Genomic DNA, 57,671 nt, shown 5'->3' with positions numbered 1-57,671 from the left:
ACTTCGGTCCCCTTGTACTCGAACCAATAGCGCACCTCGCTCGTGAAGCTGAAGTTGTGGCCCGACCGCAAGGGTTCCTTGCCAAGAGCCACCCAGCCCGCCTTGTCGAGCGGGAAGAAGGCCCTGTTCTCGAACACGTAGGAAGTGCCGCTTTGCGCCAGGATGATCTTATCGACCACCGGCACGTTCACGTTCTGCACGTCGCGGTACCACTGATCGAACGCCGCCTTGCCGTGGGTCGTGGTGGAGGAGCCGCTCGCCTTCGCGTACTGAGGCTTGCCGTCGCTTCCCAGCGTGCTCATCACGATGCCCTGCTCTTCGCCATTGGCGTTTTCGAAATCGACGTGGCCCTTCGGCAGGTCGCCACTGGCCGGCAGGTCATTGCCACGGAAGTCGCGGTAGACGATGGGCAGCTCCAACTGCTTGGGCGGAGCGGTCTCGATGAACTGGCAGACGAAACCCTGCTCGGTCTTGCAGTCCGGCGAGCAGCCGTCGTTGGCGCGCCTGTTGCCGTCGTCGCACTCCTCCGTGGAGACGCCAGCAGGGAGCATCAGGCCATCGCCGCACACTTCCTCGCAGGTGCCATTCGCGCACTTGGGCTCGCGCTTGCACAGGGGGGTGCACCCATCCCCCATGTTGTTGTTGCCGTCGTCACACTCCTCCGTGCCTTCGACGATCTTGTCGCCGCATTTGGTCCGCGTGCACTTCTGGCCGATGGTGGGGCACTTGTAGCCCTCCTCCAGGCGGCAGGCCGTGCTGCAGCCGTCGTTCGCCGTGGCGTTGCCGTCCTCGCACTCCTCGTCACCCGCGATGATCAGATCCCCGCACTTCGCGGCCACGCACCGCCCACCCGACGACGGGCAGTTCCATCCCGCCTCCGTCTGAGCACAGTTGGCAGCGCAGCCATCGTTGCCCTCCGTGTTGGCGTCGTCGCAGATCTCGATGCCCTCAACCTGGCCATTGCCGCACGTGCCCGTGAAGACGCAGGGGACGCCCGGGGCCTCGCACGTATAGCCCGCCTCACGCTCCGCGCACGTGGCCGAGCAGCCATCGTTGGCCGTCGCGTTGCCATCGTCACAGGCCTCACCGACCTGCAGGATGCCATCACCACAGCGGCCTCCGGTGGGCAGTCCACCGTCGGTGCCGGCGTCGGTGGACGCATCGGGCGTACCCGGATCCGGGTCAGGCTCCGAGCCGCCACAAGCCATGAGGGAGAAGACGAGGGAGGCCAGCGCAAGACTCGCGAGCCGAGATCGGATTGAGGAATGCTTCATGAAGAGACCGAACCTGAAGGGGGGTTGAAAACAGAACCATTGTAGCGCTCCTTGCTCCCTCAGGATCTTCCAAACACAATCTCGTCCCCGGATGTAAATCATTTCCACATCCTGAGTCTTATCTGTCGAGAGTTTGTTGCCCTCCTCTGTGCCACACTTCCGCACCCTCTATTGAGGCTCCGTGTCCGGGACATCCAGCGCGGGATTCTGGGTGAAGAAACCAAAGGGAGCGAGGGTGAAGCCGAGGCTCGCGCGCGGCATCACCGGCCACTCCTCGGGGCGTGGGATGTGGACATGGTTCAGCGTGTACCAGAGCACCACGTCACTGTTCTCGAGCGGCTCTCCATTGACGTAGCTGGGCAGGCCCGTGCTCTCGGAGCTTTGCACCGTGTAGGTGCCAGATGCGTACAGCTCCTCGTCCCGCTGACGCGTCAACCAGACAGCCTTGTGGGCAAAACCGGTGCGACTCCGCACACTCGAATCAGGCTGGGCGATCAGGTCGTCACTCATCCCTGGTAACAACACAAAACCCGGGTGCTCTCCCAGACTGTTGGTCTCATTCGGGTTCACAACGCGCCACTGGCGGCCATGGCTCCGATCGCGCCCCTCCTCCACTGCCATCAGCGTTCTCTCTGCGACGAACGCGTTGCCTCGCGGGTTGTCCGGCCCCGTCGGCAGCGCCCTGACGTGGGTCTCGAAGATGCTGTTGGACGGACCATCCACGTCGAGGTCCAACCGGTAGCTCAACATGTGCTCGTGGTGGATGGCGACCGTCCCGGGAGCGACGGTCGTGCCGTAGCGGGTCGGCTCGGAGCCTTTGGCCAGCAGGATGCCGCTCAGGAACACCCGGGCCTCTAGGGTTCCATCCTGTCGGAAGATCCATTGAAACACGTAGTCGTAGTTACCGACGACCGCCGAGTAGAGGATCACCAGGCTCCGCGCCCGGCGAATCTCCGCCGGGGCGTCCTCGCTGACATGCTTCCAGAGGAGGCCATCGTCCATCTCGTAGAGGGCAACGGCCTGCGGGAGGGTATAGGGCTGGCCATCGTCACCGGCCAGGACCGCGTCGAAGAAGGTGCTGTGCCGCGGAACGTCCTTGCCCGGGACGAGGCTCGTGGAGAGCACCCCCATGTTGTATTCGCCCACGTCGAGCGCGTTGCGCCAGCTCCAGTTGGGATCCGGATCGGCATACATCGCCGCAGCCTCCGCGACCGTGGCCTTGTAGAGGATGGGACGGACGCGGCCGGCATCCTCATACCCGACCTGGTAGAGCACGAGCCCCTCGCGCGGCAGGAAGCCCCAGCGGAACTGCCACTTCTGCCACTTCACGAGGTGACCATCGACGATGAAGCTCGGGCCCTCGGGCTGGCTGATGTCGAGTGGCTTGGGCGGCTCACGGAACGAGGGCAGCAGGTCCTTGCTGTACTCGGCTCCAGGAGGGATTAGGGCATTCCCCGTGTTCTCGACGCTGACCACCTGTCGCGTGTTGAGATTGACGATGGCGACGAGCCCCTCGACCGGCCTCGAATAGGCATTCCTCACACCATCCCGGGCGAACGTCAGCCCCCGGATAAGCCGGGCGCCATTGGGCGTCGTTCCGCCGTAGCCCCAGACATCAATGTGCGCGTTGTCGAGGTCCCGGATCCCTCGTTGCGCCGCCAGGGCTCGCCATCTCGGATCGGCCTTCACCAGCTCCTCGGCGACCGTGTAATCCTCGAGCAGGTAGTTTGCCTGAACGCCCGGCTTCGCTTGCCACCGCAAGATTGCCCTGGTGAGCACATCGACGACGACCTCTGAGGTGAGGTTGGCGGCCTTGTCGATGACGATCGCCAACGCCTCGCGGCGTACCGGGGCGCCGTCCGAGCCGAGCACGAAGCTCTTCGGCGGCTCGTTGAGGGTGACCAGTGAGAAACCCATGTTTGGATTCCAGCGGGAATCGGACTTGATGACGGTCGCGGCCGTTTCGAGTTCCTCTTGCGTCAGGGGATCCAACAGGTGTCTGGCACCATCCACCTGCTGCCTCGCATCCGCCTGCCGAGCCGGGCCGCGATCTTTGGACGCGCAGCCAAGAGGCACGACGGCGAACGTCAGGACGGAAATGAATACAGACACCTTCCCGAGTGAGCTTTCACTCACAGAGAGCATGCTTCCTCCGTCGCCCAGATATGAGATGAACTGGCAACAGAAGAAGAAATGCCTACCCGAGCGGTACGCGAATCTGGGAGTGCAGATGCGTGTCAGCAATCAGCCCCGCGGACGGGTCCCTTTGAGTGGGACCATCTGTGCCGCGTCCCGGATGAGGCGAACCGGCCCTCGCGAAAGCACTCCTCCGCTGAGGACCGGCTCCCTCCATCCCCATCCCTCACGCCCGAGCCGTCCGGACTGAAGCAGGCCCAATGATCCTGCTCTGACTGCCGTACTGCCCCGACCAACCCGCCGCCCGTACTGCCACTGCCCCGACCTACCCGCCGCCGCCCGTACTGCCACTGCCCCGTACTGCCCCGACCTACCCGCCGCCGCCCTTACTGCCCGACCAACCCGCCGCCCGTACTGCCACTGCCCCGTACTGCCCCGACCTACCCGCCGCCGCCCGTACTGCCCCGTGCTGCTGCGAGACCTCATAGCAGGGTGCGTGCCAGGCTTGATCCGAGGTAAAAACCAAGTAGTTCCAGGCACTTGGATGTAGCACCACATGAAAACGGGGGAGTAAGCCCCCCGTTCTCAGTAAAAAATCGGGTGCGCCTCGAGTCAGTGAACAGGCAGGGAGAGGTAGTGCGCGCCCAGCTCCGTCAGGGAGCCTGGAGCGCCCAGCAAGCTCGCGAAGCACGGGTCGTCCTGCCAGCGCCCCGTGAACCAGGCGTAGCGGAACACGTCTTCACGGTTCTCGCAGACCGCGACCATCTCCTTCATCTGGGCCTTCTGCTTGGCCACCGAGTCAATCTGCGCGCCATCTTGCTGGCTGTGGCAGTTGGCGAACTCCGTGACCCAGAACTGCTTGCCATACTTCTTGAGCCGGTCCAGCTGGCCCGCGAGCCCATAGTCATACCAGTGGAACGCGAGGTAATCGATGCGGGGGTCTCGGTTCCCGTTCGCCGAGCGGTAGGCCGCATAGAACGCATCGAGCCAGACAACCGGGTCCGAGTAGCCCGGATAGGTTCCCCAGTTCATCGCAGGACCGACCAGCTTGACTCCCGTCTTCGCGGCGACGCTCTCGTACCGGGGCCACAACCGCGCCGCATCCTGGGGCGACATGTTCGCCTGGTCTGTGAGGTTGGGCTCGTTGAGGAGCAACAGGTACTTGATGTCTGGATTGGCCTTGAGGATGGCCTCGATCTTCGCGCTGTCGAAGTTCCCGTTCCACAGCATGGGAATGAAGTCCATGCCATAGCGGGACCGGTAGTCCGCGGGCACATTCCGATGTGGCTGATCGCTCCAGTTGTACCACCAGCTCACCCCTGGGGCGACCGCGGCGAGGTCCTCCGGACTCGCGAAGTCGAAGGCAATGCCTCGTTTGGAGCTCTTGGTTGGAACAAACACCTGGGAGCCCGCATCGGGGGTGCCCGCGTCAGGCGACGGCAAGGCCCCCATGTCTGACGTGCTCGAGCCACAACCCAGCAGCAGGAGGACCGCGATGAAGGAAGGAGCAACCAGACGTTTCATGAGTCTTCACCTCTGATGGGGGGCAAGTCCCATCATGTAGAAGAGCTCAGTGATGAAGTCCAGGAATTCCGGGCTTTAGGGCCACCACTTTCAAGGTCGGGAGGGTGATACTACCAGAAGGGTGACCGTTGCCTGGTAATCGAACCCCTCCTCCAGCGCATGGATGCCATCGGCCATCGGATTTCTTCACGTGGGAAACAGGGGGGCGTCAACTACCCTGATACAGGGAGCCACCGTCAGTAGACGATGCAGTCGAACTTCTCGATGAGGGCTCGGAGCTCCTCAGGGGTGGTCTCGAAGCGCTCGGCAGCGGAGGGAGCGTAATAGGTCAAGGCCTTAGTGGACGGCGGGTGGGTATGCAGGTTGTCCACGACGATATCGCCAAAGCTTCCCGGCCATTTGACGCTGCGTAGTTCGGGAGTTCGACCAATGGGGTCCAGGAAGGTGAAGCAGGGCCACTTGGGGAAGCTCAGGGTGTTGATGTCGCAGCCGTGAAATCGACACCCTGCCAGCCGGGCCTCGGTGAAGTCGCAGTTTTCGATGGAGCCGTGCCCCGCCCTGTCTGAGTAGTCAGGCCAGTGCCCAAAGTCGCAGCCCGACAGGCGCCCCTTGAACCGACACCCCTTCAATGAGGCGAACACCCACTGTTGGTGGTTCTTCAGCTCCTGCTTCACCTCGAAGGTGCAGTCGATGAACCGAGTGCCTTCGTCGAAGAGTAGATTTCTGCCGGAGACCTTGAGGACCAGGGTGCAATTCCTGAAGGTGACATTGGAGCCAAGGAAATAGAGCGACCCCTTGTCCGTCAGTTCCAGCCGCTCGTTTTCGATTTCCCGATCCTCGTAGAAGACCTTGTTGTAGAGCATCCGCCAACCCTTCAGAAAGTGAGCATCCGGAAGAACTCGCCAGCCATGCGTCGGCCATGCCGCGCCAGGTTCGAGTCCGTGCCGGAGAGAATCTCGTACTTGTAACCCCCCGGGACTTCCACATCGACTCCCTTGTTTCGGCTGAAGTTGTAGAGATGCTTGAACTGCTTGCTGATTTCGTCCTCCACGAAGCGTCCCCGGGCCTCGCGTTCCAATAGCCGCGCCAGCCAGCACTCGCCCTTCTTCAGGGCCTGCTCTATGGCGTCTTTTTCGTTCGGCGAGAGTCTGTGCGTGCACCGGGCGATCTCGAGCACCGATTCCGGGCCAAGGTGAGCACCCGTTCCGGAGCAAGGTGAGCACCGATTCCGGGGATGCCGAGCGGGCATTCCGGGCAAGGTGAGCACCTGTTCCGGGCATACCGAGCACCTCCTTGACGGAGGCGCGAGGGCCTGCTGAGGAGCCGGTCGGAGCGTCAACGGTGCTGGGCAGCAACTGGCCTCTCCGGCCTCCCTTTCAGGAGGTGGAGATGGCGGCAGAGAGGCTGTCCATGCGCAAGCTGCGAGAGTTGTTCCGGTTGAGGTTCGAGGCCAGGCTGTCGACGCGAGCAATCGCGGCGAGCTTGAATGTCGGCAACGGCACGGTGTGCGACTACCTGGGGCGAGCACGGGTAGCGAAGCTGCCGTGGCCGCTGCCGCCGGAGCTGGATGACGACGCAGCGCTCACGGCGCTGCTGTTCCCCAGCGACGGCAAGGCCGCGGCGGAGCGCCCGGAGCCGGACTGGGCGCGCATCCACGCCGAGCTCAAGAAGAAGGGGGTGACGAAGCAGTTGCTGTGGCAGGAGTACCTGGAGACACACCCGGGCGGGTACCAGTACAGCCGCTTCTGCGAGCGCTACGGGCGGTGGCTGCAAGGCGCGAGTGTCACCATGAGGCAGGAGCACCGCGCGGGCGAGAAGAGCTTCGTGGACTTCAGCGGGGATGGGGTGCAGGTGGTGGACGCCGTCACGGGAGAGGTGCGCGTGGCGAAGCTGTTCGTGGCGGTGCTGGGGGCCAGCAATCTCACGTACGTGGAGCCGGTCTTCAGTGAGGACATGGCCACGTGGGTGGGCTGTCACGTGCGCGCGTTCGCGTACTTCGGCGGAGTGACGGAGTTGGTGGTGCCGGACAACCTCAAGGCGGGAGTCACGAGGGCACACCGGTATGAGCCGGACACAAATCTGACGTACGCGGACCTGGCGCGGCACTACGGCTTCGCGATTCTCCCGGCGCGCCCACGCCGGCCGCGGGACAAGGCGAAGGTGGAGGTGGGCGTGCTGCTGGCCGAGCGGTGGATTCTGGCGGCGCTGCGCCACCGCCACTTCACGTCGCTTGCCGAGGTGAGCGAGGCGGTGAGGCCGCTGCTGGAGAAGCTCAACGAGAGGCCCATGCGCAAGCTGGGCAAGTCGCGGCGGGAGCTCTTCGAGGAGGTGGAGCGCGCGGCGCTCAAGCCCCTGCCGGGTCGCCCGTACGAGCTGGCCTTCTGGAAGAAGGTGCGTATTCCGGCGAAGTGGAACACCCATTCCGGGCGAAGTGGAACACCCGTTCCGGCCATGTGGAACAGTCGGAGCGTCAGCGACGCTGGCCGGGGTTCACTTCGCCCCCTTCTTGGACCGGGTCAAATTCCTTTCCGGGTCGCGCACCGAGTCGCCGGTGAGCTTGAGGCGATGGGCGTTGTGCACCAGCCGGTCGAGGATGGCATCGGCCACGGTGGCGTCGCCAATCACCGCGTGCCAGTCCTTCGTATCAAGCTGGGAGGTCACCACGGTGGCACCGGAGCCATACCTGTCCTCCAACACTTCCAGCAGTTCCTTGCGCTCGCTGGCGCCCAGGGGCTCCAGGCCGAAGTCGTCGAGAATCAGCACCTGGGCCTTGGCGAGCCTGCGCAGCAGGTGCGGGTAGGTGCCGTCGGCACGAGCCTGCGCCAGCTCGTCGAAGAGACGCGAGGCGCGGCGGTACACCACGCCGTAACCGTCGCGGCACGCCCTCTGTCCCAGCGCGCACGCCAGGAAGCTCTTGCCCACGCCGGTGGGGCCCGTCACCAGCACGTTCTGCGCCTGCGCCACCCAGCGTGAGGTGGACAGCTCCAGCACCTGGGCCTTGGTCAGCCCCCGCGCCAGGCCGTAGTCGATGTCCTCCAGGCACGCCGTCTGGCGCAGCCGCGCGGTGCGCAGGCGCGAGGTGAGCTTCTTGTTCTCCCGGTGCACCCACTCGGCATCCACCAGCAGGCCCACCAGGTCCGTCGGGCCCACCTCCTTGTCGGCTGTCCGCTCCGTCCAGGTGCGTAGGTAGTGGGCCATGCCGTACAACTTCATCGCGTTGAGCTTCTCCAGCGTCTGTTCCACCAGCATCGTCTCTTCTCCTCGTTGGGGTTGTTGGGTGTTGCCGCGCCGGAGCGCGCCCGAAGGGCGCGCGCAGGCGTACTCCGAGGCACCGGGCCGCGAAGGCTGGCACCGCGGAGCTCTGTCCGCGCACCGTGGCCGGGCGCGGGAAGTGTCAGTGGTAGTAGTCGGCGCCGCGCACGTTCTCGTGCGCGGGCAGCGGGCCTTTGTCCTCGGGTGCCGACTCCATCTCCTCGAGGTGGTGCTGGAGGATGGCGGCCACGGACTTGTAACTGTAGGCGCGGTGGCGCACGGCCCTGGCGCACGCCTTCTCCACGCGTTGTGGCCCGTGGCGCTCAGCCAGACGGATGACGCCCAGGGCCGAGCGGAAGCCCTGCTCGGGGTGGGGCCGGCGCTTCATCAGCTCCTCCACCAGCGCCGCCGTGCTGGGGCCCAGCGTGGAGGCCCACGAGAGAATCCGGCTCGGCGTCCACTCCGCATGTGCGCGGTGACTCTTGGGCATGTGTTCGGCCAGCGTGGTGAAGCCTCCGCGCTGCTGGCTGCGCACGTGGCTGGCCACGCGCCGGCCGCCCAGCAACACCTCCACGCACGAGGGCGTGTAGCGCACCTCCACCTGCTGCCCCACCAGCCCGTACGGCACGCTGTAGCAGTGCCCCTCCAGCTCCACGTGGTAGTCCACGTTGACGCGCGCCTTCTTCCAGTGCGCCAGCTCGTAGGGCTTGTCCGGCAGCGGTTTGAGGGCCGCCCTCTCCACCTCCTCGAAGAGTTGCCGGCGGCTCTTGCCCAGCTTACGCATGGGCCTCGTGTTCAACTTCTCCAGCAGCTCCGCCACCGCCTCGCGCACCTCACCCAGCGAGGCGAAGCGCCGGTTGCGCAGCGCCGCCAGAATCCACCTCTCGGCCAGCAGCACCCCGTTCTCCGCCTTCGCCTTGTCCCGCGGCTTGCGCGGCCTCGCCGGCACCACCGCGAAGCCGTAGTGCCGCGCCATGTCCGCGTAGCTGGGGTTGATGTCCGGCTCGTACCGGTTGGCTCGCGTCACTGCCGCCTTCAGGTTGTCGGGCACCGCCATCTCCGGCACCCCTCCGAAGTACGCGAACGCCCTCTGGTTGCACCCCACCCACGTGCCCACGTCCTCGCTGAAGACGGGCTCCACGTACGTGTAGTTGCTCGCCCCCAGCACCGCCACGTACAGCTTCGCCACCCGCACCTCGCCGCTCACCGCGTCGTGGACTTGCAGCCCATCGCCGCTGAAGTCCATGAAGCACTTTTCCCCGGCCCGGTGCTCCTGGCGCATGGTGACGCTCACGCTCTTGGCCCATCGCGCGTAGCGCTCGCAGAACTGGCTGTACTGGTAGCCCTCCGGGTGCTCCTCCCGGTACTCCTGCCACAACAGTAACTTGGTGACGCCCTTGCGCCTGAGTTCCGCGTGCACATGCGCCCAGTCCGGCTCGGGCCGGCTCGCCACCACCTTGCCCTCATCCGCGAACAGCAGCGCCGTGAGGGCGGTGTCGTTGTCCAGTTCCGGCGGCAGCGGCCAGCTCGTCAGCTTCGCCGCCTGCGCCCGGTACAGGTAGCGGTTGACCGTGCCCACGCCGATTCCCAGGCTCCGGGCAATCTCCCGCACCGACAGCTTCAGCTCCAACCTCTGCCTCAACAACTCTCTCAGCTTGCGCATGGACAGCCTCTCTGCCGCCATCAACACCTCCTTGAGGGGAGGTCAGAGGCGGCGGCTCGTCCAGCACCGTCAACGCTCCACTGGGTTTCCCATCCTGCCACCTACTTCCAGAGTGCGTTCCACTTGCCCCGGAATCGGTGTTCCACATGGCCGGAATGGGCGTTCCACATGCTCCGGAATCAGTGTTCCACTTGCCCCGGAATCGGTGTTCCACATGGTCCGGTGCACGCAGAAGGCGCGCGTCAACATCGACTACCACGTGGAGCTGGAGGGGCACTGGTACAGCGTGCCCTACGGGCTGGTGGGCAAGGAGGTGGAGCTGCGTCACACGGAAGCGTGCGTCGAAGTGTTTCTCGCGGGCCGGCGTGTCGCCAGCCACGTGCGTAGCCAGCAGCGCGGACGCTTCACCACGCAGGCCGAGCACATGCCGGCCTCGCACCGGCAGCACGCGGAGTGGACGCCCTCGCGCGTGGTGCAGTGGGCCCAAAGCGTGGGGCCCGCGTGCGCGCAGCTGGTGGAGGAGCTGATGAAGCGCCGGCCCCACCCGCAGCAGGGCTTCCGCTCGGCGCTGGGCATCATCCGTCTGGCCGACAAGGAGAAGTACGGCACGCAGCGCGTGGAGAAGGCGTGTGCACGCGCGCTGCGCCACCGCGCCTACAGCTACAAATCCGTGGCCGCCATCCTCCAGCACCACCTCGAGGAAGCCGACGAGGCGCGCGAGCAGAAGGGCCCGCTGCCCGAGCACCAGAACGTGCGCGGCGCCAACTACTACCACTGAGAGACGTGCCCGCGCGGCTGTGCGCGGACACTGCTGGCCGGTGCGGACACGGTCTCACCAGCACCGGCAGGGGCCTGCGCGCGCCCTGACACAATAGGGCGCGCTCCGGCTGACGAAGAGACCACGAGGAGAAGACAGATGCTGGTGGACCAGACGCTGGAGAAGCTGAGTGCGATGAAGCTGCACGGCATGGCCAACTACCTGCGCGGGTGGCTGGAGAAGGCCCCCGACAAGGACGTGTCGGCGACGGACCTGGTGGGCCTGCTGGCGGACGCGGAGTGGATGCACCGGGAGAACAAGAAGCTCACCGCACGCCTCCAGCACGCGAAGCTGCGCCAGCAGGCGTGCCTGGAGGACATCGACTACGGCCACGCCCGCGGGCTGACGAAGGCGCAGGTGCTGGAGCTGTCCACCTCGAAGTGGGTGGAGGGGCGGCAGAACGTGCTGCTGACGGGGCCAACCGGAGTGGGCAAGAGCTTCCTGGCGTGCGCGCTCGGACAGAAGGCGTGCCGTGACGGCTACAGCGTCGTGTACCGCCGCGCCTCACGCCTCTTCGACGAGCTGGCGCAGGCTCGCGCGGACGGCACGCACCCCAATGTGCTCAAGCGGCTGGCGAAGGCGCAGGTGCTGATTCTCGATGATTTCGGGCTGGAGCCGCTGGGCGCGGCCGAACGCAAGGAACTGCTGGAGGTGCTGGAGGATAGGTACCAGGTGAGCTCCACCGTGGTGACGAGTCAGCTGGAGCCCAAGGACTGGCACGCCGTGATTGGGGACGCGACGCTGGCCGATGCCATCCTGGACCGGCTGGTGCACAACTCCCACCGGCTGAAGCTGGCCGGCGACTCCATCCGCAAGGTGGACGTGAATTTGACCAAGGGCCGCAAGCAGGCGAAGTGACCACCACCCCAGCGTCGCTGACGCTCCGACTGCTCACCATGGCCGGAACGGCTGCTCGGCTTGACCTGGAACGAGTGCTCACCTTGGCCGGAATACGCAGTCTGTGGGGTCCCCACTCGTTCGCGGCCTTGGTGACAGCCTCCTGGAGCATGTCGCCCACTTTGTCCTCAGTGGGAATGTCCGCAGCCGACTTACCGCGTGGCAAGTGCCAGCGCTGCCCATCGCTGAGTTCCACCTGTCGGTTGCCGCCCCGGTGGCGAATGACGGTTTCGGCGGAGCGGCCCCCTGAAGCCTGTCCGGCTCCTGAACCCGTCCCCTTCTTGAGCATCACCACGGCCATGGGGCCCTGCGGAGATGTCGCTACCGTTTCCGCCGCCGCTACGGCCTTGGCCAGGGCTCCCTCCGTCGCGAGCGCCGCCTCCGTGGCCTCCAGGCGCCCCATGACGGCAGCGCCGCCCTGTGTCTCGAACCGCGCCCCCGCGAGGTTGAAGCGCGGCAGCGACTTCACCCGCGGCAGCACCTGCCCCAGCGTGTGCCCACTGAGGGTCGCTACCGCGAGAATCATGGCCCGGGCGGCGTCCTCGCCCAGCACCTTGCCGAATTGCTCACCCGCCGCGCGCAGTTCCTCGAAAGTGGTGGCGTGGTGCGCTGTGTCGGCCAGGCGAGCCCACCCGTCCATCAGCCCGTACACCGTCTCAAGGCCCAGGTAGCCCACCAGGAGGAGGGTCATGCCGGCCGCCAGGGCCTTGGTGGTCGGCTCGGGCACCACCCACATCATGCAGTAGAGGGCCACTGCCCAGACGACCATGGAGACGAGCGCCTGCACGTTCAGCAGCTCATGCTTGAGGGCGTCGCGCGTCTCGTCGAGCACCGAGCCGAAGGCCAGCGCCAGGGCGAGCGTGCGCCGGTCATCCGCGCGCAGGTAGGGCCCATCATCCAGCAGGCTCAGGCAATCGCCGCGACCCTGTCTCTCACCCCACTTGAGGTACTTCTCTTTCAGGGCTTCTTCGGCCTGGGGGGGTGAGAGCAACCGGGCCCTCCTGACGCTCAGGCATCCAGGAGAGGGCCGCGCCGCGGTACTGCTCCAGCTTCCAGTAGCCCGTCACGGCCACCGTGGGGACGTCTGCCTGCGTAGGCATAAGGTTCAGCAACTCGTGGGCGGCCTGCCGTGGCGTCTTCGCGCCCAGCCGCACGTCGTGGGCGAGCCGCTGGAAAGCCCGCTGGAACTCGGCCCTGGGGATGGGTACCGGCCGGGTGGCCACGGCACCAGGCTCCATGAAGTCCACAACATACACGGTGGCGGACTCGAGGCCAGGCTCCGCCGTAGCGGCCACACGCTCTGTCGGCGCCGGCGGGGGCGTGAGTGCAATGTAGTGGTAGCCCATAAGGAGGCTGCCGTGTGGGGTGCCCGTAGCGCAGGCTGACTGGAGAACGAGGACGAGGAGAAACCAGCCGCCCAGTAGGGGGCGCAGCCGAGCGCCAGGTAGGCGCGGGCCAACACGACAGGTGGACACGGCGCACCTCCGGAGGCGACGAGGCGTACAACTCGTCGCTCCCGAATTACACGGAAGCACGGGTACGCCAGTCAAGCCACCGGGTCGGGAGCCCTCCTCAGGATGCAGTAGGTGCTCTGTAGGCCTGGGCTCCGAAGCTATGGGAACGTCACGTTGCCAAGGTCTTCATTCCTACCGAAAGAGACCCTTAGTAGCTCAGCCCGAAGAAGAGGGGGTACAGCGGATGGGCCGTGTCGTGCGGCATGTCGGACCGCTTCGCCTTCACCTCCGCCATCGAGGAGGGAAGCTCGAAGGGCAGCTTGCCTTGTGGCGCGGCCTTGCCCATCAAGACATCGAACAGCGCGGAATCGCTCACGCCAAAGTTCCCGAGGAGCGCGCTGACCTTGTCTTTTACATTCGTCAGGATCGCCGGGCGATCCAGATAGACCGTGACAATGGTCGGAACCTTGGCACTCACGCGCTTGATGGCTTCATAGTCGGCGTTGCCATCCTCGAAGGCGAGGTTTCCTTCATGCTGCCACTGTCCAAACATGTACTGAGGATGGAGCGTCTCGAACGGAGCCACCGTCCGCATGATCGCAACGTCCGCTTCCTCGGGGGTGCTGACGACCGTCAGCCCATAAGTGGCGGCGACCGCACCATCGATGCCATGGAGGTAAACCTTCCGGATGTTGGCCCCCAGGGGGAGGAGCTTGTTCTTGTTCTCCAGCAGAACGAGTGAGCGCCGCTGCGCCTCCGTCGCCTCCTCCTGGAAGGTAGAGTTCCCCACGACCTTGCTCGCTCGCTCCACCTCGACGTACGGGTTCTCGAACAACCCTTGTTGGAACTTCTGCAGCAGGATCCGATACACCGACTCGTCCAGGCGCGCTTCGGTCACCTTGCCGGCGTTGACTGCGGCCACGAGCGCATCGGGCTCATCGACTCCACCGAACTGATCCAACCCCGCGTTCACGCCCTTGGCGAAGCGCTCCAGCTTGGACAGGGACTCGACGCCCCATGGCGTTCCAAACCCCACGAAAGAGGGCTTCTGCCCGGGGGGCGCACCGTTCAGACACGCGTCATCGCAATCGTTGGTGATCGCCCAATCCGAGAGGATGACTCCCTCGAAGCCGTACTGGCCGCGCAACAGGTCCGTCAGGAGCTGCTTGTTGAAGCCCGCGCCAACCTGCTCCAGGGGCTGGCCGTTCAACGTGACGCCTTCGAGGATGGAGTAGGTCGGCATCACCCCTCCGGTCTTCGCGGCGAACGCCCCCTCGAAAGGCCTGACGTGGTACTCGAAGTTGTTGCCCGGGAACACCGCGTACTTCCCGTAGGCATTGTGGCTGTCGAAGCCCTCCTTCGCGGCGCCATAGCCGACCCAGTGCTTCACAACAGCCACCACGCTGTCCTTGCCAATCCCGTTGCCGCCGCTCTGGAACCCCTCGATGTAGGCCTGCACGAGCTTCTTGGCGAGGTCGGCATCCTCGCCGAAGGTTCCATTGATGCGCGACCAGCGCGGCTCGGTGGCGAGATCGGCCTGCGGAGAGAGTGCTTCCTGGATACCGACCGCACGGTACTCCTGCCGTGCAATGTCTCCGAAGCGCCTGGTCAGCTCCGCGTCACCGATGGCAGCGAACCCCAGCGTCTCTGGCCACTGGGAAAAGCCCCCCGCGGCGACACTGGCGCCCAGCGTGAATTGAAAGTGACTGCGGGGATCCGTGCTGATGGTGGCCGGAATACCCAGACGCGCCGCCTCCGCAATCTCCTGCAACGCATTGTTCTCCTCGGCGAGGAACCGTGCATTGCCGCCCAGCCTGGTGATGAAGCTGTTGACGCCCTTCTCGGCAATCATCCGAGCGGCGAGCGTCCTGTCATAGCGCGTGACACCTTCCGTCGTCTGGGTGGGAGCCGTTCCGTGCATCATGACGCCCGCTTTCTCCTGCAGCGTCATCCGGCTGACGAGGTCCCTCGCCCGTTCTTCAGGGCTCCGACGCCAGTCCTCGTAGGGCTCGACCTGACCATTCTTGTTCAGGTCCTTGAATCGCAGACCGTCCTTGACGATGAAGCCGACTCCCCTGCCCTCGAGCTCCACCTGATGCGTGGCCGGCGCATTCACGATGCCCTTGCTACACGATGACAATCCCATGCCCAATATCACCCAGGTCAAAACCTTGTTGGATTCCAGCATGCCAGGAACCTGGTGATACCACGCCTCGAAGGGAGGTAGAGGACGGACCCCGCGAAAAGAAAAGCCGCGGAAGCGGGAAGAGAAACCCGCTCCGCGGCTCGTTGGTGAGCTCCTGCTGAAGGACGAACTACGCCTTCGCCTTCTCACCCTCGCCCGGGCCCTTGACGAGGATGCGCTTGGGCTGCACCTCTGGCTTCTTGGGCACCACCACGTTCAGGACGCCGTCCTTGAGCTCGGCCTGGACGTGGTCCACGTCGATGCCCTCCGGCAGGGTGAAGGAGCGCGAGAAGCTGCCGAAGCTGCGCTCGTAGACGAAGTGCCGGTCGCCCTCGTCCTTCCTCTCCTCCTGCCGCTGGCCGGAGATGGTCAGCCGGTTGCCAGTGAGGGAGATGTCGACCCCGTCCTCCTTGATGCCAGGGAGGTCCGCCTTGAAGACGTACGAGTCCTTCGTCTCCTTCACTTCAAAGGCGGGAATGAAGCTCACCGCCTCCGTACCGCCAACCACGCCTCGGGACAGCTCACGGAAGGGGTCCCAGCGCAGGAGATCCTGCATCATCTCGAACGGGTCCAACCCACGGTTCCGCACGAGGCCCCGATCGGTGTCGTTCCTACGAATGATGGCCATGATCAAACGCCTCCTTGATTGGTTGTGATTGAAGTGCTTGAGAGGATTCCCTCGACTGTCTGTCCGGGGGAACGCCCTCTGTCTATGCGCAATGTAACCAGCGAATGGCGTTGTCCAGTCGCCCCGGCGCTCAAGGCCGCCCAAGGAAGAGAGACAAGTTCGCTGATTGCCCTCCAGGCAAGCGAGCAGTCCATCCTCCTCCCCTCTCGTTTCAGTCACACTGGACTCCCACCTGGCCGTCAACCGGCGTTGCAGTTTCTCGAAAAACAGAAAACCACACATTCCTTGAAAATCACTACAATGTTCTTTAGTGTGCATATCGCCGGAGGCGCGAGGAGCCAGGGGTTCCCGTCTCGTTGGCATCCCGTCGCGGCCCGCGATGGGGCGTTCAATGGGCACGCCTCCGCTTTGGAGAGAACACAATGCAATCCGCGGTATGGCGCCCCCTCCTCCTGGCGAGCCTCTTCGCCACGTCTGTGGCCTGCGAACCACCCACCCCCGAGACATCGGCACCCGCTCCGCAACAACCCGGCTCAACACAGGCAGAGCTGGGCTTCGACAATGACAACCGGACGGACCTGACGGTGTGGCGCCCCTCGAGCGCCCAATGGTTCACCATCTTCAGCACGGGCATTTCCCCGGGGCATCCCTTTCACGGAGTGAATGGTGACGTGCCGGTCGCGGGAGATTTCGACGGCGACGGCATCATGGACCGGACCGTGTGGCGGCCCTCCAACGGGTACTGGTACGTGCTCGGCAGCGCCACGGGGACGGTCTCCCTGACCCAGCAGTGGGGCACCAGGGGAGACGTTCCGATCTCGGGTGACTTCGATGGAGATACGAAGTCGGACTTCGCGGTCTGGCGCCCCATCGACACCACCGGCACGGCTTATGGGCAGGTCTTCGTCATCATGAGCTCCACCGGGGAGCGCAAGATCATCAACTATGGCCCCTCGCGCGGGGAGCTCCCCGTCTCCGGTGACTACGACGGCGATGGGAGGACGGACTACGCCCTGTGGCGCCCCGCGGATGGCACGTGGAACATCATCTCCAGCGCCACCGGCGCGCGAACCACCACCCAGTTCGGACAGAACGGAGACACCCCGCTCTCGGGTGACTTCGACGGCGACAGCAAGTCGGACCTGGCCGTGTTCAGGAGCGGGACCTTCTACGTCCTCCAGAGCTCGACGGGAGCCACCTCCACCGTCACCTGGGGCTCCTCGGGCGATGTGGTCGTCCCGGGCGATTTCGACGGGGATGACCTCTACGACTACGCGGTGTGGAAGCCCTCGAATGGCACCTGGTACATCAAGTACTCCTCGAACATCGCCAGCACCACGCAGCAGTGGGGAACCTCGGGTGACATCCCGGTGGGTGAGCCCTTCATGCGCAGGGCCCGGGCTCGCCTGACGCCCAACGCGCGCGTGCTGGGCAGCCAGGCGCGAGACCAGATGCAGAGCTTCGACCCGGCCAGCGGCACCATCTCCTTCACCTCCGGGACGACGAACTTCCAGGTGGGCCACATCATCGTCAGCGAGCCCACGGCCCTCGCCCCCTACGGCATCCCTCCCCTCAAGGTGGTCTCCAAGAGCGAGGTGGGCGGACGGACCGTCTACCAGACCGTCCCTTCATCGCTCGATGAGGTGCTCGAGGAGGCGGAGATCGATATCTCCCGAGAGCTCACCGCCGCCGACCTCGAGGAGGTGGATGAGAACGGCAACCCGATCTCCGCGTCGATGAGGACGATGGGGGCGAAGCTCTGCAAGATCGACGGGATTGGCATCAAGTGCGAGTACAGCGTGCCGGACTCGAACAGCCCGGTGAAGCTCACCGGCAGCCTCGAGTTCAAGGCCAAGCAGCAGTTCGCGCTCAAGTTCCGCAAAGTGTTCCGCATCAAGGAGTTCAAGGTCGCCGTGGGCGTGGACGAGAAGGCCCGGCTGGCGCTCGAGTACAAGTACAGTCAGGATTTGTTCAAGTTCGAGGTGCCGATCGGGCAGTGGCGCATCAAGCGCTGGGTCATCTTCATTGGGCCCGTCCCGGTGACCATCGAGATGTACATCAAGTTCAAGGTGGGTGCTGAGGGCAAGGTCAGCCTGGTCACCGAGTACAGCGTCACCCAGACGGCGGGCGTGCTCTATGGCTACCGCTACACCCATGACCGTGGCTGGGAGACCATCAACGAGAAGAACTTCGATCTCGCCATCCGGGAGCCCACGTCGAACGGCCTGACCGTGAGCGGAGAGGCCAAGGCCTACGTGGCGGCGGTGCCCGGCGTCGGCATCTATGCCCCCGCCAAGATCGTCGGAGCCGAGTCCGACATTGGTTCAATCCGGGGCTATGCGAAGCTCAAGGTCCAGGTGCCCGGCAATCCGCTGTGGACCATCACCGCGGGCCTGGAGTTCTGCAGCGGATTGGATCTGACGCTGAAGCTCAACCTGGGGATCATCAAACGAGACTTCGAGTTCAAGGTTGCCCAGGGGTCGTGCTCGGAACTCCAGCTGTGGAAGAAGGAAGGCGGCAGCACTGAGACCAACCTGGCCCGGAGCGCGGCGGTGACGGCCTCGAGCTCTACCTACAATCCGTCCGCCGGATGGAACCTGGCGAACATCAACGACGGCAAGCGAACCTCGGTCCTCTATGACTCACTCGGCTGGACGAGCACCTACTGGTCCGTGCCGAACGCCAACGAGTGGCTCGTGTTCGACCTCGGCTCGAGTGCCACGCTCACCAAGGTGGACCTCTACCCCCGCAACGACGCCACCTACGGCTCGGTCGTGGGAGATGGCTTCCCCGTCGACTTCACGATCGATGTGTCCAATGACGGCGTGACCTGGCAGACGGTGGTCTTGCGCACGGGCTACCCCACCCCGACTGGCATGCAGAGCTTCGGCGTCTCCGTGCCGAGCGCTCGCTATGTCCGGCTCAATGTCACCCGGCTCGACAACGTGACCGGCAGCTACTACGTGCAGCTGGCTGAGGTGGAGATCTTCGGCCGGCGGTAGTGCCCGACACACCGAGGAGCGGGAGCCCTCCTCCCGCTCCTCTGAACGTTCTCATCCTCTTCAGGGAAGATTGATGCTCCCTCTCCCTTTGGGAGAGGGTGGGGGTGAGGGTAACCGAACCCGTTCTTCAACCCGTGGCCCACGGTGTGGACTGGGGGTTCAACCCGGGTGCTCCCGATACCCTCACCCCGTCCCTCTCCCGAAGGGAGAGGGGAATTGGCCGCGGGAAGTCAATTAGAACGACAACCGGAAGTGGATGGACTTGGGCCGGGTGAGCTGATCAAACCCCAGCGCGCTCAGGCTGTGGCCTCGGCCCGAGTTCTTCACGCCAATCCAAGGCAGTGCCGGATCCACCGAGTCGCAACGGTTCATGTAGACCGTGCCGAACTCGAGTTGGGTGGCGAACCGAGCGGCCCGCTCCCGATCCTTCGTCCAGACGCTCGCGGTCAGGCCGAGCTCCGAGTTGTTCATCTTCGCGAGCGCTTCCTCGTCCGAATCCACCGGAGCAATGGGCAGCAGCGGCCCGAAGGACTCCTGCCGCATCAGCTGCATCGAGTCGTCCAGCTCCGCGAGGAGCGTGGCCTCGAAGAAGCGGCCCTTGCCGTCCACCTGGGTCCGCTTGCCGCCAACCACTACCCGGGCGCCCTTGCGGCGGGCGTCCTCCACGAGCTGTTCCAGCTCCAACGGATGGTTGGGCTGCGCAATGGGCCCCAGCGTCGTCTGGTCGCTCATGGGGTCACCGAGCACATACCCGCGCACCAGCGCCTCGCACGCCTCGGTGAAGCGCTTGTAGAGCGAGCGATGCACGTAGACGCGCTCCACCGCACAGCAGCTCTGGCCGGCGTTGTACATGGCGCCGTCCACCACGTTCTCCACCGTCTTGTCGAAGTCACAGTCCGGAGCCACGTAGGCGGGGTCGTTCCCGCCCAGCTCCAGCCCCATGTGCCGGAAGCGCGTGGCGCCCGCCAACGTGAGCCGCTGGCCGCCGTACACGGAGCCCGTGAACACCACGTGGTCCACCCGCGGGTCGCCCACCATGCGCTCGCTGGTGGGGTGGTCGCAGTGCATCGCCTGGACGAGGTGCGGGGGTGCACCGGCCTCGGCGAAGGCCCGGGCGAAGTGCTCCCCGCACAAGGGCGAGCGCGGCGAGTGCTTCACCACCACCGCGTTGCCCGCCAGCACCGCCGGTACCACCACGTTCACCGCGGTGAGCAGCGGGTAGTTCCACGCGGGCAGATCCAACACCACCCCCAGCGGCTCCTTGACGATCCGGCGCTCGAAGCCCACCTTGGGCGGCAGCACGATGTCCGCCAGCGCCGTGTCCGCGATGGAGATCATGTACCGGGCCCGCTCGGCCATACCGCGAATCTCTCCCCGAGCCTGAGCGAGCGGCTTGCCCATCATCTGGGTGATGTCCGTGGCGATGGCCTCCGCCCGCGCTTCCATGGCGGCGACCATGCGCTCGCACCACTCCTTACGCTGGGCAAGCGAGGTAGCACGCGCGGCCCGAGCGGCGGCCCGGGCCTGATCGAGCACGGTGTTGACGGTGACCTCGTCCGCGAGGGGAACGGAGCAGGCGACGTCGCCCGTGTACGGATTGTCAACAGTCAGGGTGGTCATGGCTGGAAAGGTAGTGCTCCGGCCTGTGATCGGCCCGTTCACCGCCGTGATGCGTTGCCCTGTGGACAGCGCGTATGGCGCCCGCAGAACTCCGCGTCCGGAATGGTGATGACCACCTCTCCCGGTCAACCCGCGGCTGGCAATGCCTGGAGGTTGCAGCGCGGTAGCAGGATTGCTGGTACACAGGAACTGCAAGCGTAACGACTCCGATGTTGGAGTCACCCACGCCAGGCTTCGTGGTAATCGCTGTTGAGCAACGACAACCCGTCCCCCCCCGGGCAATCCATGAAGAAAAAACTCATTGGTTCATTGGTTCTGGCGTGCAGCTGGCTCGGTCCCATTGCCTGTACGGGCGGCGAGCCCACGCCCGCCGCCAACGACAGCGACGCTCCTGCGGCGCCGGAGGCCCCGGCTCCAAACCCCTCCGTGGGCGACGTTGCCGCCAGCTGCAGCATCACCCAGGATCGTGTGCGGATTACCGAGATCGATGTCGGCGCGACGGTGGTGACCAACGAGGACGAGGTGGCGCTCAAGCCGCTCGTCATCTCCCCGATTCCGTCCGGTGGTTCGCGCCTGGCCTGGATGAGCAATGACGGCAAGGTGCACATCACCCAGCTCAATGCGAGCGATCTCCCCGTGGGGGCGTCCTTCGGCCTGCCGGCAAACTATTTCGCCGACCTGTACGCCGACAACACGGGTGGCACGCTGTTGTTGACGCGGAATGCCAAAGGCGGCGGCGTTCTCAACTGCGGCGCACCCACCAACCTCTGCGGGAGCCCCCCCAACCCGCCCGTGCCTTGTTACGACATGTACATGGTGCGGTTCGACGGCAGCACCGAGACGTGGGCCACCGTGCTGACGAGCTCCAGTGAGACCCTGCCGCCCTACTCCACCGGCCCCACGGGCCCCAGCGTCTACATGATCTGGTGGTACGCCCACCACGGGCGCATCGCGTTCGACGGCACGCGCTACGCGGGGTACTTCGGCGCAGCGATCAGCATCTCGCAGAATGGCTGCATCAACATCCACCAGGGCGACCGGATGAAGGTCGTCGGCACCGACGGAAAGCTCCAGGCCGGCGGCTTTGATTGGGGCTGCAGCCACAGCGGCTATGAGCGGGTGATCTGGGATCCGACGGCTCGCAAGTTCGTCTCCATCTGCAAGACCGACAACAACAATCGGATCGCGTTCGCCCCCAATTACAAGACCATCTATCCCGTCGACCTCGCCTACTCGAATCTGGGGAACCTGGTGACGGCCACGGGCGGGGGTTACTGGCTCACGGCGAGCAACATCCGGTCAGGGCAGACGCCTAACGCCAACGGGCTCGCGGACGTGCACCTCCTGCACTTCGTGGACGGCACCGCTGACAAGGACATCCTCCTGGCGAGCAATACGGGGCTCAACAACCGGGCTCCCCACCTGGCGGCCTATGGCCAGAATCAACTCCTGGCGGCCTGGGAGACCTCGACGCGGACGGGAGACCTGGTCCGGAGCGACACCAGCCGCAAGCTCTACGTCCAGGCCCTGGATCGCGCGACGGGGGCCGCGAACGGCACGCCGCTGCAGGTGGATGTGAAGGGCAATCGCTATCAGGACTTCGTGGCCTTCCCGGACGGCAGCGTGGCCTTCGCCGCACCGGGCAGCAGCGCGACCAAGATCAAGATCCTCCGCATCCTCCCCTGCCCAGGGTAAGCACAAGCGTGGGCTCTTCAGTCGAGCCCACGCTTCCCTGCGGACCAGTACGCCTTCACCTTCTGCGCTGCGCCCACGCCATCCGCCCGGAGCCGCGCGCGCAGCGCCTGGATGGCCTGAGCCCGACCTGTCATGACAAGGTGCGCGCCCGGTCGCCGCTGGAGTGCGGCGCTCAAGCGCTCCGCCAGGGCGGGCACGTGACCCTCGTCGGGCGCGCGCTCCACCACGGCGCTGTCCGAGAGGTGGAACTCCCGCAGGACGGCCTCGGACTCGCCTCGGGAGGAGACCTCGAACACCTGCTCGACGCCATCCACGCCGGCCCGCAGGCTCTTCAGCGTGTGGGCCACGGCGAAGGACGTCTCATCTCCGAACAGCACCACGGGCCCCTGGAGGGACGTGAGGGCCAGGGAGCCGCGAGGCCCCATGAACTGGCAACGGTCTCCTACGCGCACGTTGCGGCCCCACTCCGCGCCGGGGCTGTGCCCATGAAGGTAGACGAGCAACTGCGTCGCCCCGCGAGCCGCGTCCCACGCCAGGGGGGTGTACGTCCGCATCCCCACGCTCGGGAAGAACACCTGCACCTTGTCCCCTGCGCTCCAGGAGACGTCACGCAACGCCTCGCCCGTCAGCTCCATCCAGCGGAAGTGCGGTGAGACGTCTCGCACCTGCTCCACTCGCGCGTCGCGAAACAGAAAACGCCCCAGCATGCCTCCGAGAATCGCCTTCCCTGACACCATTCCGAGTCACTCCTGGGGGGCACCCTGCCCCCTTTATGCGAGCCATCCTCGCACCGGCCTGTCAGCGCGGGGATGAACTCGTGTGACGAGAATATAAAGAAGCGTGAAGCGCCTCAGCCCCTGCGCTTTACGCGAGGGGCAGCTCGAGCGTGGCAGTGGCGCCCTGACCCGGCCCATCGCTTTCCAAGAAAAGGCGGCCCCCCATCATCTTCGCCGCCAGCGAGCTGGAGTGCAGCCCCAAGCCGTGCCCATTCTCTCGGGTGGTGAAGCCCTGGGAGAAGAGTCGCGCACGGATCTCCGGCGCGATGCCCACGCCGTTGTCCACCACCTGGATGTGAGCCGTGTTGCCCGCAGCCACGAGCCGGATGCAGAGGTGTGGCTGACCGGCGGGAAGGGCCTGCATGGCGTTCTTGGCATTGCTGATGAGGTTGATGAGGATCTGCAACACCTTGTGCTTATCGAGCCGCAGCCTGGGCAGTGAGGAAAGCTCTCGGGTGACAGTGATGCCGTGGCGTTGCAGGGAGGGCAGCTGGATGCTGATGGCATCCTCGACAAGGAGTGAGAGATCGCACTCCTCGAGGACGAGCGTGTTGCGCGCATAGGTCTGTTGGACCTGGACGATGGCGCGGATGTGTTCGATGTGTTTGCCCATGGCCTCCATGCTCTCCTGGAGCGTCTTCTGCTCGCGGAGCAGCTCGTCGCCGAGCGCGGAGAGATAGGCCGGAAGCTGGATGCCGCGTGGATCCCGGGTGAAGAAGTCCGCCAGAGCGCCCTGGTGCTCCCCGAACAGGGAGGTGACCTGCTTGAGCCGGCCCACGCGCGAGGAGTTCACCATCTCGAGCATGCTCTGGAGGTTGATGACGGCGCTGGTCAGGACGTTGCCCACGTTGTGGAGCACGTTGACGGCCACTTCGGCCATCCCCGCCCCGCGCGCGGAGTCCACCAGGCGGGCCTGGGCCTTCTTGAGCTCTTGCGTGCGCTCCTCCACACGCCGCTCCAGGTCGTCATTGGCACTGCGCAGGGCACTCTCCGCGCGCTGGACCTCGGCATAGAGCTGGGCGTTCTCAATGGAGATGGCGGCCTGGCTGGCGAGGTGCCCGAGCAGGGCGATTCGGGCGGGAGTGAAGGCTTTGGTGGCGAGTCCATTCTCCAGGTACAGCACCCCGCGAAACTCCTCCTGACGCAGCAGGGGCAGGCAGAGCACGGAGCGGGCGTGGCCATGCTCGAGGTACGCATCGGACGAGAAGGGATGGGGCTGGGAGGCGTCGCCGATGAGCACGTGCTCGCGGGTGCGCCTGACGTAGGCGATGAGGGTCCAGGGCAGTTGAACCTCGTCCGAGCCGGCGGCGGAGTCCTCCGGTGAAATACCCGCGGTAGCGACCACTGAGAGCTTGTCGCCACGAGGCAACACCAGGGCGCCACGCTGGGCCCCGGCATTCTCCAAGGCGGCGCGCAGCAGCGTGGCCGCCAGCCGCTCGAGGACGATCTCTCCCGAGATGGCCTGCTGGGCCTTCACCACCGTGAGTGCGTCGATCTGGGTGGAGTCTGTCTCGGTGGTGGTTTCCTCAGAGTCCGCGGAGCAGGTCAGGTGGGGCCACTGCGAGTCCAGGTGCGCCACCTTGCCCCTGGCGCCCCAGCGCAGGTACGCCTCCCGGGCCTTGCGCCCGTAGGTGTCCGCGAGCGTTGGCACCTTCCGCTCGTACCAGAAGCGGGCGGCGAGCTCGCAGGCCAGGGCCACGTGCTGGATGAGGCCGTGCTCCCGGGCCGACTGATGTGCTTCCTCGTAGGCGCGGAGGGCCTCGCCCTCTCGGTCCAGGATGCGGGCCAGCTCCGCGGAGACCATCCGCTCCGGGGCGCGGAAGGTCGCGGGCTGGAGGCGAGCCCACTCGGCGAGCAGTTGCTGGTGCTCGCGCAGGGCCTCCAGGGTCCGGGGTTGCTCCTCGGGTGACATGTCGCCGTAGCAGGCGGCCAGGGTCAGGGCCTGGAAGAGGTGGAAGTCCAGGCGCCGGATCTGCCCGAGTGAGGACCACCTCAGTTCGGCGGCCCGAGCTCCCGCCTCGCGCGCCTCGGCATAGGCCCCCCTCAGGAAGCGCGCCTGCATCTTGAGAGTCCAGTACCAGAACCGCATGTTGCTCTGGCGAGCGGGGGTCAGTCCGGCCTCGAACGACGCCTCGTCGAAGTCCTCTCCCGTGAGCGAGCCGAACGAGGGAGAGAGGCCGCGCAGCTGCTGCACGTAGAGCTGTTGGTGACGCAGGATGAACTGCATGTCCGGGTAGCTCGCCTTGCGCATGAAGGCGAGGCGGACGACCGACTCCTGGTAGACCTCCTCCAGGTCATGTCCCAGCATGAGCCGGAGCGTGACGAGGTGATTGGCGCAGTAGCTCGCGATCTGGAGGTCACTGCCCTGGAGCGCGAGATGGAAGGCCCTGCGGTTGGTCTCCAGCGAGTTGGACAGGGGTTCAATCCAGTTGTTGATGGTCTCCTGGATGTAGAGAATCTTGCCTTGGAAGGCGGAGAGGTCGTAGCGCTCGACAATGGCCCATGCGAGCTTGCCGAAGGCATGGGCCTCCTGGTGGCGCTTGAAGGTGGAGCCCAGCACCACGCCGTACCAGCCATACCCCTGTGCGGCCGAGCCGTTATTTCCATGGCGGATGCTCAAGGAGACCATCCGGCACAGGTTGAGGATGAGCAGGTTCGGGTCGGTCAGGAGCGCCGGCACGAACAGGGTGCCCAGTACGCTCATCACCGCCTCCGTGTCTGGGTCCACCATGCGAGGCAGGTCAACGAGGCTCGCGATGGGCCGCTCCCCCAGGAGCTTCCCCACCTCCTCGTTGGCGGCCACGACCTCCTCCCAGGAGGGACGCGGGGACATGGGCATGCCCAACTGGGCAAGACACTCCAGCAGGCAGCCGATGGCCGCGGGGATCTCACCGGCGGCGATGTGGAGGTTGGCCTTCAAGCGGTAGACAGCCGCCGTTTCCGGGCGGGTGCGGGCTCGGGGCAGAAGCTCTTCCACCAGGCGGCGCGCCTCGGCGGCGTGGCCGCTCATGAACTCGCAGGTGGCCCGGTCGAACTGAATCCTGAAGGCCAGTCCAGCGTCGGTCTCCCACGGGTCTCCCGGGAGGAGCTGGAAGGCCGTGGAGAGATAGGCAACGGCCGAACCGAACGCGGTGGAGGCCTTGGCCTTGCGTCCGGCCTCGGCGTTCAGGCGGGCCACCCGGAGCCGCTCCTCGGGGCCATCGAGCAGCTCCGCCCCCACGTTGAGCTGGCTCACGACGTCGAAGAGCTTCTCCTGCTCCTCTTCCGGGGTCAGGCTCGCCAGCAGCAGCCGGCCGATGCGCAGGTGGACGGCCTTGCGCTCCGCTTCGGGGATGAGGGCGTGGGCCGCCTGCTGGATGCGGTCGTGGAGAAAGCGGTAGTGCTCCGGACCTGCCCGCACCAGCAAGCCCTCCAGCAGCGCGGGCTCCAGGCCCTGCTCCACCAGGGAGGACGCCTGCGAGTCGGAGATGAGGCCGAGCAGCTGAAGCGGGAAGGCGTTGCCCACGCAGGCCGCGAGCTGCAGCAAGTGCTGAGTCCCCACGGGGAGCTGGCGCAGCTTGCCGGCCATGAAGTCGACGACGTTGTCAGAGTAGCCCCTGGCTCGGGTGGCCTCGGCGTCCCAGCGCCACGGGCCCTCCGGCGTTCGGGCCAGGAGCCCGTCGTGGTGGAGCGTCAGCAGGAACTGGAGCAGGAAGAAGGGGTTGCCTCCCGTCTTCTCACGAGCCATGGCCGAGAGTGGCTTGACGACCGCGGCGTCCGCGCCCGGGAGCGCATCGGCGACGAGCTGCTGTACCTCTTCGAGGTCCAGCGGCTCCAGCTGGAGGTCGGTCATCTGCGCACCGGCCTTGCGCAAGCCCGCCAACGCCAGCGCCACCGGGTGAGCGGGGTCGACCTCGTTGTCGCGGTAGGCCCCGATGAGCAGGACCGGAGGCGTCTCCGGGTGGGTGAGCAGGTGATGGAGGAGCTGGAGGCTGGCGAGGTCGGCCCACTGGAGATCATCCAGGAAGACGACGAGAGGATGCTCCGGGGTGGCGAAGACGCTGAGGAACTTGCGGAAGACGCGGTTGAAGCGGTGCTGGGACTCCGAGGGCGGTAGCTCCTGGACCGGGGGCTGCTTGCCGGCGACGAGCGCGAGCTGGGGTACCACGTCCACGAGGACCTGCCCCTGCCCCTCCCAGGCCTCGTTCAGGTGTGCACTCCAGCGGGCCAGCTCCTCGTCGGTGCTCGCGAGCAGTTGCTGCGTCAGGCCACGGATGGCCTGAGCCAGGGTGTAATAGGGAATGTCCCGCTGGAACTGGTCGAACTTGCCGCTGAGGAAGAAGCCTCGCTGGCGCACCACCGGCTTGTGCAGCTCGTGCACCACGGCGGACTTGCCGATGCCAGAGTAGCCCCGGACCAGAAACAGCTCGGGCCGTCCACCCTGAGCCACGCGCTCGAAGCCCTGGCGCAACGCCGCGGCCTCGGCACCCCGCCCATAGAGGCGCTGGGGAAGCTGGAAGCGCGTGGGGTAATCGTACACTCCGAGGGGGAAGTCCTCGTGCACGCCCCGCAGCAGGTCGTCCCGACACCGCTCGAGGTCGGCCTTGAGTCCGTCGGCGCTCTGGTAGCGCTCCTCGGCGACCTTGGCCAGCAGCTTGAGGACGATGGCGGAGAGGACGGGCGGTAGGCCCGGCACTCGCTCCAGTGGTGGCTGAGGAGCCTGTGCCATGTGCGCATGGAACCACTCGAGCGCGTCGCGCCCCTGGAAGGGCCGCTCTCCCGTCAGGAGCTCGTAGAGGGTGACGCCCAGCGAGTACAGGTCCGTGCGGTAGTCTACCGAGCGGTTCATGCGCCCCGTCTGCTCGGGGGACATGTAGGCCAGGGTGCCTTCAATGAGCGTGGCGGGCGCGGCATCCACGTGCTCGACGAGCTGCACGGAGGCAGTGCCGAAGTCGATGAGCCGTGTCTCGCCCGCCGGAGTGACGATGATGTTGGAGGGCTTGATGTCCTTGTGGATGACGCCACGACGGTGAAGCTCGGCCAGGGTGGCGGCCAGGGAGATCGTCAGGTCCAGGGCGCGGAGCACCTCGAAGGGGCGGCCGGTGAGCTCGGACAGGGTCTCGCCCTCCATCAGCTCCAACAGGAGCACCGGGCGATCCTGGAACCGCTCGCAGGCATGGACGTGGGTGACGCCGCGCACGTCCTGGATGCGCCGAAGGATGTCGAACTCACGGCGGTAGCGCTCGATCGCTCGTGGGCCAAGAGAGGTGGCTACAGGGGTTTTGAGGATGAAGGGGAGGCCATCGGCATCGCGCACCGCGCGGAAGAGCTGGTTGGTGCTGGTAGTCCTGATGACGTCTCGAAGTGTGTAGCCTGGAAGGTGCAACATGCCGAGATGGAACAACGCGGGCCCTTGCGAAGAAGTTCTGGGGGAGAGGGGGCCCTCCCCTTTGTATTTTCGACACAAACCTTGGGGTGAATACAGTCTCCTCGCTCCCTCACCCGACGAGCATTTCTCACGACATGCGACTTCCCCACGCGCTGACCCTGGCCTTCACGGCCCTCACGACGCTCGCGGCCCACGCCGCGCAGCCCACCGCCCCTCCCCTGCCCCAGGGCTACTGGCCCGAGGAGAAGGTGGCGGAGATTCTCGCCAAGACGGAGGAGGTGCGGCTGGCGCCCGACCTCTCGCGCCTCACACCCGACGAGCAGGCCGCGGTGAAGGACCTGCTGGAGGTGGGCCAACTTCTCCAGGGCCTCTATGAGGCTTCACGTCACCACCAGGCGATCGCGTCGCACGCACGGTTGCAGGCGCTCGACAAGAAGCTGGGGAGCCCGAAGCGCACGCAGGACCTGCTCACGCTCTACCGCCTCTACCAGGGCCCCATCGCCAGCACGCTGACCAACGCGCGCGAGGCCTTCCTGCCCGTGGACCCGCAGGTGCCCGCGCGCAACGTCTACCCGCCCGACGCCACGCGCGCGGAGGTGGACGCCTTCCTCGCCGCACACCCCGAGCAGCGCGACTCGCTGATGGACGAGCTGACCGTGGTGCGCCGGGCCACCGCGGAGAACCTGCGCCAGGACGTGAAGGTGCTCCAGACGTACCCGGTGCTGGACACGCTGCACCCCGGCCTGCGCGAGGCGCTCCAGGCCCGCGCGAAGCGGCCCGACGCGAAGAGCCTGTACGCGGTGCCCTACGCGGTGGCCTACGGGCCGGAGCTGGTGAAGGCGTACGGACTGCTCATGCGCGCAGCGGGACGGCTGGACGCGAGCGACGAGGAGCTGGCGCGCTACCTGCGCAACCGCGCGCGGGATCTCCTCACCAACGACTACGAGAGCGGCGACGCGGCGTGGGTGACGGGCCGCTTCAAGCACCTCAACGTGCAGCTCGGCCCGTACGAGACGTATGACGACGCGCTCTATGGTGTGAAGGCCTTCTACGGCGTGTCCGTGCTGCTGCTGAACGAGCAGGCGACAGCGGAGCTGCGCAAGCGGCTGAGCGGACTGCAGAGCATCGAGGACGCACTGCCGTACCCCGCGAAGAAGCGCATCCGCGAGGACATCCCGGTGGGCGTATACGAGGTGGTGGCGGACTTCGGCCAGGCGCGCGGCACCAACACCGCGTCGATCCTCCCCAATGATCCGCTCTATTCGCGCCGCTACGGCCGCACCATCCTGCTGCGCGAGAACATCATGAAGAACCCGGACATCTTCGCCGCGGACGAGCGCATCTGGCGCACCGCGACGGCGGACGCGCACGCAAAGGATCTCACCTCCGAGGGCAACTTCCAGCGCACGCTCTGGCACGAGGTGGGCCACTACCTGGGCCCGGACCGAGACACGAAGGGCCGCACGCTGGACGTGGCGCTGGAGGACTACGCGGACGCCATGGAGGAGATGAAGGCGGATCTCGTCAGCCTCTTCGCGCTGCACGCCTTCCAGAAGAGCGGCTCGCTGGACGCCGCGAGCCTGCGCGCCGTGCAGGCCTCGGGCATCCGTCGCACGCTGCAGAACGTGCGCCCGCGCGAGGACCAGCCGTACCAGCGCATGCAGCTGGTGCAGTTCAACTGGTTCCTGGAGCACGGCCTGCTTCGCGCGGATCCGAAGACGGCGCGCCTCACCATCCAGTACGACCGGTACCTGGACACGGTCAGCTCGCTGCTCGAAGAGGTCATCAAGCTCCAGCACGCGGGCGACAAGGCGGCGACGGCGAAGTTCTTCGAGCGCTGGAGCACGTGGACGCCCGAGCTACACGACGTACTCGCCGCCCGCATCCGCGAGGCCCAGGGCGCGCGCTTCCGCGTGGTGCGCTACGGGGCGCTCGGCGAGAAGTAGTGCTCAACGAGCGCGCGCAAACCGTCGGACAAGCCGCGCAGCCGGCGCAGCGCGCGCTCATGGTCCGCGTTGCCGATGTCTCTCCAGATCTCAGCCTGCTCCTGAGCCAGGCCCTCGAGCGTGATCGGGTAGGTCGCGGCTTCGGCAACGGCGCCCTTCTCGTTGATGAGGTAGCGGCCATTCAAGGCGAACAGCACCTGCGCCACGCAGCACAGCGCCCGGTAGGCGCAGCCCGCGATATGTGTCTGCTCGGCCCGCCTGGCCGCGAGCTCGGCGTTCTCGATGGCGAAGCCCACCTCCCAGCCGAAGCGGGCAATCAGTGCGTCCCTCAGCGCCTGCGGGTACGGCCAGGTTTCACCCTTCAGCTCCGCGATGCGGCCGAACGGATCGAGGAGCGGCTGACACGTCGCCACCTCGCCCATCCAGATGGCCGAGCAGAACCCGTGAGGGTGGCCTGCCTGGTAGTTCATCGAGAAGCGGCCCTGCCGCGCATCGGCGATGACCTCACGCACACGTCCGAGATCTCGGTAGAGGAGATCGACCTTCACGCCTGCGATGGTGAGCCAACCGCCGCCGTTGATCCACGGCCCCCACTCGCCCATCCGAGTGACGGTCGACGATGGCTCATCGACGAGCGGAGCAATGGCCGACTGGAGCATCGCGACATCGAGCGGCGCGTCGGGCTCGTAGTACAGGCCGATGTCGTAGTCGGAAGCGGGGCCCGCCGTCCCCCGCCCGCGCGAGCCTCCAAGCACGAGCGCAGCCAGGCCTCGGACGGGCCGGAGCGCCTCAATCACACGGGTAAGAAGCACGGGATTCTCCATCGGCTCACGATGCCATCGAGCGAAGCCCGCAGGAACCCTGATACTCCCGGTGCGCGGCCCGGTCCGATGGGTAAGCGACACGGCAGCCGTGCCGTCCCTGTGGTATCTGCGTCACCCCATGGACGGCGGCACTTCAGCCGCGTCGTCCGGTGTGAGTGCGAGACGTGAGCGAACGACGTGGTGCGGATGCTTTTTCCTTTCAAGTGATGATCGCCCTGTGCATCACCTGGGGTCTGCAGCAGGTGGCGATCAAACTGGCGGCAGCGGACATCGCGCCGGTCATGCAAGCATCCGCACGCTCCGGCATCGCCGCGCTGCTGGTGGCCCTGCTGATGTCCTGGCGCGGTGGCTGGGAGGGACTGCGTCAGGGGACCTGGCCCGCGGGCCTGTTGGCCGGGGTGCTCTTCGCCCTGGAGTTCCTGCTGATCGCCCTGGGACTGGAGCGCACCACGGCCGGGCACATCGCGGTGTTCCTCTACACCTCGCCCATCTTCTCCGCCCTGGGACTGCACCTGCTCCTGCCCAGCGAGCGCCTGCGCCGCATGCAGTGGCTGGGGATTGGCCTGTGCTTTGTCGGCATCGCGGTGGCTTTTGGGGGAGGCATCTCCCTGGCCAAGATGGATTCGCGGATGCTGCTGGGCGATGCCCTGGGGCTCCTGGCGGGAATGTCCTGGGGTGCCACCACCGTGGTGATACGTGCGTCGAAGCTGTCGGAGGCACCGCCGAGCCTGACGCTGTTCTACCAGCTCGCGGTCGCCTTCGTGCTCTTGCTGCTGATCGCGGTTGTGAACGGCCAGGTCAGTCGAGTCGAGCTGACCCCACTGGCGGTGGGCAGCGTGCTGTTCCAGGGAGTGCTGGTCTCCTTCATCAGCTACCTCATCTGGTTCTGGCTGCTACGCCGGTATCTGGCTTCAAACCTGGCGGTGTTCTCCTTCATGACCCCGCTGTTCGGCGTGACCCTGGGGGTGCTGATTCTCAAGGAGCCCTTGACCTTGAACTTCGTCGGGGGGGCCGTGCTGGTGCTGTTGGGGATTACCCTGGTGAGCGGTGAGGCCTGGTTCAGACGGTGGCTTCAGTCGCGTTGAGCGCATCCGAAAGCCGTCACTGCACGGCGCGCGCGAACTGGCCCGGAGTGAGCCCGATGATGCGCTTGAAGTGCCGGTTGAGCTGGCTCTGATCGTAGAGCCCCACCCGGAGCGAGACCTCCGAGGGGGCCATGCCCTGGGTCAGCAGCCCCATGGCCCGGGCGATGCGCAGGTGGGTGAGGTACGCGTAGGGCGGCATTCCCACCTCTTCCCGGAAGGCGCGGCACAGGTGGAACTTGTCCAGTCCCGCCTGCCGGGACAGGGCGTCCAGCGTGATGCCCTCTTCCAGGGCGTCGTGCAGTGCCTCGAGCGCCCGGCGGACGGGCCAGCGAGAGCGCCGCTCCGACTCGTCCGCGTCACCGAAGCAAGTGGCCAGCGCGGAGAGCGCCTCGGTCAGCGCAGTCTGGAGCTCCAGTGTGCTGGAAGACTCCACCCTGTCCTCGCCTAGCAGCGCATGGAGACGTACGAAGGGGGCCGCTGTGGGCTGCTCGCAATCGAGCTGAACCTGCCGCAGGTGGGAGGAGGCCGAGTCGCCCAGCGCCTCACGGGCCTCGGTGATGAGCGCCTCATCGAAGGAGATCACCTGGAAGCGGGAGGAGCCATCGCGGCGGAGATCGCGGTGGACATCTCCGATCTGCTTGAGGTCGAGCGTCCCAGGAGTGGTGAACCGGACCTTGCCACGGCACCACCACTCCGAGCGGCCCGAGTACGTCATCGTCACCGAGAAACGCTCCTTCACGGAGCGCCATAGCCGCTCGTCGGTCCTGTAGCGAACCACCCGCAGGCCCGGCAACTCAGGAGGCAGGAAGACTCGGATGGAGAGAGGGCCATCGGAGACGGCGCGAAGTGGAGGACTCACGTCTCGATTCTACCGCGAGCCGCTACCGGGGCTTGGGCGTTCTTGGCAGGCCCTGCCCCGCCAATAATGCCCAAGCCAACTGTGCGTCCGCTGTCTACTCCTTCCCTCCCCTGCTTCCGATCCTCCACATCGCGGAGACAGGAGAGGAGAACTTCATGCCGGGCATCAAAGACAAGGTCGTCGTCATCACGGGCGCAAGCAGCGGAATTGGTGAGGCGACCGCGCTCCTGCTCGCCGAGCGCGGTGCGAAGGTCGTACTTGGGGCGCGCCGATTGGATCGGCTCGAGACTCTCGCTGAGCGTATTTCGGGAGCGGGTGGCGAGACAGCCCATGCACGCACGGACGTCAAACGACGCGAGGACCTCTCCAACCTCGTTAAACTGGCATGCGATCGGTACGGCAAGCTGGACGTTCTCGTCAGCAATGCCGGCGTCATGCCCGTTTCTCCTCTCGACGACCTGCGCGTCGAGGATTGGGAGGAGATGATCGACATCAACATCAAAGGTGTTCTGTATGGCATCGCCGCGGCGCTGCCTGTCTTCCGCAAGCAGGGCTTCGGGCATTTCGTCAACATCGCTTCCACAGCAGGACATCGCACCGTGCCGAACCAGTCGGTCTATTCCGGCACGAAGTTCGCCGTGCGCGCCATCTCCGAGGGATTGCGCCAGGAGGCCGGCGACAAGCTGCGCGTGACGATCATCTCACCTGGCCTCGTCCGGACGAACTTCGCGGAAGGTGTGACGAATCCAGAGGTGAAAGCCCAGCTCGCCGCCTCCCGAGACAAGTTCGCGATGCCGCCGGATGCGATCGCTCGCGCCATTGCGTTCGCGCTCGAGCAGCCGGCCGATGTCGATGTGAACGAGATCGTCATCCGCCCCACCGCGCAGGTGTAACTCCGTCTTCTGACGCGGGGGCGGCTGGAAGGTTGTCTTCCTCAGCGAGCGCGGACGGCGTAGAGGAAGCGTGCGTAGCCGAGCTCGGCGGCGTTCTTCGTGAGCTCGATATTGACCCAGGCGACGACGTCGCCGAACGGACGGTCTTGCAAGGGCCATCGAGTCCGCTGTGCCGATCGCAGGTCATCGTCGGTGACCTGCTCGAGCACTGCTCGCCACTGACTCTGCAGCTCGCCGATCCACTTGCGTACGTCGTCAGCAGTGCCAGGCCACATCACGTTCTCGCGAGAGAGCGTTCCGTCGCCGAATGAGTGGTTGAGCACCATGGACCACCAAAAGCCGAGGTGCCACGTCAGCCACGCGATACTCGACGGACCGATGTCGTAGTCCTCGCGATCCGGCCAATCGGCGCGCCACCTCCCATCAGGGCCCTGATGCACGTGCAGCCCCTGATGAGCAGGGCGCCACAAGCACTCCTCGGTGGCAAGTCCGTTGAGGTGGAACTCGGTGAGCGCCCACGCCGTTTCGAACTGCCGACTCAAGTAGTCACGAACTTCGTTGGCCATGGGCGGAGTATACCGAGGACGCACGTCACTTCACTGGCCGTGGCAGGGCCTCACGAAGCGCAGCCGGAACATGGCGGCGCAGGTGGGCCTCGGCGGAGACGGCGATGGCACAGAGGCTCGCGTCGCGCAGTGCGTGGGGCACATGCACCAGTGCCGCGGGCGAGAGGGAGACCACCTCGCGGCAGAGCTTCGCCTCACGCAAGGAGAAGGGGATGTGCTCCAGCAGTCGGCTTCCATTCCATCGGTTCCCCCCCGAGATGGCAGCACGACACATCTCCTCGTCTCGCCATGTGTCCGGAACGTCCCTCAACTCACCGCGCAGGTAGTTGGATGGCGTCTTCCTCTCGCGAACAGCCTCGAGGCAGAGCGCACGCTCCCGGAGTGCGAAAGGGACATAGACCAATGCATCGCCTTCAGAGGCGATAGCGACGCGGCACATCTCCTCGTCTCTGAGCGGATCAGCGACGAAACGCAGTTGCTCGCCGTACCCACGCACGCCCGCCAGACACATCTCGCGATCGCGCAACCCCTCGGGGACGGAGGCGAGACCGTACGGATCGCGCGCCACATTCGCAAGACAGACCTCGCGGCTCCGAAAGTCCTCGGGGATGTACTCCAGCAGGAACATTCGCGTCGCGAGCTCCCGGCACGTCTCATGATCGCGCAGGACATCGGGCGCCAGTCCGGCCTCGAACTTCTTCTCCCGAGCTGCTTCCAGACAGCGCTCGCGCGTCCGTTCTGCGTGTGGGAGGAGGGCCAACCCGCCCAACATCGCTCGGACCTGCTCGTCATCCAGGTCCACGCCCGTGGCGGCGGCGATCGCCGGACGCAACTCCGGGGTCGTGAAGCGCCAGGCGTGCTTCTCTGAGCGCACCGCCTCCACGCAGAGCTCCAAATCCCGCATCGCGAGCGGTACGAACTCCAGGGTACAGCCCCGCCTTTGGATCGCCCCCAGGTAGAGCTCGCGGTCCCGGTGACGCTCGGGCGCGAAGGCGATCTGGTAGCCGTCACTCTCCAGGGCCCGGAAGCAGGTGTCCCGGTCGCGCAGCTCCCAGGGCGTGTGCTCGAGCCGATCCGGGCCAGACGCCATCGCCTGGCGACACAGCTCGGCATCACGCAAGGCGAAGGGGACGAACTCCAGCACGGACCCGCCGCGCTTCGCCGCCGCCAGGCACATGTCCCTGTCTCTGCACGTGTCGGGCACGTCGGCGAGGCTGGCCCCATTCTCGATGGCCGAGAGGCAAAGCTCCCGGTCTCTCAAAGAGAAGGGGACGTATTGCAGGGACCTGCCATCACTCGCCACGGCCAGAGCGCACAGCTCCCGGGTGCGGAGCGGCTCGGGAACGAAGAAGAGGCTTTCACCGTCGCGCGTCAGAGCCAGGCGACACAGCTCCGCGTCGCGGCGCTCCTCGGGGACGAAGCACAAGGGCATGCCCCACTCGGTGATGGCAGAGCGGAGCCTCTCGGCCGGAAGGGTTCCCACCTCCTGGGCCAGGGGGTCCAGCGCCAGGACAAGGCTCTCAAGCCCCGCCGCCTCGAGCCTGGGGAGGAAGGGCCCGAGCACCCCCACGTCCACCGGCCCATCGGCATCGTCGTGGAAGCTGTCCGAAGGAGCGTGAAACTGGAACTTCACTCCGTTCGTGATGAAGACGACGAGCGGCCCCTGCCGGTTGTACGCCTCGAACGCGTTGTTCTCCTCCGCGGCGGTGCACCACCGGGTTCCCCTGCCCCACCACTGGGCCGAGGCTTGCGTCAGCGGAACGGCAACGATCAGCTCCTCGTCTTCATAGAGGACACGGCTCTCCGCACGAGCCTTCTCCCGCTCCTCGGCCGCGCGGGCGCGCTTGGAAGGAGCCTGGGCATGAGGAGCGACCGTCCGCCACAGCGACGGCAGATCCTCGTAGGAGTTGAGCTCGCGGGCGCACTCGGGTAGGCGGCGCCGCACGCGCCGGAATACCTGGAGCGTCTCCGGTACCTTGTAGAGGTCCTCGGCCCGGAGGCGGCCCGATAAATAGAGCCGCAGCACCCACTCGAGGTGCGGCTTGCCCGCTGTCGGGTCGGCCTCGGCGAAGCGGGCGAAGAGCGCCGCCTCACCTCCAGCGGCCCAGCTCCGCTCCGGCCCATGCTCCCGGGCCAGGAACTCCCGAAGCAGCGCCGCCGCATGGACCCCGCGAAGATGTTCCAAACGGTTCATGTCAGTCACTTGCCAAGGCGCGCCCGAGCAGACGACCGCCTCGCCCCACCAGCCTTGACATCATGCGGCATGACAGCAACTGTGCCCAAACCCCTTTTCGTTCCGGCCGCGCAGCCCCCATCCGGCTCCCTCTGCGCGCTGGCGACGAGAGGCCTCGTCATCTCTGGGCCTCGACTGCACGGGAGCCGGAGTGGTCGTGGTGCGTGATCGAGCTTCGTGACGTAAGCAAGGTGTATGGGAAGGAGGGGCGGGAGGTGGCGGCACTGCGGAACGTGTCGCTGCGAGTGGCGCCCGGTGAGGTATTTGGAGTGCTCGGCCAGAGCGGCGCCGGCAAGTCCACCCTCATCCGCTGTATCAACCTCCTGGAGCGTCCTACCTCCGGCGAAGTGCGGGTGGACGGTCGCGACATGATGGCGCTCGCTCCTCGGGAGCTGCGCCTGGCCCGGCAGGGCATTGGAATGATCTTCCAGCACTTCAACCTCTTCTCCTCTCAGACGGTGGCCGGCAACATCGCCTACCCGCTGGAGGTGGCCGGCTGGCCGCGCGAGCGCATCCGCGAGCGTGTGCGCGAGCTGCTGGAGTTGGTGGGGCTCGTGGACAAGGCCCTCGCCTACCCCGCGCAGCTCTCCGGAGGCCAGAAGCAGCGGGTGGGCATCGCCCGGGCCCTGGCCCCCCGACCTCGCCTCCTGTTGTCCGATGAGGCCACATCCGCGCTGGATCCGGAGACGACCCGCTCCGTGCTGGGCTTGCTGCGCGACATCAACCGTCAGTTGGGTCTGACCATCCTGCTCATCACCCACCAGATGGAGGTCGTGAAGGACATCTGCGACTCGGTGGCGGTGCTGGAGCGGGGGCAGTTGGTGGAACAGGGCAAGGTCGTCCAGCTGCTCGCCCAGCCTGGTACACGACTGCACGAGCTGTGCTATGCGCCGCTCGCCGCGCGAGACTGGCAGGTGAGCCCTGGAGGCAGGCTGGTGGAGGTGACCTTCCGAGGCGAGAGCGCCACCCAGCCCGTCGTCACCACCATGGCGCGCCGCTTCGGCGTGGACGCCAACCTGCTGGAGGGCTCGCTGGAGCGGGTGGCCGGAGTCCGGATGGGCCGGCTGCTGTTCGAACTCACCGGCGCACCGGAGGCGGTGGAGCAGGCACTCGCCTTCCTCCGGGAGCAGGGCCTGGCACCCGAGGAGCGCGCCCATGTCTGAGGAGCTGCTGCGCTCGTTGTGGGTCGCCACGATCGAGACGCTCTACATGACGTCGGTGGCCGCGGTGCTCGTCCTGCTGGCCGGGTTGCCCCTGGGCGTGCTGCTGGTCGTGACGGACCGGGGCGGGCTCTGGGAGCGGCCGATGCTGAACCGGGTGCTGGGGACGCTCGTCAACGTGGGCCGCTCCGTCCCGTTCATCATCCTCATGGTGGCCATCGTCCCCCTCACCCGTCTGCTGGTGGGCACCACGATCGGCACCACTGCCGCCATCGTGCCCCTGGTGGTGGCGGCCATCCCCTTCATGGGGCGCGTGGTGGAGCAGAGCCTGCGGGAGGTCGAGCACGGACTGGTGGAGGCCGCCGTCGCCATGGGCTCCTCCCACTCGCGCGTCATCCTCCGCGTGCTCATCCCCGAGGCCCTGCCGTCACTCATCCGCGGCCTGGCGCTCGTGATCATCAGTCTGCTGGGCTACAGCGCCATGGCGGGCGCGGTGGGCGGCGGCGGCCTGGGCGATCTCGCGGTGAAGTACGGCTACATGCGCTTCCGCACCGACGTCATGCTGGGCTGTCTGGTGGTGCTGCTGGTGCTCGTGCAGCTCGTCCAGTTCATCGGGGATCGATTCGCCGCTCACTTCGATCACACGGCCTCTCGCTCCGCGCGCTCACGCGACTGATTCCTTCCTGGAGATTCCAACCATGAAGCACCTTCCCAAGACCCTGATCCTCTCCCTCCTGCTCTCCGCCACGGCGCTGCTGCCCGGCTGCAAGAAGTCCGAACCCACCGCCGAGCAGACTCCGGGGACTCGCACGCTGAAGGTGGGCGTCAACCCTGTTCCCCATGGGGAGATCCTCCGCGTGGCCATCCCCCTGGCCGCACGCGAAGGCGTCCGCGTCGAAGTGGTGGAGTTCACCGACTACATCCAGCCGAACATCGCCCTGGCGGACAAGCAACTGGACGCCAACTACTTCCAGCACGTGCCCTACCTGGAGAGCTTCAGCACCGATCGCAAGCTCGCGCTGGCCAGCGTGGGCGCGGTCCACCTCGAGCCCCTGGCGCTCTACTCCACCCGGCACGCGCGCATCGAGGAGTTGCCCGAGGGCGCTCGGATAACCATCCCAGCCGATCCCACCAACGCGGGCCGGGCCCTCCACCTGCTGGCCCAGCAGGGACTGCTCCGCCTGCGCGAGGGCGTGGGCGTCGCCGCGACGGTGAAGGACGTGGTGGACAACCCCCGGAAGCTGGAGCTGCGGGAGATCGACGCCGAGCAGCAGCCCCGCACCCTGGAGGACGTGGCCGCCGCCGTCATCAACGGCAACTACTTCCTCGAGGCCCAGAAGAATCTCAAGCTGGATGCGAAGGTGCTCGCCCGCGAGTCCGCCAAGGACAACCCCTATGCCAACGTGCTCGTCGTCCGGAAGGGCGACGAGGCACGGCCCGAGGTGCAGATGCTGCTGAAAGCGCTCCGCTCCGAGGAGGTGCGGCGCCACATCGAGTCCACCTATGGTGGCGCGGTGATCCCGGCCTTCTAGGCGGGCTCTACCACTTCCAGACCTGCTCGCATCCCCCCGCTGGTGAGCTACTCTCGCTCTCCTTCGGAGGGTAGAGAGGCATGCGGCGTTTCGAGTTCGTCGAAGGCTCATCGAAGAAGTTCTGGGAGATCGAGCTCCAGGGCACGGAGTTCACGGTGCGCTGGGGCCGCATCGGGACCGACGGGCAGACCCAGCAGAAGTCCTTCGCCAGCACCGCGAAGGCCCAGGCCGAGCACGACAAGCTCATCGCCGAGAAGCAGAAGAAGGGTTACGCAGAGGTAGGCGGCGACACCAACACCGTGGTCGCCGCAACCCCCGCCACCACCCCGAATCCGCCCGCCGCTCCGGACGAGGTGCAGCAGACCGCTCCCGCTCCCACCCGGAAGAAGGCCGCCGCGAAGACGGCCTCCGCTCCGGCTCCTGACTCCGTCCCGGAGGCACCCGCTCCCGCTCCCATTCCCCAGGCACCCGTCCTCGTCGATGCCCACTCGCCCATCGCCTGGAGCGAGTCCCTCGTGCAGCGTGTGCACCCGCGACGAGGTGGAATCCAGGTTCCGGTCCGCCCCCTCTCCTCTCCCAAGAAGACCTGGACCGCGCTCGGGAAGGCATTCTTAACGAGATACCCGAAGCTGCAACGCACCGCTCCGGCCATCGGCACGCCCGAGGAGGACGCCGTCCTCCTGACCTACGTGCAGCACAGGACGAATTACAACGACAGGACCCCCCACGTCGATCCCACCGTTGATCTGCTGTTCTCCCTGGGAGGACCCGTCCACGCGACGCGGGCCGTGCTCCTGTCGCTCGACATGCACGTCGACGACTCGGTCCCGGGTTCCGAGGTGCGCCGGGGCAAAAGCCCCCAGTGGTTCAACTCGCTGAACAGGGGGGAGCTGTTCGGCCTGCCCCGGCTGCGCGCCCTGCTCGCCACCCAGACCGATGACGCGGGCTACGCGGCCGCCCGCGACGCCGCCGCGGCCCTCCAGGAGCAGGCCACCACTGATCAACGTGCCGGCGCCGCCTTCCTCTTCCCCACGGAGAAGGCCTGGAGCCGCGCCGAGGCCGAGGCCTACGCCCAAGACCCGGAGAAGCAGAGTGATCTCTTCCTCTGCTCGCTCTCGGACCGCGCCACCCTCGAGCTCGTGGCACCTCACCTCCAGGGGCTGTATCTGCTCGGCGGCTACCATCCCCGGGACTACCTGCCCTCGCTGCTCGACGGCGTGGGAGTGGATGCGCTCCTGCTCCTTCAGGGCATGGCCTCGCTGCAGTACTCCAATGCCGAGAGCCGGCGGGGCTGGGCGGAGCTCGTCTCCGTCATCAACACCGATGAGGCGATGACGCTCCTGCTCGATCATCTCGAGAAGGAGGTAACGCCCTACGCGCTGGAGGCCGGCCTGCGCTGGCCCGGACGAGCGCTGCGCCTGCTGGTGCCCCGAGCCGCTCAGCGCGGCAAGGAGGCGGAGGCCCAACGCGTCGTGCTCACCACGCTCGTGCGCCGCGCCCCCGAGGTCGTGAAGGCCGAACTGCCCGGGCTGTCCGAAGAGGCTCGCAAGTTCGTCTCCAGTCTCCAGGCCGTGTCCTCCGGCCCCGATGTCCCCGAGGCGCGCCCGGACCAGTTGCCGCCCGTGCTCGCCAACCCGCCCTGGCGCGCAGGCAAGCCCGCCGCCCTCCCCGTCCTCACGGACGTGACGCCGCCCGAGCTTCCCGATGCCCTCGTGTGGCGCGAGGGAGAGCGCGAGGCGTGGTCCCAGGAGAAGAGCTGGGAATACGGTGAGCAGTACTCGAAATACCTCCCTGCTCAGTGGAAGGCGGCGCGCGAGCTCTTGTCCTCGGGGAACTCACGCCCCCGGGCGAGCTTCTTCGTGTACGCCCCCGAGGAGCTCGCCCTCGAGTACATCGCGCACTTCCAGCCCGACACCTGGGGAGATGAGGCGTGGTTGCCCGCCGTGGTCGCGCGCCTCGGGCTCGCGGCGCTCCCGCCCGTGCTGCTGAACGTCGCCTCGAAGGGAGGAGAGTCGTACCACCTGGTGTTGCCCTTCGGCGTCTCGCGGCTGGCTCCCCAGGTGGCCGAGGCCTTCGCGGGCTCGAAGAAGGCCCGTCCCCACGCCCGCGCCTGGCTGCTCCGCCACCCCGAGCACGCCATCACCGGGCTCCTCCCCGTCGCGCTCGGCAAGCCTGGGAAGGCCAAGGACGCCGCGTGCGCCGCGCTGCGCCTGCTCGCCTCCAACGGACACGAGGCCACCGTGCTCGACATGGCCGGCCGCGTCTCGTCCCAGGTGCGTGAGGCGGTCTCCCAGGTGCTCGCGTTCGATCCGCTGCTGCTCTTCCCCCAGAAGCTGCCGAAGCTGCCTGACTTCTTCTCCGCGGGAGGCCTGCCCAGGCCGCTGCTCGCTGATCGCTCGGCGAAGCTGCCCGTCGCGGCCGTCGAGACGCTCGGGATGTGCCTGGCCATCTCCTCCCTTGAGGAGCCCTATGCGGGGATTGCGCAGGTGAAGGCCGCCTGCGATCCCGCGAGCCTCGCCCGCTTCGCCTGGGGACTCTTCGAAGCGTGGATGGTGGCCGGAGCGCCGAGCAAGGAGTCCTGGGCGTTCCAGGCGCTCGGCCATCTGGGTGATGACGAGTGCGCGCGGAAGCTCGCGCCGCTCATTCGCGCCTGGCCCGGAGAGGCGGCCCACGCGCGCGCGGTCATGGGGCTGGACGTGCTCGCGACCATCGGCACCGACGTCACGCTCATCTACCTCAACGGCATCGCCGAGAAGGTGAAGTTCAAGGGCCTGCAGGAGAAGGCCCGGGAGAAGATCGCGCAGATCGCCGAGGCGCGGGGCCTGACGCGGGACGAGCTGGCCGATCGGCTCGTGCCGGACCTCGGGCTGGACGAGAACGGCTCGCTCTCGCTGGACTTCGGAGAGCGCACCTTCACCGTCGGCTTCGACGAGCAGCTCAAGCCCTTCGTGAAGGACTCCACCGGCGCGCGCCTCAAGGAGCTGCCCAAGCCCACGAAGAAGGATGACGCCGAGAAGTCCCAGGCCGCTGACGAGCGCTGGAAGGCGCTCAAGAAGGACGCGAAGGCCGCCGCCAGCACCCAGGTGCTCCGGATGGAGCTGGCCATGTGTGCCCGGCGCCGCTGGAGCGCGGAGACGTTCCGCCAGTTCTTCGTCGAGCACCCGCTGCTCATCCACGTGGTGCGTCGCCTGGTGTGGGGCAGCTACACGGCCGACGGAAAGCTGGCCGCCACCTTCCGCGTCGCCGAGGACCGGACGTTCGCCGATCTGAACGAGGACACGTGGACGCTCCCCGATGATGCGAGCGTGGGCATTCCCCATGCGCTGGAGCTGGATGCACAGACGGCGGGGGCCTGGGGGCAGATCTTCGCGGACTACCAGTTGCTGCAGCCCTTCGCCCAGCTGGGCCGCCCCACCTACGCGCCGACGGAGGAGGAGCGCACGGGCCTGGAGCTGGCGCGCGTGAAGGGGCTGAAGGTGCCCACCGGCAAGGTGCTGGGGCTCGAGACACGCGGCTGGCGCCGGGGCCCGCCCCAGGACGCGGGCGTGGTCGGGTGGATGGAGAAGCACCTTGGCCCCGATCGCGTGGTCGAGTTGGACCTCGACCCCGGCCTCTACACGGGCATGCTCTCCGAGTCCCCCGAGCAGACGCTAGGCACCGCCACGGTGCGCAAGCCCAACACCTGGGGGAAGGAGGGCAGGTATCCGCTCGGGACGCTCGACCCCATCCTCTTCTCCGAGCTGGTGAGGGACCTTGAAGGGCTGCGCCCCTCCTGACTCTCGAGTACAAGGACTCCCGATGGCGACGACCCGGAAGAAGAACGCCTCCCCCACCCCGGCCGAGAGCGGTACAGCGAAGGACGTCCAGCGGCCTCCCGCGGAGAGCCTCTACGCGGAGGAGCTCGAGCGGCTGCGCACGCAGGATGACGCACCGAAGCCTCCGGGCTGGAGCATGTCCCTGCACGCGGTGCGCCGCTTCATCCTCGGAGACGAGGCGCTGGGCGTGCAGCGCAAGTTCGTGGGTAACCCGAGCCTCGTGGATCGAGCGATGGTGACGCTCGCCACCAATCGCGGGTTGATGCTCGTGGGCGAGCCCGGCACGGCCAAGAGCCTCTTGTCCGAGCTGCTCGCCGCCGCCATCTCCGGCACCTCCACGCTGACCATCCAGGGCGGCGCGTCCGTCACGGAGGATCAGATCAAATACTCGTGGAACTACGCGCTCCTGGTCTCCGAGGGGCCCACGCCTCGCGCGCTCGTGCCCGCCCCGCTCTACACGGGCATGAAGGAGGGCAAGGTGGTGCGTTTCGAGGAGATCACCCGCTGCCCCATCGAGGTGCAGGACTCGCTGCTCTCCATGCTGTCGGACCGGGTGCTCGCGGTGCCGGAGCTGCGGGACGAGGAGGCCATGGTGTTCGCGAAGGACGGCTTCAACGTCATCGCCACGGCCAACACGCGGGACCGGGGCGTCAACGAGATGAGCGCGGCGCTCAAGCGGCGCTTCAACTTCGAGACAGTGTTCCCCATCGGCGACTTCAACACCGAGCTGTCCCTGGTACGCAACGAGACGGCACGGCTGCTCAAGCGCTCGGGGGTGCCGGTGACGCCGTCGGAGGATCTGCTGGAGGTGCTGGTCACCACGTTCCGCGAGCTGCGCGCCGGGGAGACGAGTGACGGCCAGGCGATGGAGCGGCTGTCCGCGGTGCTCTCCACGGCGGAGGCTGTCTCGGTAGCCCACGCGGTGGGCGTGCGCGGGTATTACCTGCGTGGGGATGGAGGCTCGGCGGCGGATCTGGTGGAGACGCTGGCCGGGACCGCGGCGAAGGACAGCCCCGAGGACCTCAAGCGCCTGCGCTCGTACCTGGAGCAGCGGGTGGCGCGCCGCACCGGACCCCAATGGCGCGCCCTGTACGAGGCCCGCCACCTCCTGCCGGGCTGAGCGCGTGAGCATGCAGGGGACTCCGGGCCTCCATGTCGTCGGCGTGCGCCACCACAGCCCGGCGTGTGCCCGCGTCGTGGCGCACACGCTCCAGACGGTGCGGCCCCGCCACGTGCTCATCGAGGGGCCAGCGGATATGAACGCCCGCCTGGACGAGCTGCTCCTGCCGCACGAGCTGCCCCTCGCCATCTTCAGCAGCTACCGCGACGAGGCCCGGACGCATGCCTCGTGGACGCCCTTCTGTGCCTACTCGCCCGAGTGGGTGGCCCTGACGGAGGGCAAGGCAGCCGGGGCCCAGGTGCGCTTCATGGACCTGCCCGCCTGGGACAAGTCCTTCCACGGCGTGCGCAACCGCTACTCGGATGGCGAGCGCCGCACCACCCGGCTCATCGAGACGCTCTGCCGGAAGCTGGGCCTGGAGGGGATGGATGCCCTCTGGGATCATCTCTTCGAGCAGCCGTGTGAGCTGGAGGCCCTGGCGGAACGGCTGCGCGTCTACTTCGGCTCGTTCCGCAGCGAGGAGGAAGCCACCGAGAGCGACCTGCGGCGCGAGGCCTTCATGCTGGAGCACGTGGAGGCCGCGCTGGCGCTGGGAGATGGCCCCGTGGTGGTGGTGTGCGGTGGCTTCCACGCTCCCGTACTCGCGCGGGCCACGGTGAAGCCGGGCGCCACCTTCCCCACGCCGCCGAGCCACCCGTCCGCGCGCAGCTACCTCGTGCCGTACAGCTTCCGCCGTCTGGACTCCTTCACCGGCTACGAGTCCGGCATGCCCTCCCCCGCCTTCTACCAGGCCGTGTGGGAGCTCGGCCCCGAGAAGGCTCCGGAGCACATGCTCCGCGCCGCCGTCGAGCGGTTGCGCGGCCGGGGGCAGCACGTCTCCTCGGCGGATCTCATCGCCGCCTCGGTCATGGCCGAGGGACTCGGTCGCCTGCGCTCGCACTCCGCCCTGGCGCGCTCGGACCTGCTGGATGGGATGGCGGCCGCCCTGGTGAAGGATGCGCTCGACGTGGCACTGCCGTGGACGACGCGCGGCGTCCTCTCCCCGGACACGGATCCGCTCCTCGTTGAGGTGTTGCGCGCCTTCTCGGGCGAGCGCACGGGCCGCCTGAGCGACCTCACCCCGAGGCCTCCCCTGCTGGCCGACGTGGAGCGCGTCCTGACCTCACATGATCTCAGGCCGCAGGGGCGCGCCCGGAAGGTGAACGTGGAGCTGCGCGAGCCGTCGCACCTGGAGCGCAGCCGCGCGCTCCACCGGCTGCGGGTGCTCGGCATCCCCGGCTTCACACGGGACACGGGCCCCACCTTTCCCACGGAGCCGGTGCTCCAGGAGTCCTGGACGGTGACGCCCTCGGAGGACTTCATCTCCTGGGTTATCGAGGCCTCCGGCTGGGGACCCACGCTGGAGGCCGCCGCCACCGGACGGCTCGAGGAGGCGCTCCTCCAAGCGGGCCCGGACCTGGGCAAGCTCGCGCTGCTGCTCGCCGAGAGTCTCTTCACCGGCTCGAAGGGCCTGGCGCAACGCGTGCTGGAGGCCGTGGCCGCGCAGGCGCTGCACGAGCCGGACCTCTCCCGTCTGGGCACGGCCCTGGAGCGGCTCCTCTCCGTCTGGCGCCATGACGTGCTGCTCGGCGCCCAGGGCTCTGCCGAGGTGGGCACCGTGATCGCGGCGGCCTTCAATCGGGGACTCTGGTTGCTCGAACAGCTTGACGGGCCCGCGCTTCCGGCGGACGAGGGACAGCTCCGGGCCGTGGCCGCGCTGCGGGACACGCTCCGCTTCGCGGGCCGGGCCCTCGGTCTCGACGAGACGCATGCCTCCGCCGTGTTCGAGCGCCGTCTGGCCGATCTCCGCGCTCCACCTGCCGTGCGCGGCGCAGCGCTGGGAGCGCTCTGGTCCCTGTCCCGCTTCTCCGACGAGGCGAGCGCCGAGGCCGCGGCCATCCGCGCGACCCGGGCCGCGGCGCGTCCCTCCATCCTGGGCGACTTCCTGGCCGGCCTGTTCCGGCTCGCCCGAGAGCAGGTGGTGCGCGCGCCGACCGTCACCGCCGTGCTGGACGAGGTGCTCCGCGAGCTGCCCCAGGAGAACTTCCTCGTCGCGCTCCCGGCCCTGCGCCTCGCCTTCGGCTTCTTCCCTCCCCAGGAGAAGGAGGACATCGCCCGGACGCTCCTGTCGCTCCACGGGAAGGACCCCTCCGGCGCGCGGGCGCTGATCCGCCTCGAGGTGGATCCGGCGCTCGTCGCGGCGGGCACGGCGCTGGACGAGGAGGTGGAGCAGGTGCTCGCCCGCTATGGGCTGCTGCGGCCCGCGAGGGAGGTGCGCGATGACGCTTGATCCCCTGGCGCGCTGGCGCCTCGTGCTCGGCGAGGCGGCGGAGGGAGCGCTCGGCAACAGCCTGGACTCGAAGGCCCGCGCCATGGACGCCGCGCTCGAGTGGCTGTACGGGCGCGAGGGAGACCTCGCCGACCGGGACGTGCGGGGACGACAGGGAGGCACGGGCCCGTCCTCGCTCACCATCCCGGATTGGATCAACGAGGTCCACACCCTCTTCCCCAAGGAGACCATCGAGCGCCTCGAGCGTGACGCCGTCGAGCGCTACAAGATCGACGAGGTGGTGACGCGGGTCGACGTGCTCTCGCGCGTGGAGCCCAACGAGACGCTGCTGCGCGCCGTGCTGCGCACCAAGCACCTCATGAATCCCGAGGTGCTGGCGGTGGCCCGACGGATCATCGAGAAGGTGGTGCGCGAGTTGATGGAGAAGCTGAGCAAGGAGGTCCGCCAGACCTTCTCGGGCGTGCTCGACCGACGCCGCCGCTCTCCGCTGAAGGTGGCGCGCAACTTCGACTTCCGGCGGACGCTGCGGGAGAACCTGGACCGGTACTCCCCCGCCGAGCGCAAGCTCACCATCGAGCGGGCCTCGTTCTTCTCGCGCACCCGGCGGTTCACCGAGCGCTGGCAGGTGATCATCCTGGTGGATCAATCCGGGAGCATGGTGTCCTCGGTCATCCACTCGGCCGTCAGCGCGGCCTGTCTATGGGGACTGCCGGGCATCCAGACGCACCTGATCGCCTTCGACACCGCCGTGGTGGACCTCACCCGTGAGGTGGCCGATCCGGTGGAGCTGCTGATGAAGGTGCAGCTCGGAGGCGGCACGGACATCCAGAAGGCGGTGGCCTACGGCGCGGGGCTTATCGAGGCTCCCCGGCGGAGCATCGTCGTCCTCATCACGGACTTCTACGAAGGCGGGCACCCGGGGCTGCTCGTGCGCCGGGTGAAGGAGCTGTGCGATCAGGGGACGAAGGTGTTGGGGCTCGCGGCGCTCGAACCAGACGCGACCCCGAACTACGACCGGGACCTCGCCCAGCGACTGGTGGACGTGGGAGCCCACGTGGGAGCGATGACGCCCGGCCAGCTCGCAGCGTGGATTGCCGAGAAGGTGCGCGCATGAGCCGCCCGGATCTCCTCGCCCTCACCCCGCAGGCCATCGCCAGCCTGGCCAACCTGGGACTGGTGAAGCGCGCGCAGAAGGAGATCGAGCAGGGCAAAGGGCCCCGGCTGGAGGAGCTGGCCGATGGGACCGTGGTGGGCAGCTTCGAGGATGGGAACACGGTCCGGCTCCCTCCGGGCAAGAGCCTGAAGGACAGTCCCTGCACCTGCAACGCCACCACCGTGTGCCGGCACCGCGTGGCCGTGGCGCTGGCCTACCCGGCCTTCACCAGCGCGAGCGCGGCACCCGCCCCGGAGAAAGCCACGGAGGCTGCACCGGAACCGCCCTGGTCCCCGGGCTCGGTGGACGACAAGGCCCTGGAGGAAGTGCTCCCCCGCCGCTCGCTGGAACACGCCGGAGCCCTTCGGGAGCGCGGTTACCTCGCACAGGTGCGGAGAGGGACATTCGTGGGCGATGACGTGCCCACGGTGTCCCTCGCGACGTGCACGGTGCGCTTCCTCGTGCCCCGGAACCTGGGCTACGCGCGCTGCGACTGCTCGGTGGGGACGGGCTGCGAGCACCTGCCACTGGCTGTCTGGGCCTTCCGCGTCGCCGATGAGAAGGACGCCACAAGTCGCGAGGTCTCCGTCGAGGTGGCACGCCGGCACGTCGAGTCGGATGAAGGCGGACCGGCGCTGGACGCCGCGAGAGATCTGGCCAGCTTCCTCCTGCTGGAGGGAGCCCAACATGCCAGCACCGGCCTCGCGGGGCGCTTCGCACTGGCGCGCTCGAGCCTCGCGGACGCGAGGATGGCCTGGCCGCTCGCGGCACTCGAGGAGATCGAGGATCTGCTCGGAGCCTATGTGAGCCGCGGGGCCCGTTACGCCCCGGCGAAGCTCGCGGCCACCCTGGCGGAGCTCTTCGCCCGCCTGCGCGCCGCTCGCACCGGAGGAGCGGTACCGCCTCGCGCGGTGCTGGGCATGGACGAGGCGCCGGAGACGAAGCTCGACTACGTCCGGCTGGTGTCGCTCGGGATGCGGCTGTTCGCCGATGGCAGGGAGCGCCGCGCGGAGGTGGTGCTGGCGGATCCAGCCAGTGCGGGGCTCCTCGTGGTGCGCCGTGCCTTCACCTACGCGGAGGATCAAACTCCCGAGGACGGCGCTGAACTCGGACGCCGACAGGGGGCGCCCGGCGCGACGCTCGAGGCCCTCGCTCGGGGACAGGTGGTGACCTCGGGAGCCACCCGCCAGCCGGATCGCCTCGTGGTGTTCTCCACGCGGGGGCTGCAGCGCACCTCGGTGACACCGCAGTCCGGGGACTGGAGCCTGCTGCCGGCGCCGCTGCTCGTGAAGGACGTCTCCGCGCTGGAGGCCACCCTGCGGGCCCGGCCACCGCGATTCCTGCGGCCGCGGCAGCTCGCCGAGAACGTGCATGCCTTCGAGGTCTCCCGCGTGGTGGACGTGGTCTACGCGCCGGGTGCCCAACGGGTGCACGCGGAGCTGGAGGACGCAGGCGGGCATGGCTTCCTCGTGGAGCTGTCCCACCGCCGGGTGGCCCCCGGGGCGCTGGACGCGCTCGCCGAGGGACTGAGCGGAAGACGCGGGCAGCTCCGCTACCTCTCGGGAGAGGTGCGAAGAGCCGCCCGAGGGCTCGTCGTCGAGCCGCTGGCGCTGTCCTGCGAGGGCACGGGGGTGGTGGTGCTCGACCTGCAACCCGCCGCCGCGACGGGGCCCCTGCGCACGGCGGAGGACAGGCCCCCGCTGCCCCCCCTCCCGGCGGCCCTGGCCGAGCTGGAAGGCTGCCTGGCGGATGCGGTGCACCAGGGCCTGCGCCACATCGTCCCGGCCTGGACGGTGCGGCTCTCGGCCGTGGCCGCGCGTGTCCGGGAGCTCGGGATGAAGCGCCTGGCGGATGACCTGGGAGCGCTCGCCACCAGCTTGGACGCGGCCCGTGCCTCGGGTCAGGCCTCGGACGAAGCGGCGCTCGCGGCGGCGTGGGCTGATGCGGCCCTCCGCGTCACGGTGGGACTCGAGCAGCTCGGGTAGAACATCTCGAAAGTTGTCGACTCCCGGTCTGGGGCCGAGAACATTGCCGTGCACTATTGGCAGATTGCCAATAGTATGACCCCATGGGCCTTCCGGTGCGTGCCGCGGTGCTGCAGGTGGTGAATGGTCCCTTCGCCATCGACGAGGTCGAGCTCGACTCGCCGCGGACGGGCGAGCTGCGGGTGCGGGTGACGGCGAGTGGCATCTGTCACACGGACCTCGCCTACCGGGCGGGCGCGGGCCGCTTCCCCTTCCCCGCCGTGCTCGGCCACGAAGGCGCGGGCGTCGTGGAGGCCGTGGGTGACGGCGTGACGGACTTCGTGCCCGGCGACGCGGTGGTGCTCAGCTACTTCTCGTGCCGCGAGTGTGGCACGTGCGCACGCCGCCATCCCGCGTATTGCGAGCGCGGGTACGCGGGGAACTTCTCCGGTGCCAGGCCTGATGGCTCCTTCCCCATGCGGTGGCACGGTGAGCCGATTCGCTCCAGCTTCTTCCACCAGTCCTCGTTCGCCACACACGTGCTGGCGCACCAGCACAACGCGGTGAAGGTCGACGCGTCCGCGCCGCTCGAGCTGCTCGCGCCGCTGGGCTGCGGATTCCAGACCGGCGCGGGAGCGGTGCTCGAGGCGTTCCGGCTTGAAGCCGGGCAGCAGCTCGCGGTGTACGGAGCGGGCGCCGTTGGCCTCGCGGCCATCATGGCGGCGCGAGTCGCCGGCGCGGCGCGCATCATCGCCGTGGACCTCAGCGCGGAGCGGCTCGAGCTGGCGCGCGAACTGGGCGCCACCGACACCTTCCTGGCGCACGAGCCCGAGCTCACGAAGACGATTCTGAAGCGAACCCGGGGCGGCGTGGACTTCGCCCTGGAGTGCGTGGGCTCACCCCAGGTGTTGCGTCAGGCGTTCGACGTGACACGGCCCCTGGGCACCTGCGCGTTGCTCGGCCTGCCTGGTCACGGCGCGGAAGTCTCGCTCCCGATGATCGGCCTCCTCTCCGGGAAGAAGCTGATGGGCATCCTGGAGGGGAATGCCGATCCGAAGACCTTCATTCCGCGCCTGGTCTCTCTGCACGCGGAAGGACGGTTTCCCATCGAGAAGCTGAGCCGCCCCTATGCCTTCGAGGCCATCAACGACGCGGTTCACGACATGGAGACGCGCACAGCCATCAAACCGGTGCTGCACATGCAAGGAGGAAGGACGCCATGACCTTCGACGAAGCAGTGAAAGCAGGGAACCTCAACACCGAAGCGGCGCTCGCGTTGTTCGACAGCCTGCCCACGGTGGAGCTCGCCTTCATGTGCGGCAGGTGGAAGGGCAGCGAGCTCCGGACGGGGCACCCGATAGACGGAATGCTCAGCGCGACCGGCTGGTACGGCAAGCAGTTCATCGACGCCGAGAGCGTGCACCCGCTGCTGTTCTTCACGGAGGACCGCGCGTCGGTGTTCCCGGTGGATCCACGCAAGTGGCCGTCGCCGAGCATTCAAGGCTTCGTGGGCCCGCATCGGGCCGATGTGGAGACCGGGAAGTACAAGGCGCGGCTGCGCATGACGGAGTACCGCGGGAAGCTCAGCGCGACGATGATCTACGATGACCGGCCCACCCTCGACGTGTTCCGGAAGGTCGACGCGGACACGGTGCTCGGCGCGATGGACTCGCGAGGAATGGCGGCGCCGTACTTCTTCGTCCTGCGCCGCGATTCCGGCGGCCCTCCCCTTTCAGTGAGGGAAGGCGCATAGGCCTGTCAGCGCAGGAGCAGACCCACCCAGGAGGGGCCGCCGAGAGACAGCGGCGGCCCCGGTGGAGTTGGCTTCGAAGTAGAAATTCACATGAAGCGCTTGAAGAGGCCGAACTTTCCGCCATAGGGCGGATAGCGCAGCTTCATGTCGAGCGCGAAAGGCCGCTTCACCACGCTCTTCTTGTGACTGAAGGCATCGAAGCTGGCCTGGCCGTGATAGCCGCCGAGCCCCGACTCGCCCACTCCCCCGAAAGGAAGCCCCTCGACGGCGAAGTGAACGCACACGTCGTTGGCGACCGCTCCGCCGCTCGAGGTCTCCGTGAGGACGCGCTCATTCACCGCCGCGTCGCGCGCGAAGCTGTAGAGGGCGAGCGGCTTCGGACGGGCGCGCACGAAGCGGATGGCGTCGTCGATGCTCGGACAGTCGACGAGCGGGAGCAAGGGACCGAAGATCTCCTCCTGCATCAGCGGACTCGACAACGGTGCATCGGTGATGACGGTGGGCGCGAAGTAGCGGCTGGGCGCGTCGCGCTCGCCGCCGAAGGCGATCTGACCGTCGGCCGCAAGCGCGGAGATGCGCTCGAAGTGGCGATGGCTGACGATGCGGCCATAGTCGCTGCTCGTGCGCGCATCGGCACCGTAGAAGCTTCTGACGGCTTTCTGGACCAGGTCGATGAAGCGGCCCTTGAGCTCGGGTGGAATGAGCACGTAATCCGGCGCGACGCATGTCTGTCCGGCGTTGACGTACTTGCCCCAGGCGATGCGTCGCGCGGTGACCTCGATGTCCGCGCTTCTGTCGACAATGCAGGGACTCTTTCCACCCAGCTCAAGAACGGTGGGCGTGAGGTGCCGGGCGGCGGCTTCGGCCACTACCCGCCCCACCTGGGTTCCACCGGTGAAGAAGATGAGGTCCCAGCGCTCCGCGAGGAGCGCCTGGCTCGTCTCCGCGCCCCCCTCGACAACCGAGACGACTTCCGATGGGAAGGCCTCGCCCAGCATCCGCCTGAGCACACCCGAAGTCGCGGGTGACAGCTCGCTGGGTTTCAACACGGCCGTGCAGCCCGCGGCGAGTGCCCCGATGAGCGGCGCCATCGACAACTGGTAGGGGTAGTTCCAGGGCGAGATGATGAGCGTCACGCCGAGCGGATCCGCATATTGGTAGGCCCGCGCCGGCTGGATGATGAGGGGCGCCGACCCCCGCCGCGGCTCCATCCACGCCTTCACGTTCTTGAGCGCGTTCTTGATCTCTCCGTAGATGTTCCCGACCTCGGTGAGGTAGGCCTCCTCCGGACTCTTCGAAAGATCCGCCTTGAGGGCGGCGAGAATCTCCGCCTCGTACTTGCGCGCCGCCCGATCGAGCGCCTGCAACTGCTCCCGCCGCCATTGCAGCGGGAGCGTGACTCGGGTCTCGAAGTAGGCACGCTGCTTTTCGACAAGCATCTTCGTGTCGAGCGAAGGCGGAACGGCGGCGAGGTTGCTGAGACTCCGAGCCATGGGACTTCTCCTTCTGTGGGAGGGGGCTACTTCAGGAACTCGCCTCTTTCGGCCTTCGCGACGAGCGACGCGGGCGGCAGGAAGTGCTTCCCGTAGCGCTCCGCGAGCTCGCGCGCGCGGGTGACGAAGCCGCGTGGCCCCGTGCCGGTACGCCCTTCGTAGCCGTTGATGAATTGCACGACCCCTCCCGTCCACGGCGGGAAGCCGATTCCGAGGAGGGAGCCCACGTTCGCGTCGGCGGCGGAGCGGAGGACACCTTCGTCGAAGCACTTCACCGTGTCGATGGCCTCGGCGAACAGCATCCGCTCCTTCATGTCCTCGAAGGGGATGGTGTAACCGGGCTTGGTGAAGTGCTGGGCGAGCCCCGACCAGAGGCCCGTGCGCTTGCCATCCACGTAGTCATAGAAGCCGCCCCCGGTGGAGCGGCCCTTGCGCTGGTACTGATCGATCATCGCGTCCATGACCGCGTAGCTGCCGTGGTCCATCCACGGCAGGCCAGCGGCCTCGGCGGCGGCCTTGGTCTCGAGGCGAATCTTCCGCGGCAGGGTCAACGTCAATTCGTCCACCAGTTGGAGCGGAGCCGCGGGGTAGCCCGCCTGGAGGCCCGCCTGCTCGATGGAGGCGGGCGAAATCCCCTCCCCCACCATGGCGATGGCCTCGTTGAGGAACGTGCCGATCACCCGGCTGGTGAAGAAGCCTCGGCTGTCGTTGACGACGATGGGCGTCTTTCCAATCTGGACCGCGATGTCGATGGCCTTCGCCAGCGTGGCATCGCTCGTCGCCTTGCCCGCGATGAGCTCGAGCAGCGGCATCTTGTCCACCGGGGAGAAGAAGTGCATCCCGACGAAGTCGGCCGGCCGCTTCACGCCCTCGGCGAGCAGGGTGATGGGCAGGGTCGAGGTGTTGGAAGCAAGCACCGCGTCCGGGGAGACCACGCCTTGAATCTCCTGGAAGACCTGGTGCTTGAGCTTCACGTCCTCGAAGACCGCTTCGATGACCAGGTCACAACCCGCGAGCGCGGCGGCATCCGCGGTGGGGTGGATTCGCGCCAGGAGCGCGTCGCCCTTCTCCTTCGTGGACTGGCCCTTCTGGATGGCCTTCTCCACCAGCTTGACGGAGTACTGCTTGCCCTTCTCGGCGGAGGCAAGGCTCACGTCCTTGAGCACCACGTCGATGCCGGCCTTGGCGCACACATAGGCGATGCCGGCGCCCATCATCCCGGCGCCGAGGACACCGACCTTCTTCGCCGTGTGCTGCGGGAAGCCCTTCGGACGGCCGCCGCCCGAGTTGATGTGCTGCATGTCGAAGAAGAACGCCTGAATCATGTTCTTCGCGACCTGGCCGGTGACGAGCTCGGTGAAGTAGCGCGACTCGATGGTGAACGCGGTGTCGATGTCCACCTGCGTGCTCTCGACGGCCACCGCCATGATGGCGCGCGGCGCGGGCATGTTCGCGCCCTTGAGCTGCTTGCGCAGGTTGGCGGGGAACGAGGGCAGGTTCGCCGCGAGGGCTGGCGAGGACGGGGTGCCGCCCGGAATCTTGTAGCCCTTCTGGTCCCACGGCTGCTGCGCCGTGGGGTTCGCCTTCACCCAGGCCCTGGCCGCGGGCAGGAGCGCGTCCACCGAGTCCACCACCTCGTGCACGAGGCCCAGCTCCTTCGCCTCCTGCGGCCGGTAACGCTGACCCTGGAGCAGGACCTTCATCAGCGCGTCCACGATGCCGAGCATGCGCACCGTGCGCACCACGCCTCCGCCGCCGGGAAGCAGCCCGAGCGTCACCTCCGGCAGCCCGACCTGCGCGCCCTTGACGTCGGCGATGATGCGCCGGTGACACGCGAGCGCGATCTCGAGCCCACCCCCGAGCGCCGCGCCGTTGATGGCCGCGACCACGGGCTTGCCCAGGGTCTCCAGCGTCCGCAGCTGCGCCTTGATCTCCTGTCCGAGCTCGAAGACCTGCTTCGCCTCGTCCTTCTTCACGTTGCGCAAATCGTTCAGATCGCCCCCCGCGAAGAAGGTCTTCTTCGCCGAGGTGATGATGACGCCCGTGAGGGTGTCCTTCTCCTTGACCAGGCGGTCCACGGTCGCGCGCATGGACTTCACATATGCGGCGTTCATCGTATTGGCGGACTGGCCCGGATCATCCAACGTCAAGACCACGATGCCGTCGGCGTCTCGCTCCCAGCGGATGGTGTTCTGCTCGCTCATGGGTTCGCTCGAATGTTGTCGATAAAAAGGAGGAAGAGATTCAAACGCGCTCGACGAGGGTGGCTACGCCCATCCCGCCGCCGACGCACAGGGTGACGACCGCGCGGCGCGCCTTCCGCCGCTCGAGCTCGTCCACCACGGTCCCGAGGATCATCGCGCCCGTGGCCCCAAGCGGGTGGCCCATGGCGATCGCGCCGCCATTGACGTTGAGCTTCTCGCTCGGGATGGCGAGGTCCTTCTGGTACTTGAGGACCACGGAGGCGAAGGCCTCGTTGAGCTCGAAGAGATCGATGTCCCGGATGGAGAGGCCGGCGATGTCGAGCAGCTTCCGGGTGGCCGGAATCGGGCCAGTGAGCATGATGGTCGGGTCCGCACCGGATGTGGCGACGGCGGCGATGCGCGCCCGCGGCTTGAGGCCGAGCTCCTTGCCGGCCTTCTCCGAGCCCAACAGCACGAGCGCCGCGCCATCGACGATGCCGGACGAGTTCCCCGGCGTGTGCACGTGGTGGATCTTCTCCACGAAGTGGTACTTCTGCAGCGCCACCGCGTCGAAGCCGCCGACCTCGCCGATTCCGACGAAAGACGGGTTGAGCTGACCGAGCGAGGCCACGGTGGAGTCCGGACGCATGTGCTCGTCACGGTCGAGCACGGTGAGCCCGTTCTGGTCCACGACTGGGACGACGGAATTCTTGAAGTATCCGGCGGCCCAGGCCTTGGCAGCGCGCTCCTGCGACTGCACGGCATAGCGGTCCACGTCCTCGCGGGTGAAGCCCTCCATCGTCGCGATCAGGTCCGCGGAGATGCCCTGAGGCACGAAGTAGGTGTCATAGTTGGTGGCGGGGTCCTGGGCCCAGGCGCCGCCGTCCGAGCCCATCGGGACGCGCGACATGCTCTCCACGCCACCCGCGATGACCAGGTGTTCCCATCCCGAGCGCACCTGCTGGGCGGCCATGTTCACCGCGGTCAGGCCAGAGGCACAGAAGCGGTTGAGCTGGACTCCACCGGTCGTCTCGGGAAGTCCGGCCGCGAGCACCAGGGTCCGGGCGATGTCCGCGCCCTGGTCCCCGACCGGGGAGACCACGCCAAGCACCACGTCGTCGATCCGCTGGGGATCCAGGTTCGGGTTGCGTTTCTTGAGCGCATCCACCAGGCCGACGAGCAGAGAGAGGGGCTTGATTCCGTGCAGCGCGCCCTTCTTGCCCTTGCCGCGGGGAGTGCGAACGGCGTCGAAGATGAAAGCTTCCTGGCTCACTGAGAGCCTCCTTGCGAGACGATTGAAGTGGTTCAGAGGGAACGGGCGATGAGCTCTTTCATGATCTCATTCGCGCCGGCGAAAATCCGCAACACGCGGGTATCGGCGAACAGGTGGGCAATGGGGTATTCCTTCATGTACCCGTACCCACCAAAGAGTTGCAGGCAGCGGTCCACGACGATGCAGGCCTGGTCGGTCACCCAGTATTTGGCCATGGCCGCCGTGGTCGCGTCGAGCTGGCCCTCGAGGTGGGATTGGATGCAGTCATCGATGAAGGTGCGACACACACGCTTCAGGGTCGCGCACTCCGCGAGCTCGAAGCGCGTGTTCTGCAGTTGGAGGAGGGGCTTGCCGAAGACGTGACGCTGCTTGGTGTACTCGACCGTCAAATCCACGGCGCGCTCGAGGCTCGCCATCCCGATGAGCGCCACGCTCAGCCGCTCCTGGGGCAGCTGCTGCATCATCTGGGCGAAACCCCGGCCCTCCTCGCCGCCGAGCAGATTGACGGCGGGGACCTTCAGGTCATCGAAGAAGAGCTCGGTCGTGTCCTGGCCCTTGCCGCCAAGCTTGTCGAGGATGCGGCCTCGCTCGAAGCCAGGCGTCGTGTCGGAGACCTCGGCGCACAACAGGGAGATGCCGGCGTGCCCCTTCGCATCCCCCGTCCGCACGGCGATGATGAGGAAGTCACAGACGTGGCCGTTGGAGATAAACGTCTTCGCGCCGCTCACTCGGTAAAAATCGCCATCACGCACCGCGCGGGTGGAGATGGCCTGGAGGTCCGAACCCGTCCCCGGCTCGGTCATGGCGATGGCGCCCACCCACTCGCCGCTCGCGAGCTTGGGCAGCCACTTCTGCTTCTGGGCCTCGGACGCATAGGCGAGGATGTAGTGCGCGACGATGGCGCAATGCACCGAGAAGCCCATCGAAGGGTCCCCGGCGCGGATCTGCTCCTCGATGAGGACCGCCTCGTGCGCGAACGTGCCGCCACCTCCGCCATAGGCCTCCGGAATGGACATGCACAGGAGCCCAAGCTCGCCTGCTCGCCGATAGAGCGCCTTGTCCGGATAACCCTGGGCCACGTGCTTGGGCACGTTGGGAAGGACCTCTTTCGTGAAGTAGGCGGCCGCGAGCCCGCGCACCTGCTCGAGCTCCTCCGAGCCCCATGGGGAACGTCTCGTCATGTCTGCCTCTCTCTTCTC

Annotated in this window: 38 protein-coding genes and 2 pseudogenes (1 of these 40 only partly in view); 20 read left to right on the top strand and 20 right to left on the bottom strand. The window is 67.1% G+C overall.

The window, feature by feature from the left end; genetic code table 11:
* The 5 genes from F0U60_RS26065 to F0U60_RS26045 all read right to left on the bottom strand — a co-directional run.
* Nucleotides 1-1,274 carry the 5' portion of a DUF4215 domain-containing protein gene (locus tag F0U60_RS26065; protein WP_395824673.1) on the bottom strand. 460 nt of this gene lie to the left of the window's left edge, so the window shows 1,274 of its 1,734 coding nt (coding positions 1-1,274); the start codon lies at nt 1,272-1,274; the stop codon falls past the left edge of the window.
* Between the two features lie 168 nt (nt 1,275-1,442).
* Complete coding sequence (locus tag F0U60_RS26060) at nt 1,443-3,419, bottom strand: primary-amine oxidase (protein WP_395824670.1); 1,977 nt, start codon at nt 3,417-3,419, stop codon at nt 1,443-1,445.
* A 603-nt stretch (nt 3,420-4,022) separates the two neighbouring features.
* Nucleotides 4,023-4,934 carry a glycoside hydrolase family protein gene (locus F0U60_RS26055; RefSeq protein WP_395824667.1) on the bottom strand — a complete coding sequence of 304 codons (912 nt, stop codon included), beginning with the start codon at nt 4,932-4,934 and terminating at the stop codon, nt 4,023-4,025.
* 236 nt (nt 4,935-5,170) lie between these two features.
* Nucleotides 5,171-5,797 carry a pentapeptide repeat-containing protein gene (locus F0U60_RS26050; RefSeq protein ID WP_395824664.1) on the bottom strand — a complete coding sequence of 209 codons (627 nt, stop codon included), beginning with the start codon at nt 5,795-5,797 and terminating at the stop codon, nt 5,171-5,173.
* A gap of 11 nt (nt 5,798-5,808) precedes the next feature.
* Nucleotides 5,809-6,111 carry a hypothetical protein gene (locus F0U60_RS26045; RefSeq protein ID WP_395824661.1) on the bottom strand — a complete coding sequence of 101 codons (303 nt, stop codon included), beginning with the start codon at nt 6,109-6,111 and terminating at the stop codon, nt 5,809-5,811.
* 212 nt (nt 6,112-6,323) lie between these two features.
* Here F0U60_RS26045 and istA (F0U60_RS26040) point away from each other — a divergent pair.
* A pseudogene (gene istA, locus F0U60_RS26040) lies at nt 6,324-7,280 on the top strand (IS21 family transposase); the annotation flags it as partial.
* 144 nt (nt 7,281-7,424) lie between these two features.
* Here the strand turns inward: istA (F0U60_RS26040) and istB (F0U60_RS26035) are convergent.
* The gene (gene istB / locus F0U60_RS26035; RefSeq protein WP_395825445.1) at nt 7,425-8,132 is read right to left on the bottom strand and encodes an IS21-like element helper ATPase IstB; all 708 of its coding nucleotides are present in this window, start codon (nt 8,130-8,132) and stop codon (nt 7,425-7,427) included.
* Between the two features lie 196 nt (nt 8,133-8,328).
* The gene (gene istA / locus F0U60_RS26030; RefSeq protein ID WP_395825442.1) at nt 8,329-9,849 is read right to left on the bottom strand and encodes an IS21 family transposase; all 1,521 of its coding nucleotides are present in this window, start codon (nt 9,847-9,849) and stop codon (nt 8,329-8,331) included.
* A 214-nt stretch (nt 9,850-10,063) separates the two neighbouring features.
* Here istA (F0U60_RS26030) and F0U60_RS26025 point away from each other — a divergent pair, with 214 nt between their 5' ends.
* The 3 genes from F0U60_RS26025 (at nt 10,064) to F0U60_RS26015 (ending at nt 12,548) form a co-directional block, all read left to right on the top strand.
* Nucleotides 10,064-10,627 carry a Mu transposase domain-containing protein gene (locus tag F0U60_RS26025; protein WP_395824658.1) on the top strand — a complete coding sequence of 188 codons (564 nt, stop codon included), beginning with the start codon at nt 10,064-10,066 and terminating at the stop codon, nt 10,625-10,627.
* Between the two features lie 138 nt (nt 10,628-10,765).
* Nucleotides 10,766-11,524: an IS21-like element helper ATPase IstB gene (gene istB, locus F0U60_RS26020; protein WP_395824655.1), complete on the top strand. Its 759-nt coding sequence runs from the start codon at nt 10,766-10,768 to the stop codon at nt 11,522-11,524.
* 532 nt (nt 11,525-12,056) lie between these two features.
* Nucleotides 12,057-12,548, top strand: coding sequence for a hypothetical protein (locus F0U60_RS26015; RefSeq protein WP_395824651.1), 492 nt, complete (start codon nt 12,057-12,059; stop codon nt 12,546-12,548).
* Nucleotides 12,549-13,225: 677 nt separating this feature from the next.
* Here F0U60_RS26015 and F0U60_RS26010 read toward each other — a convergent pair.
* The gene (locus tag F0U60_RS26010) at nt 13,226-15,163 is read right to left on the bottom strand and encodes a glycoside hydrolase family 3 N-terminal domain-containing protein (protein ID WP_395824648.1); all 1,938 of its coding nucleotides are present in this window, start codon (nt 15,161-15,163) and stop codon (nt 13,226-13,228) included.
* A 169-nt stretch (nt 15,164-15,332) separates the two neighbouring features.
* A complete protein-coding gene (locus F0U60_RS26005) occupies nt 15,333-15,830 on the bottom strand; it encodes an Hsp20/alpha crystallin family protein (protein ID WP_395824645.1) in 498 nt (165 codons plus the stop codon).
* A gap of 422 nt (nt 15,831-16,252) precedes the next feature.
* Between F0U60_RS26005 and F0U60_RS26000 the strand changes: the two genes are divergently transcribed.
* Nucleotides 16,253-18,832 carry a discoidin domain-containing protein gene (locus F0U60_RS26000; RefSeq protein WP_395824642.1) on the top strand — a complete coding sequence of 860 codons (2,580 nt, stop codon included), beginning with the start codon at nt 16,253-16,255 and terminating at the stop codon, nt 18,830-18,832.
* 234 nt (nt 18,833-19,066) lie between these two features.
* Here F0U60_RS26000 and F0U60_RS25995 read toward each other — a convergent pair whose 3' ends face one another.
* The gene (locus tag F0U60_RS25995) at nt 19,067-20,452 is read right to left on the bottom strand and encodes an aldehyde dehydrogenase family protein (protein ID WP_395824639.1); all 1,386 of its coding nucleotides are present in this window, start codon (nt 20,450-20,452) and stop codon (nt 19,067-19,069) included.
* A gap of 285 nt (nt 20,453-20,737) precedes the next feature.
* Between F0U60_RS25995 and F0U60_RS25990 the strand changes: the two genes are divergently transcribed.
* A complete protein-coding gene (locus tag F0U60_RS25990; protein WP_395824637.1) occupies nt 20,738-22,147 on the top strand; it encodes a hypothetical protein in 1,410 nt (469 codons plus the stop codon).
* Nucleotides 22,148-22,164: 17 nt separating this feature from the next.
* Here F0U60_RS25990 and F0U60_RS25985 read toward each other — a convergent pair whose 3' ends face one another.
* Both F0U60_RS25985 and F0U60_RS25980 read right to left on the bottom strand, forming a co-directional pair.
* Nucleotides 22,165-22,884 (bottom strand): siderophore-interacting protein, encoded by a 720-nt coding sequence (locus F0U60_RS25985; RefSeq protein WP_395824634.1) that lies wholly within the window; start codon nt 22,882-22,884, stop codon nt 22,165-22,167.
* 127 nt (nt 22,885-23,011) lie between these two features.
* Nucleotides 23,012-28,291 carry an AAA family ATPase gene (locus F0U60_RS25980; RefSeq protein ID WP_395824631.1) on the bottom strand — a complete coding sequence of 1,760 codons (5,280 nt, stop codon included), beginning with the start codon at nt 28,289-28,291 and terminating at the stop codon, nt 23,012-23,014.
* Between the two features lie 134 nt (nt 28,292-28,425).
* Between F0U60_RS25980 and F0U60_RS25975 the strand changes: the two genes are divergently transcribed.
* Nucleotides 28,426-30,237: an NUDIX hydrolase gene (locus F0U60_RS25975; protein ID WP_395824628.1), complete on the top strand. Its 1,812-nt coding sequence runs from the start codon at nt 28,426-28,428 to the stop codon at nt 30,235-30,237.
* Here the strand turns inward: F0U60_RS25975 and F0U60_RS25970 are convergent.
* Nucleotides 30,213-31,049: a nucleotidyltransferase domain-containing protein gene (locus F0U60_RS25970; protein ID WP_395824626.1), complete on the bottom strand. Its 837-nt coding sequence runs from the start codon at nt 31,047-31,049 to the stop codon at nt 30,213-30,215. The genes F0U60_RS25975 and F0U60_RS25970 overlap by 25 nt on opposite strands.
* 176 nt (nt 31,050-31,225) lie before the next feature.
* On the opposite strand from F0U60_RS25970, the gene F0U60_RS25965 reads away from it, so the two are divergent.
* Nucleotides 31,226-32,146, top strand: a complete 921-nt coding sequence (locus tag F0U60_RS25965; RefSeq protein WP_395824623.1) for a DMT family transporter — start codon at nt 31,226-31,228, stop codon at nt 32,144-32,146.
* A gap of 16 nt (nt 32,147-32,162) precedes the next feature.
* Here F0U60_RS25965 and F0U60_RS25960 read toward each other — a convergent pair whose 3' ends face one another.
* Nucleotides 32,163-33,005, bottom strand: a complete 843-nt coding sequence (locus F0U60_RS25960; protein ID WP_395824620.1) for a helix-turn-helix domain-containing protein — start codon at nt 33,003-33,005, stop codon at nt 32,163-32,165.
* Nucleotides 33,006-33,160: 155 nt separating this feature from the next.
* Here F0U60_RS25960 and F0U60_RS25955 point away from each other — a divergent pair, with 155 nt between their 5' ends.
* Nucleotides 33,161-33,898 (top strand): SDR family oxidoreductase, encoded by a 738-nt coding sequence (locus F0U60_RS25955; RefSeq protein WP_395824617.1) that lies wholly within the window; start codon nt 33,161-33,163, stop codon nt 33,896-33,898.
* 41 nt (nt 33,899-33,939) lie between these two features.
* Here the strand turns inward: F0U60_RS25955 and F0U60_RS25950 are convergent, their stop codons facing one another.
* On the bottom strand, nt 33,940-34,464 hold the full coding sequence (locus tag F0U60_RS25950) for a DinB family protein (RefSeq protein WP_395824614.1): 525 nt from the start codon (nt 34,462-34,464) through the stop codon (nt 33,940-33,942).
* A gap of 25 nt (nt 34,465-34,489) precedes the next feature.
* Entirely contained in the window at nt 34,490-36,658 is a 2,169-nt protein-coding gene (locus F0U60_RS25945) for a DUF4116 domain-containing protein (RefSeq protein ID WP_395824611.1), read from the bottom strand.
* A gap of 203 nt (nt 36,659-36,861) precedes the next feature.
* Between F0U60_RS25945 and F0U60_RS25940 the strand changes: the two genes are divergently transcribed.
* The 11 genes and pseudogenes from F0U60_RS25940 (at nt 36,862) to F0U60_RS25890 (ending at nt 51,523) form a co-directional block, all read left to right on the top strand.
* Entirely contained in the window at nt 36,862-37,860 is a 999-nt protein-coding gene (locus F0U60_RS25940) for a methionine ABC transporter ATP-binding protein (RefSeq protein ID WP_395824608.1), read from the top strand.
* A complete protein-coding gene (locus tag F0U60_RS25935) occupies nt 37,853-38,533 on the top strand; it encodes a methionine ABC transporter permease (RefSeq protein ID WP_395824605.1) in 681 nt (226 codons plus the stop codon). Before F0U60_RS25940 ends, F0U60_RS25935 begins: the two co-directional genes overlap by 8 nt.
* Nucleotides 38,534-38,555: 22 nt before the next feature.
* Nucleotides 38,556-39,389: a MetQ/NlpA family ABC transporter substrate-binding protein gene (locus tag F0U60_RS25930; protein ID WP_395824601.1), complete on the top strand. Its 834-nt coding sequence runs from the start codon at nt 38,556-38,558 to the stop codon at nt 39,387-39,389.
* Nucleotides 39,390-39,469: 80 nt separating this feature from the next.
* Nucleotides 39,470-39,658: pseudogene (locus F0U60_RS25925) on the top strand (WGR domain-containing protein); the annotation flags it as partial.
* 420 nt (nt 39,659-40,078) lie between these two features.
* Nucleotides 40,079-43,165: a DUF4132 domain-containing protein gene (locus F0U60_RS25920; protein WP_395825439.1), complete on the top strand. Its 3,087-nt coding sequence runs from the start codon at nt 40,079-40,081 to the stop codon at nt 43,163-43,165.
* 22 nt (nt 43,166-43,187) lie between these two features.
* Entirely contained in the window at nt 43,188-44,324 is a 1,137-nt protein-coding gene (locus F0U60_RS25915) for an AAA family ATPase (protein WP_395824598.1), read from the top strand.
* A 10-nt stretch (nt 44,325-44,334) separates the two neighbouring features.
* Nucleotides 44,335-46,653 (top strand): DUF5682 family protein, encoded by a 2,319-nt coding sequence (locus F0U60_RS25910; protein ID WP_395824594.1) that lies wholly within the window; start codon nt 44,335-44,337, stop codon nt 46,651-46,653.
* Nucleotides 46,643-47,767, top strand: coding sequence for a VWA domain-containing protein (locus tag F0U60_RS25905; protein ID WP_395824591.1), 1,125 nt, complete (start codon nt 46,643-46,645; stop codon nt 47,765-47,767). The genes F0U60_RS25910 and F0U60_RS25905 overlap by 11 nt, the downstream gene beginning before the upstream one ends.
* Nucleotides 47,764-49,791, top strand: coding sequence for a hypothetical protein (locus tag F0U60_RS25900; RefSeq protein WP_395824588.1), 2,028 nt, complete (start codon nt 47,764-47,766; stop codon nt 49,789-49,791). Before F0U60_RS25905 ends, F0U60_RS25900 begins: the two co-directional genes overlap by 4 nt.
* An 83-nt stretch (nt 49,792-49,874) precedes the next feature.
* Complete coding sequence (locus F0U60_RS25895; protein WP_395824585.1) at nt 49,875-50,993, top strand: NAD(P)-dependent alcohol dehydrogenase; 1,119 nt, start codon at nt 49,875-49,877, stop codon at nt 50,991-50,993.
* Complete coding sequence (locus tag F0U60_RS25890; RefSeq protein WP_395824583.1) at nt 50,990-51,523, top strand: DUF4334 domain-containing protein; 534 nt, start codon at nt 50,990-50,992, stop codon at nt 51,521-51,523. Before F0U60_RS25895 ends, F0U60_RS25890 begins: the two co-directional genes overlap by 4 nt.
* A gap of 86 nt (nt 51,524-51,609) precedes the next feature.
* Here the strand turns inward: F0U60_RS25890 and F0U60_RS25885 are convergent, their stop codons facing one another.
* Genes F0U60_RS25885 through F0U60_RS25870 form a run of 4 tightly spaced genes read right to left on the bottom strand, consistent with a single transcriptional unit; the run spans nt 51,610 to nt 57,653 of the window.
* Nucleotides 51,610-53,016, bottom strand: coding sequence for an aldehyde dehydrogenase family protein (locus tag F0U60_RS25885; RefSeq protein WP_395824580.1), 1,407 nt, complete (start codon nt 53,014-53,016; stop codon nt 51,610-51,612).
* Nucleotides 53,017-53,042: 26 nt separating this feature from the next.
* Nucleotides 53,043-55,220, bottom strand: a complete 2,178-nt coding sequence (locus F0U60_RS25880; RefSeq protein ID WP_395824577.1) for a 3-hydroxyacyl-CoA dehydrogenase NAD-binding domain-containing protein — start codon at nt 55,218-55,220, stop codon at nt 53,043-53,045.
* Between the two features lie 40 nt (nt 55,221-55,260).
* Complete coding sequence (locus F0U60_RS25875) at nt 55,261-56,472, bottom strand: acetyl-CoA C-acetyltransferase (protein WP_395824574.1); 1,212 nt, start codon at nt 56,470-56,472, stop codon at nt 55,261-55,263.
* Between the two features lie 32 nt (nt 56,473-56,504).
* Nucleotides 56,505-57,653: an acyl-CoA dehydrogenase family protein gene (locus F0U60_RS25870; protein ID WP_395824570.1), complete on the bottom strand. Its 1,149-nt coding sequence runs from the start codon at nt 57,651-57,653 to the stop codon at nt 56,505-56,507.
* Nucleotides 57,654-57,671 lie beyond the last annotated feature (18 nt).

Origin of the sequence: Archangium minus, assembly GCF_044360475.1 — a bacterium.
Classification (GTDB): Bacteria; Myxococcota; Myxococcia; order Myxococcales; family Myxococcaceae; genus Archangium; species Archangium minus.
The sequence above is the reverse complement of the archived record's forward strand: the minus strand, read 5'-3'. Positions and strand labels throughout refer to the sequence as shown.

Coding starts and splice junctions, on each gene's coding strand:
- F0U60_RS26050 (WP_395824664.1), bottom strand. CDS start 5,797: ATGCTCTACAACAAGGTCTTCTACGAGGATCGGGAAATCGAAAACGAG.
- F0U60_RS25975 (WP_395824628.1), top strand. CDS start 28,426: ATGCGACTTCCCCACGCGCTGACCCTGGCCTTCACGGCCCTCACGACG.
- F0U60_RS25870 (WP_395824570.1), bottom strand. CDS start 57,653: ATGACGAGACGTTCCCCATGGGGCTCGGAGGAGCTCGAGCAGGTGCGC.
- F0U60_RS25930 (WP_395824601.1), top strand. CDS start 38,556: ATGAAGCACCTTCCCAAGACCCTGATCCTCTCCCTCCTGCTCTCCGCC.
- F0U60_RS25905 (WP_395824591.1), top strand. CDS start 46,643: ATGACGCTTGATCCCCTGGCGCGCTGGCGCCTCGTGCTCGGCGAGGCG.
- istB (WP_395825445.1), bottom strand. CDS start 8,132: ATGGCCCACTACCTACGCACCTGGACGGAGCGGACAGCCGACAAGGAG.
- F0U60_RS25895 (WP_395824585.1), top strand. CDS start 49,875: ATGGGCCTTCCGGTGCGTGCCGCGGTGCTGCAGGTGGTGAATGGTCCC.
- F0U60_RS26060 (WP_395824670.1), bottom strand. CDS start 3,419: ATGCTCTCTGTGAGTGAAAGCTCACTCGGGAAGGTGTCTGTATTCATT.
- F0U60_RS25995 (WP_395824639.1), bottom strand. CDS start 20,452: ATGACCACCCTGACTGTTGACAATCCGTACACGGGCGACGTCGCCTGC.
- F0U60_RS25950 (WP_395824614.1), bottom strand. CDS start 34,464: ATGGCCAACGAAGTTCGTGACTACTTGAGTCGGCAGTTCGAAACGGCG.
- F0U60_RS25915 (WP_395824598.1), top strand. CDS start 43,188: ATGGCGACGACCCGGAAGAAGAACGCCTCCCCCACCCCGGCCGAGAGC.
- F0U60_RS26025 (WP_395824658.1), top strand. CDS start 10,064: ATGGTCCGGTGCACGCAGAAGGCGCGCGTCAACATCGACTACCACGTG.
- F0U60_RS25955 (WP_395824617.1), top strand. CDS start 33,161: ATGCCGGGCATCAAAGACAAGGTCGTCGTCATCACGGGCGCAAGCAGC.
- F0U60_RS25980 (WP_395824631.1), bottom strand. CDS start 28,291: ATGTTGCACCTTCCAGGCTACACACTTCGAGACGTCATCAGGACTACC.
- F0U60_RS26010 (WP_395824648.1), bottom strand. CDS start 15,163: ATGGGATTGTCATCGTGTAGCAAGGGCATCGTGAATGCGCCGGCCACG.
- F0U60_RS26000 (WP_395824642.1), top strand. CDS start 16,253: ATGCAATCCGCGGTATGGCGCCCCCTCCTCCTGGCGAGCCTCTTCGCC.
- F0U60_RS25910 (WP_395824594.1), top strand. CDS start 44,335: ATGCAGGGGACTCCGGGCCTCCATGTCGTCGGCGTGCGCCACCACAGC.
- F0U60_RS25890 (WP_395824583.1), top strand. CDS start 50,990: ATGACCTTCGACGAAGCAGTGAAAGCAGGGAACCTCAACACCGAAGCG.
- F0U60_RS25880 (WP_395824577.1), bottom strand. CDS start 55,220: ATGAGCGAGCAGAACACCATCCGCTGGGAGCGAGACGCCGACGGCATC.
- F0U60_RS25985 (WP_395824634.1), bottom strand. CDS start 22,884: ATGGTGTCAGGGAAGGCGATTCTCGGAGGCATGCTGGGGCGTTTTCTG.
- F0U60_RS26005 (WP_395824645.1), bottom strand. CDS start 15,830: ATGGCCATCATTCGTAGGAACGACACCGATCGGGGCCTCGTGCGGAAC.
- istA (WP_395825442.1), bottom strand. CDS start 9,849: ATGCGCAAGCTGAGAGAGTTGTTGAGGCAGAGGTTGGAGCTGAAGCTG.
- F0U60_RS25945 (WP_395824611.1), bottom strand. CDS start 36,658: ATGAACCGTTTGGAACATCTTCGCGGGGTCCATGCGGCGGCGCTGCTT.
- F0U60_RS25900 (WP_395824588.1), top strand. CDS start 47,764: ATGAGCCGCCCGGATCTCCTCGCCCTCACCCCGCAGGCCATCGCCAGC.
- F0U60_RS25885 (WP_395824580.1), bottom strand. CDS start 53,016: ATGGCTCGGAGTCTCAGCAACCTCGCCGCCGTTCCGCCTTCGCTCGAC.
- F0U60_RS25990 (WP_395824637.1), top strand. CDS start 20,738: ATGAAGAAAAAACTCATTGGTTCATTGGTTCTGGCGTGCAGCTGGCTC.
- F0U60_RS26055 (WP_395824667.1), bottom strand. CDS start 4,934: ATGAAACGTCTGGTTGCTCCTTCCTTCATCGCGGTCCTCCTGCTGCTG.
- istB (WP_395824655.1), top strand. CDS start 10,766: ATGCTGGTGGACCAGACGCTGGAGAAGCTGAGTGCGATGAAGCTGCAC.
- F0U60_RS25935 (WP_395824605.1), top strand. CDS start 37,853: ATGTCTGAGGAGCTGCTGCGCTCGTTGTGGGTCGCCACGATCGAGACG.